This is a genomic window from Thermodesulfobacteriota bacterium, assembly GCA_026415035.1.
Classification (GTDB): Bacteria; Desulfobacterota; BSN033; order BSN033; family UBA1163; genus RBG-16-49-23.
Window position 1 is genome coordinate 1 of the sequence record JAOAHX010000013.1, and the last position, 57671, is coordinate 57671.

Here is a 57671-nt window from a genome sequence, read left to right on the forward strand (position 1 = left end):
CCATTACAGGGATGGGGGTTTTTTGTTCCATAGGAAAAAACGTGGAGGAGTTTTACCAATCCCTTAAACAGGGACGTTCGGGAATCGGGCCGATCACGCTCTTCGATCCCTCAAAATATCCTTCTCAGATTGGAGCCGAGATAAGAGATTATCGTCCCGAAGCCTATTTTGAAAAGAAGGAGTTGAAGAGGTTATCGAGAACCGATCAGCTGGGTCTCATGGCGGCAGAGGAGGCGGTGAGGGATTCCGGAGTCGATTGCTATCCTTCAGAAGAGATAGGCGTCTGCCTCGGCGCAGGCGCGGGCGGGATGTTCGAGGCCGAGGCCTATCACCGGGAGGTCCTCCTCAAGGGACGGTCGAAACCCTCTCTCGTCCTGCCCTTCATCCCGAGTTTCACGACGAGCCGGATTGCCGAGAGGTTCCAATTTTCAGGACCGAGGATGACCATCGCGACCGCCTGCAGCTCCTCGGCCACCGCCATTGGTTATGCGGCAGACCTCATCCGGAAGGGTGACTGCAAGGCCGTGGTCTGCGGAGGAAGTGAGGCCCTCTGTGAGCTCACCTTCGGGGGGTTTAACGCCCTCAAGGCGATGGACCCAACCCCCTGCAAACCCTTTGATCGGAACCGGGCGGGGATGTCTTTGGGCGAAGGCGCCGCCATCCTCGTCTTAGAGGATGGCGAAGAGGCCCTGAGACGAGGGGCGAGGGTCTTTGCGGAGTTTTTAGGCTATGGGATCGCCGGGGAGGCCCATCACATCACCGCGCCCGAGCCCGAGGGCACGGTGGAGGCACGGGTGATGCGGATGGCGATGGAGGAGGCAGGGGTCTCACCCGCGGAGGTCGATCATATCAATGCCCACGGAACCGGCACGCCCCTTAACGACAGGGTGGAGTCCGTCGCGATCAAAAAGGCCTTCGGAGAGAAGGCCTATGCCATCGCGGTCAGTTCGATCAAGTCGATGGTGGGGCACTGTTTGGGAGCGGCCGGGGCCATCGAGGCGGTGGCCTCCGTCCTTTCCATTACGAATCAATTCGTTCCTCCCACCCTCCATCACCGGGAAGGCGACGAGGATTGCGATCTCGATTACGTTCCGGAGCGTTTCCGGGAGATCGAGGTGAATGTGGTCCTCTCGAACTCCTTCGCCTTCGGGGGCAACTGCACCTCCCTGGCCTTCGGCCGTTTCGATCGCTGAGAGAAAGAGGAGAGAGGAGATGAATGGACAGAAGATCGACTACGATGCGGAGGGGAGGCTGATCGTCCCTGAGCAACCCATCATCCCCTATATCGAAGGGGATGGCGTGGGACCGGACATCTGGCGGGCATCGGTTCGCGTCTTCGATGCGGCCGTGGCGAAGTGTTATGAGGGGAAAAGAAAGATCCACTGGCTCGAGGTCTATGCGGGGGAGAAGGCCTTCCGGGTAAAAGGGGATTGGGCGCCGGAGGAGACGATCGAGGCGATTCGGGAATATAAGGTCGGCATCAAGGGGCCTCTGACCACGCCGGTGGGAGGGGAGTTCCGGAGCCTCAACGTGATGCTCAGGCAGAGGCTCGACCTCTACTGCTGCATCCGGCCGGTGAAATATATCCCTGGGACGCCCAGCCCGGTAAAACACCCCGAGAGGGTCGATATGGTGGTCTTCCGGGAGAACACCGAGGATGTCTATGCCGGGATCGAGTGGAGAGAGGGATCGAAAGAGGCCCTGCGATTGAGGGAATTTCTCCAAAGGGAGATGGGCAAGGTGATCCGCGAGGATTCCGGGATCGGCCTCAAACCCATCAGCCGCTTCGGGACGAAACGCCATGTCCGGAGGGCGATCCAGTATGCCCTCTCGCACGGCCGAAAGAGCGTCACCCTGGTCCACAAGGGAAATATCATGAAGTTCACCGAGGCCGCCTTCAGGGACTGGGGCTACGAGCTGGCCCGGGAGGAGTTCGGGGATAAGGTCGTCTTTGAAAACGAGATCGGAAACGGTCCTCTCCCAGAGGGAAAGATCTTGATGAAGGACAGGATCGCGGATGCGATGTTCCAGCAGATCCTGCTTCGACCCGAGGAATACGATGTGTTGGCCATGCCCAACCTGAATGGAGACTATATGTCCGATGCCCTGGCCGCCCAGGTGGGAGGGCTTGGCATGGCGCCCGGGGCCAACATCGGAGATCGGGCGGCTGTCTTCGAGGCCACCCATGGGAGCGCGCCCAAGTATGCAGACCAGGATGTGATCAATCCCTCCTCGGTGATCCTCTCGGGCGTGATGATGTTCGACTATTTAGGGTGGAAGGAGGCCGCAGAGGCCATCACCCGGGCCCTCGAGAAGACCATTGCCCAGAAGATCGTCACCTACGATCTGGCCCGCCAGATGAAGAAGGCCAGAAAGGTGAAGTGCTCGGAGTTCGCCATCGCCCTCATCGAAAACCTCTGAGAAAATAAAAAAGGTGACGCCCTCCTCCGAGGGCGCCACCCCTCAGGGTCTGCCCGAGGCCTCGGAAGATCAGGCCTTCTTCAGGGCCTCCATCACGACTTTCGGGGTCAGGGGGATCCGCCTGATCCGGACGCCTGTCGCATTGAAGAAGGCGTTGGCCACCGCAGGGGCCACTGCGGTGACCCCCAACTCCCCGATCCCGCCGATTCGATCGGTGCTCTTGACGATGTGGACCTCGATCTCGGGGACCTCGCTCATCCGGAGGATGGGGTAGTCATCCACATTGGCCGAGGCCACCCCTCCATTGGCAAATTGCACCTCCTCCTTCAGGGCGGTGCTGAGGGCCAGGATGATTCCGCCCTCGATCTGTTCCACGAGCGGGCCCGGGTTGACCACAGGTCCGCAATCGACCGCGGCAACGACTCGATGGACCTTGATCTTCCCCGTGTTTTTATCGACCGAGAGATCCACGACCTTGGCGATCCAGGTCCCGAAGCAGGCATGCTGGGCGATGCCCCGTCCCATTCCTTTTGGAATCGGTTTTCCCCATCCCGCCTTCTCGGCCACGGTCTGAAGCACCCGGCTGGCGCGCTTGTTGTTCTTCAAGAGCTGGAGCCTGAATTCGACAGGGTCCTTGCGGGCGGCATGGGCCAGTTCATCGAGGAAGGATTCGATGGCAAAGGCATTGGGCGCGTTCTGGACCGAACGCCAGGGCCAGCAGGGGATGGGGAGGTCGGTCATGACGAATTCGATGTAGAGGTTCGGGATCTCGTATTGAATCCGGTCGTTCCAGTGAGGAGAGTCGGCCACGTTCCAGAGGCCCCAGAGATTGTAGTAGTCGATACCTCCTTTAATCAGGCCGGGGTTGACCGGCCTCATGATCGAAATGGAGGCGGTCTTATGAGACCAGCCGGTCAACTGCCCCTGGGCATCGAGGGCCCCCTGGATCCGGTGGGTCATGGGCGCCCGGAAGCGATCATATTTGATGTCGTCCTCCCGGGTCCAAATCACCTTGACCGGTCTTTTGAGCTCCCTTGAGATCGTGACCGCCTCGGCCACGAAGTCTCCGAAGGCGCGCCTTCCCAGTCCGCAACCCAAGAAAGTGGTGTGGACATGGATCTTGTCGGGAGGAAGTTTCGTGATGCCCGCGGCCATCCCGCGGACGCCGGTCTGGTTCTGGGTGGGGGTCCAGATGTCGCAGCGGTCATCCTGAACATAGGCCGTGGTGTTCATCGGCTCCATGGTCACATGGGCCACGCACGGGATGTAGTAGGTGGCCTCCACCTTCTTGGCAGCTTCGCCGAGGGCTTTTCTCACATCTCCCACCTCGTGGACCTTCGCTCCGGGTTTATCGAGGTCTTCCATCATCAATTTCTCGATGGAGGCGTTGTCCATATCGGGGTGCGTCCCCTTATCCCACTGGATCTTGAGGGCCTCTCTGCCCTTCAAGGCCGCCTCGGTGGAGGTGGCACAGACGGCGATGCCCTGGGGGATCTGGATCACCCTGACCACACCCTTCACCTGCTCGGCGCCTTTCGGGTCGAAGGAGATGACCTTTGCGCCATAGGCGGGCGGACGGGCGATCACCGCATAATGGAGGTCCTTCATGTCCACGTCGAGGCCGTAGATCGCCTTGCCGCTCACCTTCTCCGGAACGTCGAACCGGGGCATGGGCTTGCCCATGTAACGGAACTCCTCCTCTTTTTTCAGAGGAGGGTCTTTGGGCACCTCCAACTTGGCCGCCTTCTCGCAGAGTTGGCCATAGGTGAGGGAGCGCTTGCTCTTCTCGTGTCTCACCGTTCCCAGAACCGCTTGACACTCCGTTTCAGGGACGTTCCAGGTCTCTGCGGCCGCCCGGATCAGCATGGCCCGGGCCGCTGCCCCCGCCTTTCGCAGCGGATCGTAAAACGCCCTCACGCTGGCACTGGCCACCGTGATCTGGGCTCCCAGGACGGGGTTCTTCAAGGCGTCGGCCGCCGGTCCCTGTTTGATGGTGACCCGTTTCCAGTCGGCCTCCAGTTCGTCGGCCAGGATCATGGCCTGGGCGGTCAAGGCGCCCTGCCCCATCTCGGAGTTTCCGATGACGATGGTCACCTTATTATCGGAGGTGAGGTGGAGCCACACATTGGGGTTAAACGTGATCAGGTCCCTCTTCTCCGAGGCATTGAGGATCTCATATCCGAAAGGGGTAACCGTCACGGCAAGGCTAAAGCCGGCCAGTTTCAGGAAAGAACGACGGGAGATGGCAGGGGTCATCATCTTTTGCCCTCCTTTCTCAGGCTTTTCACCGCGGTCTGAATGCCCTTCTTGATCCTCGGGTAAGTCCCGCAACGGCAGATCACGTCGTCCATCTGGGCGATGATCTGGTCGGCCGTGGGAGTGGGTTTCTTTGCGAGGAGGGCGGCCACCTGCATGATAATCCCTGGCTGGCAGAAGCCGCACTGGGGCACCTGCTCCTGGATCCAGGCCTTCTTGACCGGATGGGTCTCGGGAAGGCCTTCGATCGTGGTGATCTTCTTCCCCTTGACCTGTCCCACCGAGATCGTGCAGGAGCGCTCTGCCTTGCCATCGATATGGACGGTGCAGGCCCCGCATTCCCCGATGCCGCACCCGTACTTGGTGCCCGTGAGCTTCAGGTGATCCCTCAAGACCCAAAGAAGCGTCGCCTCTTCGGGCACGTCGACGTTTACCTTCTTGCCGTTGACATTCAACGTAACCATCTTCTCTCTCCTTTCTTCCGAGTCTTCGGAGATCCCCGTTCAGGGATTGACCCTTATCAAATTTTCCGATTTCTGTCAATGCGAAAATCGGGTTTGCGGAGGGAGTGGATAGGATCTCGGGGCTTTGACAGGCCTTTTGTTTTCGGTTTAAATATGTTAGGAGTGAATTTAAAAGGGTTCGAGGACGAGGGTCCAAATGGCCGAAGGGAAGAAACCGAAACAGCCGCCCCGGATCGATATTTATAAGGCCTGGTGCAAGGCCTGCGGCATCTGCGTGGCCTTCTGTCCCACAGGGGTCCTGGCCAAGGACGAGGCCGGATATCCCTATGTGAAGGAACTCGAAAAGTGCATCAACTGCGGATGGTGCGAGATCCGCTGTCCCGATTTTGCCATCACCGTGGAGACGAAAGACAGAGAGAAGACAAGGGTCGAGGAAAAAGGTGACGAGAGAGAGCCAGAGAGGGAAGAGGAGGTCTCCCCGGAGAGAATTGTTGCTCCAGGGCAATGAGGCCATCGCCGAGGGGGCCCTTCGAGCGGGGTGTCGCTTCTTTGCCGGCTATCCCATCACACCGGCCACGGAGATTTCCGAGGTATTATCGGTCCGGTTGCCCAAGGTCGATGGCGTCTTCATCCAGATGGAGGATGAGATCGCCAGCCTCGGCGCGGTCATCGGCGCCTCCCTCGCAGGGGTGAAGGCGATGACGGCCACCAGCGGTCCCGGATTCTCCTTGATGCAGGAGAATTTGGGGCTGGCCATCATCGCGGAGATCCCCTGTGTCATCGTCAACGTGATGCGGGGAGGCCCCAGTACCGGGCTACCCACCTTCCCCGCCCAGGGCGACGTCATGCAGGCCCGATGGGGAACGCACGGCGATCACCCCATCATCGTCCTCTCTGCTTCGACGGTCCGCGAATGTTACGACATGACCATCCGGGCCTTCAACCTCTCCGAAAGGTTTCGAATCCCCGTGATTCTCCTCATCGACGAGGTGGTGGGCCATATGCGGGAGAAGATGGTCCTGGACGACGAGGAGGAGATCGAGATCGTCAACCGGGTCAAGCCCACCATGCCGCCCGAATGGTACATCCCCTACGAGGACACCCCGAGCGGCGTTCCGCCCATGGCCAATTTCGGAGAGGGGTATCGTTACCATGTCACCGGCCTGACGCACGACGTCCGGGGCTTTCCCACCTCGAGGCCGGACGAGATCGGGCCCTTCATCGCGAGGCTCCATCGAAAGATCAGCTCCCATTTCTCCGAGATCCAGAAGGCTGAATTCTTTCTGACCGACGATGCCGACATCACGATCGTCGCCTACGGATGCGTGGCTCGGTCGGCCAAACGGGCCGTGATCGAGGCCAGGGAGAAGGGGTTGAAGGTCGGGCTCCTCAAACTGTCCACCCTCTGGCCCTTCATGCGGACGGCCGTGGAGAGGGTCCTCCAGACCTCGAAGATCCTCATCGTGCCCGAGATGAACATGGGCCAGATCTCCCGCGAGGTGAAGCGGGTCAACCGGGGCATCGCCCGGGTCTTCACCCTCAACAAGGTGGACGGGACGATCATCACGCCGATGGAGATCCTGAACCGGATCGAGGAGGTCAGCTGATGCCGGAGATCACGAAGCTGATCCACAAGTACCTTCGCCACGACAAGAAATTTCCCCACGTCTGGTGCCCGGGCTGCGGGATCGGCATCATGCTGGGCTCCCTCATCCGCTCCATCGACCGCATCGGTTACACGAAAGACGAGGTGGTCCTCGTCTCCGGCATCGGCTGTTCGAGCCGCCTTCCGGTCTACGTCGATTTCAATACCCTTCACACCACCCACGGCCGTGCCCTCACCTTCGCCACCGGGATCAAGCTGGCCAAACCCCAACTCAAGGTGATCGTCATCATGGGCGATGGGGATGCGGTGGCCATCGGCGGCAATCACTTCATCCATGCCGCCCGGCGAAACATCGATCTCACCGCCCTGATCCTGAACAACAGCATCTACGGCATGACGGGCGGTCAGAGTTCTCCGACCACTCCTTACGGCATGAGATCCACCACCACGGTCTACAGCAACATTGAACAGGCCTTCAACATCTCCGAGCTGGCCGCCACGGCAGGGGCGGCCTTCGTGGCCCGAGGGACGGTTTATCATGCCAGGCTTCTGGATAGCCTGATGGAGAAGGCCTTCCTCAAGAGGGGATTCTCCGTGGTGGAGGTCATCTCTCACTGCCATGTCCAGTACGGGAGGCAGAACCGTTTGGGCACGGCCGTGGAGATGATGGAACAGCAGCGCGACCGGGCCGTCCCCGTGGAGAAGGCCGCCAAGATGAAGGAGGAGGAGCTGCGGGATAAAATCGTGATCGGAGTGCTCATCGACAAGGACCTTCCGGTTTACCACGACGAATATAAAAAGATCCAGGAACGGGCCAAAGCCGCCGGGGGAAGTTAACCCCGCCCCGCCTCCCCTTCCCTGAAGGGGAGGAAGAGAAGGGGGATGAGATCCGAAGGAGTTGGAATGGGATATCGGTACGAGATTCGACTGGGAGGCTCAGGGGGGCAGGGGATCATCCTGATGGGGATCATCCTGGCCGAGGCGATCGGCATCTACGACCGAAAATATGTGGCCCAGACCCAGAGCTATGGACCCGAGGCCAGGGGAGGATCGAGCAAATCGGAGGTGATCGTCAGCGACGAGGAGATCGACTATCCCAAGGCGATGAAACCGGACCTCCTTCTGGCCATGAACCAGAAGTCCTGCGACGAATTCTTTCCAGACCTCAAACCGGAGGGCCTTCTCATCGTCGATTCGACCTTTGTGACCCAGGTCCCACAACCGAGGGCCTATCAGATCCCCTTCACCCGGATCGCCCGAGAAAAATTTAAGCGGGAGATGGTGGCCAATATCGTGGCCCTCGGCGCCCTCTCCCAGCTCACCAACATCGTCTCACCCAGAGCGATCGAGTCGGCCGTGCTGGCGCGGGTCCCCAAGGGAACGGAGAAGCTCAACCGGGACGCCCTGAGGGCCGGGATGGCGGCGGCCCGAAAGGCCAAAAAGGAATGGTTGAAGCGGGAGATTCCTCCAGAAATTCCCAAAGAAGACCTCTTGGATTCCTATTAACCCGTCCGCCCTCGCTTCGACATCGCTATGAGAAGAAGCCCGATCGTTTATGCGTTGACCAAATCTGTGGCCCGGCTGGTCCTCTCCCTCTTTTACAGGATCGAGACCGTCATCCAGGGGGTTCTTCCGGAGGAAGGGCCGGTGATCCTCCTTCCGAAGCACCAGTATTGGGTGGACATTCCCCTGGTGGGGCTCGTCTTTGAAACGCCCCTCTATTTCGTGGCCAAAAAGGAACTCTTCCGGCTTCCCCTCGTCCGCCAATATCTCTCCTCGGGCGGCGGGATCCCCGTGGACCGGGAGAGAACGATCCGAACGCTTCGTTCCTTCAAAAGGCTCCTGGCCCTGCTAAGGGCGAAGGAGTGGATCGTCATCTTTCCGGAAGGCACCTACTTCAGAGACAGGGTGGGCGCTGGCAAAAGCAGGCTCCTTCAAATGATCCTGAGACACCAGGCCCAATTGAATCGCCCCATCCCCTTTGTGCCGGTGGGGATCCGGTATGGAGAGAAAATCGGATGGAGGAAGCGGGTGGAGATCTCTGTCGGAGCCCCTCTGTTTGCAGAGAAGGAATCTGAGGCGATCTTCTTGACCGAACGAGTGATGGAGGAGATCAGCCGGTTGTGCCAATTACCCAAAGGGAGATAAGGAGGTTCTATGCCGAGGCGAGAAAGGGATCGGGAACTGGCCAGGAGGAGAAAACGCCGGGAGAAGCGCAGGAAGCTGAGGGCCAAAGGACTGTTGCCTCCTGCTGTCCCCAACGTGAGCGAACCGGCAAAGAAGGGGGCGGGCAAGAGGTCCGAAAAGGCCCCCGGGAAGGAGGCCCCTAAACCTACAGAGCCCTCTTCTCCAGAAGGCTAATCGACCCTGGGAAGAGATCGCCGGGGAGGGCCCTACGCAATTGCGCGGAAGACGGATCTCCTCGGACCCCCCCTTTTCCCCCTTCGGATCTCCTACGGCCTGGATTTCATCGGAATGAAGTACCAGGTCCCTCGCCGCATCTGCCGGATCTCTCGGAGGAGCTGATCGAGATCCTCTTTCCGATTGACAAAGTCGATCTCGCTCGTATCGACGACCAGGAGGGGGCTCCGGTCGTAGTGGAAGAAGTAATAATTGTAAGCCTCCGTCAGGGATCGAAGGTAGTCGAAGTCCACCTCCTTCTCGTAGGCGATGTTTCGGGATCGGATCCTCTGATGGAGGACCTCGGGCTTCGCCTGGAGGAAGATCACCAAGTCCGGATCGGGGATCTGCCCTTTGAGGAGGCAATAGACCTGTTCGTAGAGGGCCAGCTCCTGGTCGTCCAAGTTCAAGGAGGCGAAGATCCGGTCTTTGGCAAAGAGATAGTCGCTCAGGGTCACTTGATTGAAGAGGTCGAGCTGGGCGATCTCCCGTTGCTGCTGGAACCGGTTGAGGAGGAAGAAGAGCTGCGTTTGAAAGGCATACTTCCTCCGGTCCTGGTAAAAGAGAGGGAGGAAGGGATTCTCCTCGGGCCTTTCGAGGATGAGGCGGGCATTGAACTCTTTGGCGAGCAACCGGGCCAGGCTCGTCTTGCCGACGCCGATCGGTCCTTCGATGACGATATACTGAAACATGCTCGTCCGAGGCCCAGGGCTATGGCATTCGGAATCTCTTTCCGGGGAGACGGACGGTCATGACCGGACAGGGCGATTTCCGAACCACCTTCTCGGCCGTGCTTCCGAAAAAGACGTGATCCAATCCCGTGCGACCGTGGGTTCCCATCACGATGAGGTCGGCCGATTCCTTCTTGGCCACCCGGATGATCTCGATGAAGGCCTCCCCCTCCTGAATGAGGATCTTCACGTTCTTGAAGGTTCCCATCTTCTTCAGGTAGTGCTCCTTGAGGAGGTCGTCCATCTCCTGTTTGCGGGACCGTTTCAACTCCTCGAGTTTCTCCGGAGGAAGGTAGATCGACAGTTGCTCCGGATGCACGGGGGGCGGGGTGACGTGGAGGATCAGCAGGGAGGCCTTGTAGGTCTTGGCCAGGTCGAGGGCGTAACGGAAGGCATAGTGGGAATCCTCCGAAAAATCCGTGCAGAAAAGGATCTTCTTGAACATCGTCTTCCCTCCTTTGGGTTCGATCGTTCTGTTTCGGTGGCGGGGATTCGCCCTTCCTTCTTGACAAGGTTCTTTTTCAGATTTATGTTTCACCATATTTATCATAAAACGGCCTTTCTTTTCCACAAAAATCTTTTCCCATCGGAGGAAGGCCCTTCTTCGGGACTCTTCCCCCAGGGTTGAGAAGAGGATTTCGGCGGGAGGAAGGACATGCTCAGGAACAAACAGATCGGGTTTGTGGGAGCGGGCAATATGGGCGAGGCCCTCATCCACGGCCTGCTCCACGGCCATCTCTGCCGGCCCGAACAGATCCTCTGTTCGGACGCCAAGCCGGAAAGGCTCAAGTGGATTCGAGAGCGATATGCCGTAAAGGGGACCTCCCATAATGTGGAGGTGGTGAAGCACTCCGACATCCTCATCCTGGCCGTCAAGCCCCAGATCATGAAGCCGGTGGTGGAGGAGGTGGCCAAACATCTCGATCTCACCAAATTGATCATCTCGATCGCCGCGGGCGTTCCCCTCGATGCGATCGAATCGTGCGCCCGAAAGGAGTTGAAGCTGATCCGGGTGATGCCCAACATCTGCGTCTCGGTCCGGGAGGGCATCTCGGCCATCGCCGGAGGAAGGCATGCCTCCAAAGAGGATCTGATGGTGGCCAAGACGATCTTCGATTCCGTGGGGAAATCGATCTTCATCGAGGAGTCGCTTCTGGATGCCGTGACCGGTCTGAGCGGGAGCGGTCCGGCCTACATCTTCCTCATCATCGATGCCCTGGCCGATGCAGGGGTGAAGGTGGGGCTTTCAAGAAACGATGCCCTGGTCCTCGCCTCTCAGACCGTCTTGGGGGCGGCCAAGATGTTGATCGAGACCGGAGAACATCCCGGAAAGTTAAAAGACATGGTCACCTCGCCGGGCGGGACCGCCATTGCCGGCCTCCATACCCTGGAGCAGGGAGGGGTGAGGACCACCCTCATCAACGCGGTCGAGGTGGCCACCCAGCGGGCAAGGGTCCTCGGCGAGATGATGAAGAACAACCTGACCAACGAGAAAGGTTAACGGGGGGGCGTAAGATGGCGAAGCCGGAGATCGAATTTATCGACATCGACACAGAGTACGAATGGCGGCCCGTGGAGGGCGATACCCTCGGGATCAAGGAGAAGATCCTGAGCCTCGATCCGGAGACCGGATCCTATACCCGGCTGCTCAAGTTCCCCCCGGGAATCCGGACCCCGGAGACCCTCGTCCACGACTTCTGGGAAGAGGTCTATATCGTTGAGGGGGAGCTGATCGACCTTGGGAAGAAGAAGACCTTCGGTAAGGGGTTTTACGCCTGCCGGCCTCCCGGGATGAAACACGGACCCTACGAAATCCCCCGAGGATGCATCACCTTCGAGATCCGATACTACAAATGAGGCGATCCCAGGAGACCTAAAGATGAAGACCCTTCGATTCATCCTCGAGACCATGGGTAAGGAGGAAGAGATCCTTTTCACGGTCAGACGGATGATCAACGCCGGCTACACGGGCAGGGACCAGGAGAAGGTGAGGCACCATATCGAAGAGCTGAAGAAGGAGGGGGTGCCGGCGCCGGATTCGACGCCCACGGCCTACGAGATGATCACCCAATTGGTCACCTTCGACGAAGAGATCGAGGTGGTGAGCGAGCGGACCTCCGGCGAGGCCGAATATGTCCTCCTCTGCTCCGGAGAGGAGATTTATGTGGGCGTGGGAAGCGATCACACCGACCGGGAGCTGGAGGCGGTGAGCATCCTCAAATCGAAGCAGATCTGCCCCAACGTGATGTCGGACCGCCTCTGGAGGTTTTCGGAGGTGGAGGCGGACTGGGATGGAATGGTCCTGAGGTCCTGGACGGAAGACGAAACCGGGAAAAGGGTCCTCTATCAGGAGGCCACCCTTTCGGCGATCCTTTCGCCAGGGGACCTGATCGATTTCGTTAAGAAGAAGGCGAAGGAGGAGCGCCTCGACGGAACGATGATCTTCTCCGGAACCATCCCGCTCTTGACCGGGACCTTCCTCTACGGGCCATCCTTCGAGGCAGAGCTTTTCAACCCTCGAACGGGGAAGCGGTTGGGTTGCCATTACCGGGTCCGAGTGCTCGACTACCTGAGGAGATGATCGATGATCCAGGTGGTCTCGGTTCAACTCTCGATCGGGGACGAGGAGAAGGCGAAGAGGATCGAACGGGTCGAGGCCCTGCTCGACCAGGCCAGAGGGGCGGAGCTCGTCATCCTTCCCGAAATCTGGAACATCGGCTATTTCTCCTTCGACCTCTATGCGAAGGAGGCCGAGACGATCCAGGGCGAGACGGCCCGCAGGCTCTCCCGGAAGGCCAAGGAGCACGGGTTCTTTCTCCACGGCGGAAGTTTCGTGGAGGTCGAAGAGGGAAAACTCTTTAACACCAGCCTCCTCTTCGATCCCGACGGGCAGGTTATCGCCCGTTACCGGAAGATCCACCTCTTCGGATACGGGTCTCAGGAGAGCCAGCTCCTTACCCGGGGGAACGAGGTGGTCGTGGTCGAAACGCCCTTGGGCAAACTGGGAATGTGCACCTGTTACGATCTCCGGTTTCCGGAGCTCTTCCGGATCATGCTCGACCGGGGCGCCGAACTCTTTTTAGTGACCTCGGGATGGCCCTATCCGAGGCTGGAGCACTGGTTGATGTTCAACCGGGTCCGGGCGATCGAGAACAGCGCCTTTCTCGTCTCAAGCAACGGCACGGGAAAGAACCGGGGGGTCCAATTTTGCGGACACAGCATGATCGTCGACCCCTGGGGGACGATCCTGGCCAGCGCCGGGGATGAGGAGTGCCTCCTCCGGGCCGAGATCGATCTGAAGAAGGTCTCCTCGGTTCGAAAGGAATTTCCAGCCGTCCAGGATCGAATTTTACGATGCGTCTGAGGCCCTTTGAATTCTTCCATCCCCTTTCGCTTCAGGAAGGCCTCGACCTCCTCGACCGATACGGAGAGGAGGCCCAACCGATCGCAGGCGGGACAGATCTCATCGTCCAGATGAAGCAGAGGTTGATCCGGCCGCCCAGATTGGTCAACCTGCTTTCCCTTTCCGAGCTGAGGAAGATCGAAAAAACGGACCAGGGCCTGAGGATCGGCGCCCTGACGAGGCATGCCGAGATCGAAGGCTCCGCCCTCGTCCGGGAGGGGTGGTCCCTCCTCGCACGCTCCTGCCACAAGGTAGGCTCCCCCCAGATTCGCCATCTCGGAACGGTGGGCGGGAATCTCTGCAACGCCTCTCCTGCTGCCGATACCGCCCCGGCCCTTCTCGTCCTCGGAGCCGAGGTCAGCCTCTCGAGCAAGAAGGGGGAGAGACGAATTCCCCTCGAGGCCTTCTTCAAGGGCCCTGGCCAGACGGTCCTCCGGGAGGGAGAGCTTTTAAAAGAGGTGATCGTCCCGGGACCGCCCGAGGGGAGTCGTTTCTCGTATCTCAAATTGGGGCGGAGAAAGAGCATGGACCTCGCCCTGGTGAGCGTCGCCGTCCTCTTGACATTGGGAGGAGGCGATCAGAGGTTCGAAAAGGTAAGGATCGGTTTGGGTTCGGTCGGCCCGACCCCCATCCGGGCAAGGGAAGCAGAAAAGGTAATTGAAGGAGGACCTGTAAAGGAAGAGGCGATCCGTGAGGCGGCGGAGGTGGCCTCGAGGCATTGCGAGCCGATCACCGATATTCGGGCCTCTGCCGAATATCGAAGGGAGATGGTGAAGGTCCTGGTCGCAAGGGCGATTCAGGACTGCCTCGGGCTTCCCATCCCTCCCACGGGCATTTGAGGGAGACCCTCGGGAGCGACATCGGTGAAATATCCCCTGAGGTTGACGGTCAACGGAGAGCTCTTCGAGCTTGAGGTCGAAGCCCATCGGACCCTCCTCGAGGTGTTGCGAAAGGACCTAAGATTAAAGGGGGCCAAGGAGGGTTGCGGGGCTGGAGAGTGCGGGGCCTGCACCGTCTTGCTGGATGACGAGCCCGTCAACTCCTGTCTGGTCCTTGCCCTGCAGGCAGACGGAAGGCGGGTGACCACCATCGAAGGCCTGGCACAGGGGACAACCCTTCACCCCCTCCAGGAGGCCTTCATCCGGCATGGGGCGATTCAATGCGGATTCTGCACGCCGGGGATGATCCTCTCGGCCAAAGCCTTTCTCGATCGAAACCCGGAGCCCACGGAGAGGGAGATCCGTGAAGCCTTGGTGGGAAACTTCTGCCGCTGCACGGGATATCAAAAGGTCGTTGAAGCGATCCTCTCTTTGACACGAAGGGAAATGGGAAGAAAGGGCCCAGGAGGATGATCGCACCATGTCGACCTATTCGATCGTAGGCCGTTCCGTCCCCCAGATCGATGGGCGGGAAAAGGCCCAAGGGAAACTTGAATTCATCACCGACCTCGAGCTACCGGGAATGCTCTACGGCAAGGTCCTGAGAAGCCCCCTCCCCCATGCGCGCATCGTATCGATCGATCCCTCCAGGGCAAAACGGTTGAGGGGAGTCAGGGCCGTGGTCACGGCCGAAGACACCCCTAAAATCCCCTTCGGTCCGAGGACGGAGGACTGGCAGATCTTCGCCGTAGATAAGGTCCGGTTCATCGGCGACGAGGTGGCCGCCGTGGCCGCGGTGGACGAGGAGACGGCAGAGGAGGCCCTCGATCTGATCCGCGTGGAGTACGAGGAGCTTCCCGCGGTCTTCGATCCCATCGAGGCGATGAAGCCCGGCGCCCCTTTGATCCATGACCGGCCCAACAATATCGTCTCTGAATTCAGATTGGAGCGGGGCGACGTGGAGAGGGCCTTTCGGGAGTGCGACGTCGTCCACGCCGGCCGCTACTACACGAACCAGGTCTATCAGGCCTATCTCGAACCGATGGCCTGTATCGCCCATGTCGACCCTTCGGGAAGATTGACCCTCTACCTGGCTACCCAGATCCCCTCGATGACAAGGCTCACCTATGCCAAGGCCCTGGGCCTTCCCCTCGAAAAGGTCCGGGTCGTCGTCCCTCCCTATGGCGGCGCCTTCGGCGCCAAGATGGAGACCAATCTTCATCTGGCCGCAGCCGTCCTCAGTCAGAAGACGGGAAGACCGGTCCGGATGGTCAACAGCCGAGAAGAGGACTTCATGGCCGGCAACCCGAGGGTCCCGATGTATATCGACCTCAAGGTGGGTGCCAAGAAGGACGGAAGGTTGATCGCCAAAGAGGTGAGGGTCATCGGCGGCTCCGGTGCGAGGGCGATCTATTCGATGGCCATTGTGGCCACGGCCTGTTACCGGGTCGACTCCCTTTACCGATTCGAACATCTAAAGACCGAGGGCCTGACGGTTTACACCAACACCGTCCCCACCAGCTGTTTCCGGGGCTTCGGAAATGCCCAGATGACCTTTGCCCTCGAGAGCACGCTCGATATGATCGCGGAGGCGATCGGGATGGACCCGGCCGAATTGCGGATCAGAAACGGGCTCAAGACCGGAGAGGTCTCGATCCATGGCTGGCAGATCGGCTCTTCGGGGCTGGAGGAGTGCGTGCGAAGGGCCGTGGAGGTCTCGGGCTGGGAGGAGAAACGCCGGCAGAAGCGTTTTGCCCGAGGCATCGGTCTGGCCTGCTGCAACCACGTCTCGGGCAACCGGGCCTTCTCCAGGGAGTTCGACGGGGGCGCCGGGATCGTGCGGATCGGAAGGGAGGGAAAGGTCCTCGTCTATCACGGCGAGTCCGACATGGGCCAGGGGCAGAGGACCGTCTTTTCCCAGATCGTGGCCGAGGCGCTCGGGGTTGGCCTTGATCGGATCGAGGTGGCCCAGGTCGATACCGAGATCAGCCCTTTCGGCCTCGGTAGCTTTGCCACGCGCGGGACGGTCTTCGGCGGAAACGGCCTTAAAGCCGCAGCCGAGGCTGCGAAGCAGCAGCTCCTCGAAGGGGTGGCCGAGATCTTCGAGACCTCCCCATCCGCCCTGGAGATCCGAGAGGGGAAGGTCTTTGTCAGGGATGAACCGGAGCGTTGCCTCCCATTTGAGAAGGTCGCCGAAGCCTGTATGCTCAGGCGGGGCGGCGCTCCTGTCGTGGGCACAGGGTTCTGGGTTCCGGATACGGAGCTTCCAGATCCCGTGACCAAGTACGGAAATATCTCTCCGGCTTATCCGTTCGCCTGCCAGATCGCCGAGGTGGAGGTGGATACCGAGACCGGCCAGGTCAACGTGATCCGTTACACCGCAGCCCATGACGTGGGGCGGGCCATCAATCCCCAGGCCATCGAAGGCCAGATTCACGGCGGGGTGGCCCAGGGGATCGGCTGGGCCTTGACGGAGGACATGATCCTCCGGGACGGAAAGGTGCTCAACCCCGACTTCAGGGATTACGTGATGCCGGGGCCGCTCGATCTTCCGCCGATTCAGACGATTTTGGTGGAACCGGTCGATCCCAACGGGCCTTACGGAGCCAAAGGCATCGGGGAGCCCGCGCTCAATCCCTCCCCTGCCGCGGTGGCCAATGCCATTTACGATGCCATCGGCATCCGCTTCACGGAGCTCCCCATCACCCCGGAGAAAATCCTGAAGGCACTGAAAGCCAAGAAGAGAGGGTCTCATGGCTGACTTGAAAGTTCAGTTTTGCGGGATCGAGTTTAAAAACCCCATCCTGGCGGCCTCGGCCGAGCCCACGCTCTCGGCGGCCAACATGAAGCAGGTCATCCAAACCGGCGCGGGCGGACTCGTGGCCAAGACCGTGACGGACTCCGAGGCCCTGAGGCGCCTGACCAAGAGGTCCAAGTTTCGCTACCTCGACGAAGAGCACCGGGTCTGTCGGGGGAAGGTGCCCCGCCTCTTCACCTTTTTCGGTCGAACCGGCCTCGCCGAAGAGACGCCCGAAGAGTGGATGAAGGAGCTGAAGGAGGCCCAGGCCTCTGCCCTGAAATCGGATTGCGTGATCATCGGCAGCGTGGCCGGGACGACGGTCGAAAGCTGGGTGACCCTTGCGAAGATGATCGAAGACACGGGGATCCGCCTGGTCGAGCTTAACTTCGGGTGTCCCCACCCCTCGGAGATGAAGGGGACGCCCACGGGCATGCTGGTCGGGCAGGATAAAGCCTCGGCCTCCGAGATCACCCATCGGGTGACCGAGGCCGTGAAGATTCCCGTGATCATCAAACTGACGCCCCAGGTGGCCGATGTGGTGGAGATGGCCCGGGCGGTCCGATCGGCAGGGGCCTCGGCCGTGACGATCATCAACCGCTTCGTCGGATTCTGCGTCGATATCGAGACAGGAAAACCCCTCCTCCATGGGTGGGCAGGCGTGGGAGGTCCCTGGGTCAAACCCTTGACCCTCCGATGGGTCTCCAAGATTTACACGAGCCTCGGCCTTCCCATCACCGGGACCAACGGCGTCTACGACTGGAAGGACGCCGTGGAGTTTATGATGTCCGGGGCGAGCCTGGTCCAGTTCTGCTCGGTCGTGATGCTCAAGGGATATGCCTATCTCGGGCGAATCGTGAAGGACCTGGAAGGCTTCCTGGACCGCAAAGGATACGGGTCGGTTCGAGAGATCATCGGCCTGGCGGCCCGGGCGGCCATGACCTACGAGGAGATGGAATCGCTTCCCAAGGAATATGCCTCGATCGATCCCACCCTGTGCACCGCCTGCAGGCGCTGTTTTCGTTCCTGTTTCTACAACGCGATCGAGGTAAAGGGGAAGGCCGTGAGGATCACCGAGGCCTGCCGGGGCTGTGGCCTCTGCACCTGCGTCTGTCCCGTGCCGGGCGCCATCCACCTTCAGAGCGAACCGCTCCGTTTTTCTTCTTGACAAACTCCCGCCGATGATGTAATGGTTTAACCATTCGAAATGGATCGGATCTTCAGGAAGGCCAAACAGAGCCGGGCCTTCGAGGACGTCGTCTCCCAGATCCAGGAGGCGATCCTCGAAGGGAGATTGAAAACCGGGGAGCGGCTTCCGGGCGAACGGCAGTTGCGGGAGGCCTTTCAGGTCAGCCGGGGCACCCTGAGGGAGGCCCTCCGGACCCTGGAGCAGAAGAAGCTCATCCAGATCCGGACCGGAGCCCGAGGGGGCGCGATCGTCTGTCCGGTCAACACCGAGCCCGTCAGCGAAAGCCTCGACCTCCTGCTCCGGTATCAGAAGGTCGGCCTGAAGGAGCTCGCGGAGTTCCGGGAGGAGGTGGAGGGAGCCGTGGCCGAGAGGGCAGCCCGGAGGGCGAAGAAGGAGGACATCGAGGAGCTGAAGGCCTATCTCGGATCGATGCAACCCCTCCTCGAGGACGGCCGAAATACCTGGAGGGAGATGATCGAGATCGACAACCAATTTCATCGATGCCTGGCCCGGATGGCGGGCAACCGGGTCTTCGAATCGATCCTGACGATCGTCTATGACAACATCTTTCGGTATTTCGATCGGTTCCTTCCCAGAGACAAGAAGGTGGTCGAGAGGATCTACAAGGACCTGAGCGGGATCGTCGAGGCCATCCAAATGAAGGACCCCCAGAAGACCAAGGCCCTGATCCAGGACCACGTGAGGCGGTTCGACCGGATGATGGAGGCAAATCGGAAGAAGGTCTTCGGGTGAGAAGGAGGTGATGGCAGAGAAGGACGTAAGAATGCCAAAGGTTGGAACGAGCCTCTAAAAGCAGAGGGAATCCATTTTCAAGGAGGGAGAGATGAAAAAGGTAAGCCTGTGGACGTTGACAATACTTCTTTGCATAGGAATAGGTGTCTCATGGGTCACGCCCAAATCGACCGAGGCCCAGACCATCTCCTGGAAGATGCAGACGACCTGGCCCGCGGGCATGGCCCTTCACACGAGCGCGGTCGGTCTGGCCAAGAGGATCGAGGAGATGACAGGCGGCAGGCTCAAGATCGAGGTCTTGCCTGCAGGGGCCATCGTCCCTGCCTTTGAGGTCTTAGGAGCGGTCCACAAGGGGACCCTCGATGCGGCCCACGGATGGTCCGCCTACTGGATCGGAAGACACCCGGCGGCCAACCTCTTCTCCAGCGTGGCAGGCGGTCCCTTCGGCATGGACAACGTGGACTATGCGGGCTGGCTCTACCACGGAGGAGGACTGGAGCTTTACAGAGAACTTTACCTCGATGTGATGAAGATGAACGTCATGGTCTTTCCGACCGACATCATCGCCTCCGAACCCTTAGGTTGGTTTAAGAAGCCGATCAAGTCCTGGGCCGATTTAAAGGGGATCAAGATGCGAGAGGCGGGCTTGACGGCGGAGATCTATAAAGAGGCGGGCATCACGGTCGTGGCCATGCCCGGAGGCGAGATCCTGCCTGCGATGGAGCGGGGGGTGATCGACGGAGCGGCCTTCATGTGCCCCACCACGGACAAGGAACTGGGACTCATGGATGTGGCCAAATTCTACCATGCCCCGGGCATCCACCGGCACACCGGCACCTTGGAGCTCCTCATCAACAAAGAGAAATGGGATAGACTGCCAGCGGACATCAAGGCCATCGTCGATGTGGCCAGCCGCGAAAACCTCTTCCGCGCCTGGATCGACCTGGTCGATAAGAACGTAAAGGACCTCGAAGTCCTCAAGACCAAACATGGTGTGAAACTGGTCGAGACCCCCAAAGAGGTCATCCTCGAAATCCTGAAGGCGTGGGATAAGGTGGCGGCCCGATATGTGGCCAAGGACCCCTTCTTCGCCAAGGTCTATGCCTCCCAGAAGGAGTATGCGAGGAAGATCGTGGAGTATCGCCGGGAATTCTACGTGCCCTACGAGTTGGTCGCCGACTACTACTGGCCGAAGAAGAAGTAGAGGCCCCTCCCCCATCCCCGTCGAGACAAGGGATGGGGGAGCCCCTTTTTTCGGTCATAGAGAAAGAGTGAACCGAGATGAACCTATCGATCGAAAAACTGTTGAGCATCGCCCGCGGCATCGACCGGATCAGCCTCTGGTCGGGCACCAAGGCAGCCTGGCTCATCCTGCCCCTCATCTTCGGGCTGACCTATGAGGTGATCTCTCGCTATCTCTTCAAGGCCCCGACCATCTGGGCTTACGATTTGGCCTATATGCTCTACGGAAGCCATTTCATGTTGGGCGCGGCCTTCACCCTCTTCAAAAAGGGCCATATTCGGACCGATATCTTCTATGACAAGTGGTCTCCCAAAAAACAGGGGACGGTTGATGCCCTGCTCTACATCTTCTTCTTCTTCCCCGGCATCGCCCTCTTCTTCGTGGCCAGCTTGGAGGAGGCCATCCACTCCTGGAGCCTGTGGGAGAGGTCCGAGGTGGGCGCCTGGCGTCCGCCCATCTTCCCGTTTAAAACGGTGATCCCCCTGACCGCCCTCTTCCTTCTCGTCCAGGGGGTCTCCGAATTGATCAAAAGCCTCTATGCGGCCAAAAAGGGAGAATGGCCATGAAGCCGGAATATGTGGGACTCATCCTTTTAGGATCGCTCCTTACGGGAATCTTCGTTGGATTTCCCATCGCCTTCACGCTCATCATCCTCGCTGTGGTCTTCGGGTATATCGGCTTCGGCATGGGCGTCTTCGACCTGATGGTCTTTCAGACCCTCGGTCTGATGAAGGAGGAGACCTTGGCCGCCGTTCCCCTTTTCATCTTCATGGGCCATCTCTTAGAACATGCGGGATTGATGGAGCGGCTCTTCAAATCCTTCCAATCGATCTTGGGCGGCCTCAAGGGCTCTCTCTACCTCGGCGTCCTTCTGACGGCAACGATCTTTGCCACCGCCACGGGGATCATCGGCGCTTCGGTCACGGTGATCGGGTTGATGGCCGCCCCGCTCATGATCAAAAGCGGCTACGACACGAGGCTCTCCGCAGGGGTGATCACCGCAGGAGGAGCCCTGGGCATCCTCATCCCACCGAGCGTCATGCTCGTCGTCATCGGACCGGTGGTGGGCGTCTCGGTCGTCAAACTCTTCGTTGCGGCCATCCTGCCCGGCCTTCTCCTGTCGGCCCTCTACTGCACCTACTCCCTGATCAAGTGTCACATCTGGCCCGAGCTGGGTCCCACGGTGCCTCCGGAGGAGAGGATCACCTCGACCCGCGAGATCTTAAAAGAGCTCTTTTCGGGGATCGTGCCGATGGCCTTCATCATCTTTGCTGCCCTCGGAAGCATCATCGCAGGCCTGGCCACACCGACCGAGGCCGCGGCCATGGCGGCCAGTGGCGCCCTCCTCCTGACCATCGCCTATCGAAAGCTGACCCGAGAGGTCTTGAAAGAGGCGGCCTACAAGACGATCCAGACCTCGAGCATGATCCTCTTTCTCGCGATGGCCTCAAACATCTTCGGCGCGGTCTTCACCCGCCTGGGGACGAGTTCGATGATCGCCAAGGCGATGCTCTCCATCCCCATCCCTCCGATGGGCATGCTGGCCCTGCTCATGGTCGTCATCTTCCTCTTGGGATGGCCCCTCGAGTGGCCGGCCATCGTCTTCATCTTCCTTCCCATCTTCCTTCCTGTGGTTCAGGAATTGAAATTAGACAAGGTCTGGTTCAGCACCCTGGTGGCGGTCAACCTTCAGACGGCCTACCTCTCTCCGCCCGTGGCCATGGCCGCTTACTATCTGAAGGCCGTGGCCCCGAAGTGGGAGCTGCTCGACATCTATAAAGGGATGGCCGAGTTCATGGTCCTCCAGGTGATCGGCCTCATCCTCGTCTTCATCTTTCCCCAGATCGCCCTCTGGTTGCCGAACCTTTTGCTAAAATAGTTTAGGGGCGTTCAAACCGGTTGAGGCTTTGGCCCGATGGACCCGAAGAGGCATTTCGATCTTCTCATCGTGGGAGGCGGGGTGATGGGATCGAGCCTCGCCTACCATCTCGCCCACGATGGGTTTCAGGGACGGGTGGCCGTCTTCGAGAAAGACCCCTCCTATGAGAAGGCCTCCACGGTCCTAAGCGTGGGCGGCATCCGGAGGCAGTTCAGCACCGAGGTCAATGTCCGGCTCTCCCAGTATAGCCTCGCCTTCTATCGGGAGTTCGGTGAGCGGATGGAGGTCGAGGGCGTCCGGCCCGAGATCGACTTTAAACCGAGGGGCTATCTCTTCCTCGGGAACGAGAGGAACTGGCCCCTTTTGGTCAAACACCAGGCCTTCCAGAGATCGCTCGGCGTGGAGACGAAGCTCTTAACCCCCGAAGAGACCCTCCGGCTCATCCCAGACCTCAATGCAGAGGACCTGGTCGGCTCCTCCTTCTCTCCGGGCGACGGCTACATGGATCCCCACAGCGTGCTTCAGGGGTTTGTCAGAAAGGCAAAACACCTCGGCGTCACCTATATCCACCAGGAGGTGGTCGAAATCTTCCGCAAAGGGGATCGGCTGGAGGGGTTGAGGACGAAGGAGGGCACGACCTACGCAGCTCCGATCATCGTGAATGCGGCCGGCCCCTATGCCGGAGCCGTGGGAAGGATGGCCGGAATCGAGATCCCGGTGGTTCCGGTGAGGCGGATGGTCTATCTCGTCAAACCCCCTCGACTCTTCGAATACGACCTTCCCTTGGTGATCGATCCCTCGGGCGTCTACTTCCTTCACGAGACAGGGAGGCAGATCCTGACAGGAAAGTCGAGAAAGGAGGAGCCCCCGGGATTCAACTTCCAGTGGGATCGGGACTACTTCCAGGAGACGATTTGGCCTGCCCTGGCCCACCGGATTCCTCTCTTCGACGCGCTGAAACTGGTCAGCGGCTGGGCAGGGCTTTATGAGATCAACCAGTGGGACTTCAACGGGATCATTGGAAATCATCCGGAGGTCTCCAATTTCTTCATGGCCGTTGGATTCAGCGGCCATGGATTTCAACAGGCGCCCGCCGTAGGCAAAGCCCTCTCCGAAAAGATCCGCCTCGGCCGATACGAGACCGTGGATGCAAGCCCTTTGGGATACGAACGGATCGTCGAGGGGAGAAAGGTCCTGGAGGAGGAGGTGATATAGAGCAAGTTTCAATTTTGGGGGATGAAGGGGGTTATGGGATAGCAGAGGGTGAACAATAGACAACAAAACGAGGAGCGAGAGGACCGATGCTTATTCTGGACAAAAAGGATCTGGAAGAGCTTCTGCCGATGGAAGAGGTGATAGAGGTTCTAAGGGCGGGATTCCGCGAGGTCAAAGAGGGCCGATGCGTCGTTCCGGTCCGGTTCCACCTTGCCGTCGGAGAGTATCAAGGGCAGTTTCTCTTCATGCCCGCCTACCTCTCCGGCCTGAAGCAGGCTGGGACGAAGATCGTCTCGGTCTTTCCCCAGAATGTCTCCAGGGGAAAACCTACGATCTATGCGACCTATCTGCTCTGCGATCCGACCACCGGGGAGTTGCTGGCGGTGATGGAAGGGGCCACGCTCACGGGGATTCGCACGGGCGCCGCCTCCGGATTGGCGACTGGGTACCTCGCAAGAAAGGAGGCGAAGGCCCTCGGCGTGATCGGAACGGGCTTCCAATCTTATTTTCAGGTCAGGGCGATCCAGGCCGTTCGCTCCATCGAGGAGATCTGGGCCTACGATACCGACCCAAACAGGCTTCGGGAATTCTGCGAGAGGTTTTCGCCCTTCGTTAAGGTCCATCCCGTTTCGAGTGCCTCGGAGGTCGTGAGGCCAAGCGACATCCTGATCACCTCAACCACTTCCACCACGCCGGTCTTTTCCGGAAGGGACCTGAAGCCCGGAACCCACATCAACGCCATCGGCGCCTTCCGTCCCGATATGCGCGAGACCGACGACGAGACCGTCCTCCGGGCCAAGATCGTTGTCGACACCTACGAGGGCTGTCTCAGCGAGGCAGGCGACCTGCTCATCCCCATGGCCGAGGGAAAGTTGAAAAAGGAGGCTATCCATGGAGATCTGGGAGACCTGGTCACCGGAAGGAAGAAGGGGAGAGAGACGGAGGAGGAGATCACCTTATTTAAATCGGTGGGCTTTGCCATGGAGGATGTGGTGACCGCCTCCCATGCCTATGAAAAGGCAGGCCGAAGCGGGATGGGAAAGAGGATCGAGCTCTTGTAAAGGGAGGGTCGAACGTGAACGGCATCTTCAGGATCGAAAAACCGGTGAACGAACCCGTCTGTTCCTATGCCCCAGGAACGGTGGAGAGGGAGAAGTTGAAGGCCCAGCTGGCCAAGATGTTGAAGGAGGAGGTCGAGATTCCCCTCCTCATCGGAGGAAAGGAGGTCCGCACGGGCGACCTCGGCGAATGCCGATGTCCCCACGACCATGGGCATCTCCTGGGCCGTTACCATAAAGCAGGCCCGAGGGAGGTGGAGAAAGCGATCGAGGAGGCCCGGAAGGCCTGGCAGGAGTGGTCGGAGATGGACTGGGTGGCGCGGGCCACGATCTTTCTGAGGGCGGCGGAATTGATCACCTCCAAATACCGCTTCATCCTCAATGCGGCGACGATGCTGGGCCAGTCGAAGACCGCGCACCAAGCCGAGATCGATTCTGCGTGTGAGGTCGCCGACCTCTATCGCTTCAATCCCTACTACATGAGCCAGATCTACCACTGGCAACCCGAATCGACGGCCGAGGCCTGGAATCGTCTCGACTATCGGCCTCTCGAAGGGTTCGTCTTTGCTGTCTCGCCTTTCAACTTCACGGCCATCGCGGGCAATCTTCCGACCGCCCCGGCCATGATGGGCAATACCGTGGTCTGGAAGCCCGCTTCCACGGCCGTCTATTCAGCTTACTTCCTGACACGCTTGTGGAAGGAGGCAGGCCTTCCTGACGGCGTGATCAACTTCATCCCCGGTTCGGCAAGCACCATCGGAAATCTCGTGCTCACCCATCCCGATCTGGCAGGGCTTCACTTCACCGGCAGCACCTCCACCTTCCTCGAGATGTGGAGGACGATCGGTACCCACATCGAGCGATATAAGACCTATCCGAGGATCGTGGGGGAGACCGGAGGGAAGGACTTCGTCTTCGTCCACCGCTCTGCCGACGTGGAGGTGGCGACCACGGCCCTCATCCGCGGGGCCTTCGAATACCAAGGCCAGAAGTGTTCGGCCGCAAGTCGGGCCTACATCCCGTCCAACCTGTGGCCCTCGCTCAAGGAGCGGCTGATCGACGAGATCAAGACGATCCGGATGGGCGACGTGACCGATTTTTCAAACTTCATGGGAGCGGTCATCGACCAGGCCTCCTTTGAGAAGATCTCGAGCTACATCGACTACGCGAGGCATTCGGGAGAGACCGAGGTCCTCTGCGGGGGCGGCTGCGACAGGTCGAAGGGATACTTCATCGAGCCGACCCTCATCCTCACCCAGAACCCCCATCACCGGCTGATGGTCGAGGAGATCTTTGGCCCTGTCTTGACCCTCTTCGTCTACCCGGAGGAGGCCTTCGAGGAGACCCTCGAGCTCTGTAACCGAACGTCTCCTTATGGCCTCACGGGCAGCATCCTGGCAAGCGACCGGAAGGCGATCGAAAAGGGGTTGAAGGCCCTCCGCCATGCCGCGGGCAATTTCTATATCAACGACAAGCCGACCGGCGCGGTGGTGGCCCAACAGCCCTTCGGAGGGGGGAGGCAGTCCGGGACGAACGACAAGGCGGGCTCGATCTTCAACCTCATCCGTTGGACCAGCCCGAGGGCGATCAAAGAGAACCTTCTCCCTCCGACCGATTATCGCTATCCCTTCCTGGCCGAACCTTGATGAGGAAAGGCCGGCTCCGAAGGAGGGAATCGTACGACGAGAGGAGAATGCGATGAAGGCACTGCTTGAGAAGCTCGGCATCCGTGAGGTCAACCGGGGCGCCTGTTCAGGAGCCGACCTCTGGTTCGACGATCCGGAAGGCAAGGAGTTGACCTCCTACAACCCGACCACCGGGGAGCCCATTGCCAAGGTGATCCAGGCGACGGAGAAGAGTTACGATCAGGTGGTCTCCCATGCGGTCAAGGCCTTCAAGACCTGGCGTATGGTCCCCGCGCCGAAGCGGGGGCTCCTCGCCCGGGACTTTGCCCAGCTCTTGAGGGAGTTCAAAGAACCCCTAGGCGAGCTGGTGACCCTCGAGATGGGAAAGATCAAGGTGGAAGGGATGGGGGAGGTCCAGGAGATGATCGACATCTGCGACTTCGCCGTAGGTCTCTCGAGGCAACTCTATGGGCTGACCATGCATTCGGAAAGGCCCGGCCACCGGATGTACGAGCAGTGGCATCCTCTCGGAGCCATCGGCGTGATCACGGCCTTCAACTTCCCTGTGGCGGTCTGGTCCTGGAACGCGGCCATCGCGGGCGTGTGCGGAGATACGGTCGTCTGGAAACCCTCCTCCGAAACGCCCCTCTGTGCCGTAGCCGTCCAGCACCTCGCCAACCGGATCATGGCCGATCACGGCCTATCGGGCATTTTCAACCTCGTCATCGGTCCGGGGTCGGTCATCGGTAGGAGGATGATCGACGATCCGAGGCTTCCCCTCCTCTCCTTCACAGGCTCGACCAAGATGGGTCGCCAGGTGGCCGAAGGGGTGGCCAGGAGGCTCGGACGGACGATCCTCGAATTGGGCGGAAACAACGCCATTATCGTGGCCGAGGATGCCGATCTGGAGATGGCCGTCCGATCCATCCTCTTCGGCGCGGTGGGGACAGCGGGTCAGCGATGCACCTCGACCCGCAGGATCATCGTCCATCGCTCGGTCAGTCAGGAGTTGACCGAGAGGCTCTGCAAAGCCTATAGCCAGGTCCGGATCGGAGATCCTCTAAAGGAAGGGGTCCTGATGGGCCCCCTGGTGACGAAGGAGGCCGTCGAGGAGATGATGGCCGCCCTGGAGAAGGCGAGGCAGCAGGGCGGGGTCATCCTCTACGGGGGGAGGCGGCTTTCGGACCTTGGGGAGCGATTCGTCGAACCGACGATCGTGAAGATGCCGGCTCAGACCGAGATCGTCCACCATGAGACCTTTGCCCCAATCCTCTACCTTATCGAATACGAGGACTTCGAGGAGGCGATCCGGATCCACAATGAAGTGCCCCAGGGGCTTTCGAGCGCCATCTTCACCCGGAGCCTGAGGACGGCCGAGCGGTTCCTCTCCCATGAGGGGTCGGACTGCGGGATCGCCAATGTCAATATCGGGACCTCGGGTGCGGAGATCGGAGGGGCCTTCGGAGGCGAAAAGGAGACCGGCGGCGGCAGGGAGTCGGGATCCGACGCCTGGAAGGGCTACATGCGGCGCCAGACCAACACGATCAACTGGTCCACGGAACTTCCCCTCGCCCAGGGCATCAAGTTCGGGGACTGATCCCTTCCATCGGATGCCCGCCCCAAAGCCGGAATAGCTTCTGTCAGGATCTTTCGCACCTCATCAATCCCGGAATACCCACAGTGGGAGTTTCTCTTTTTTGTCTTCGAACCGGCCTTCAACGATCTTCCCAGACCTCTTCGTTTGGTGTAAAATAGGCCCGAATGAGATGGGGAGGATCCTATGGGAGAATATCCGAGTCGGGAGGACCTCGTAAAGATCGCCGAGATGGCTGACGAGGGGATCGTTGTCTTTGACGAGGATTATACGATCGAGTTTGCCAATACCGTGGCCTCGCAATTGACCGGCTACCCGAAAGAGAGGTTGCTCGGGATGGATTTTCGTCGCCTCCTCACCGAGAGGGATCGAGACCATCTCCACCGGATGCAGTCCGATGCGGGAGGGGACGAAACCAGGCGGGTTTGTACCGAGATGGAGATCCTCACCGCAAAAGGCCTAAGGAGGGATATGGAGGTTTGCATCGCCCTCTCGAGGGAGGAGGAGAAAGGGACGAAAACCTATGCCTACCTGAGAGATATTACGGATGCCAAGAGGATGGCCAGGGAGGTTCGTGAGGCGACCAAGCGGTTCGAGAAGATCGCAGAGATGGGTGAGGATGGCATCCTCGTCTTCGATGAGGAGTCCAAGATCGAATTTGCGAACCAGAAGGCGGCCGAGATCTTAGGGATGCCGAAGGAGGAGATCCTCGGCAGGGAATTCTTTTCCCTCATCGGGAAGAGGGATGAGGAGTTTCTCGAGGAGATGGTGATGCGGGGGGAGGGGATGGGTCAGAAGGTCTGTATCGAGATGACGTTGATCACCCCCCAGGGCCACTCCAAAGAGGCGGAGGTTTGCATCGCACCGGTCCAATCGGAGGACGGGCCGATCAAGACCTACGCCTATATCCGGGATATCACGGAGAGGAAGAGGTATGAAAAGGAGATCCTGGAGTCTGAGGAGAAGTATCGAAACCTCTTCGAACGGGTCCAGCACGGCCTCTTCATCAGCACGAAAGAGGGGAGGTTTCTCGACTGCAATCAGGCCCTGGTGGAGATGGCGGGCTACTCGACCAAGGAGGAGTTCCTGAAGATCGACATCCCCCGGGATCTCTATGTCAACAAAGAGGACCGAGAGAAATTTCAGAGGTTGATCGAAGCGAAGGGCTTCGTGAAAGATCTGGAGGTGGAATTCAAGAAGAAGAACGGCGAGAAGATCACCATCCTCCTCACGGCCCATGCCAAAAGGGACGAGAAGGGCGAGATCGTCGGCTACGAGGGTCTCAACATCGACATCTCCGAGAGGAAACGGATGGAGCGGGAGCTGAGGGAGGCCAACCAGTTCTTGAGGAACCTGATCGAAAGCTCTGTGGACGGGATCATCGCCGCCGACATGAAGGGCAACATCATCATCTTCAACAAAGGGGCAGAGGCCCTGACGGGTTACACGGCCGAGGAGGTGATCGGAAAGATCCACATCACCCAGATCTATCCCGAAGGGGTAGCCAAGGAGGTGATGAGGAAGCTCCGGAGCCCTGACTACGGTGGGGTGGGAAAGTTCGCGCCCACGCAGCTCGAGGTGGTCAACAAACAGGGCGAAAAGATTCCCATCCAGCTCTCCGCCGCCCTCATCTATGACGAGGCGGGCAGAGAGATCGCAAGCGTCGGGATCTTCACGGACCTGAGGCCGAGGCTGAAGATGGAGAAGGAGATCCAGGAGATCCAGCAGGCCCTGCTCCAATCCGAAAAGCTGGCCGCCATGGGAAGGCTCACCTCGCAGATCGCCCATGAATTGAACAACCCCATCTACGGGATCATGAACACCCTGGAGCTCTTGAAGACCGAGATCCCTCCTGAGAGCAAGAGGCGGAGAATCTTAGAGCTCTCCCTCTCCGAAACCCATCGGCTGGCGGAGATGCTCCGAAACATGCTGAGCTTCTCGAAGCCCGAAGAGGAGGAGCGGAGGCCCGTCAACCTGAACGAACTGTTGGAGGGGATCCTCCTCATCGTGGACAAGCAGATGCAGGAGGCCAATATCAAGGTCAAGACGTACTTTGACGAACGGATCCCCACGGTGATGGCCTCCACGAACCAGCTGAGGCAGGTGATCCTCAACATGGTGAAGAATGCGAAGGAGGCCATGCCCAAAGGGGGCAGCCTCACCATCGCCACCGGGAGGGAGAGGGATCGGGTCTTGATCCACATCCGGGACACGGGCGTGGGCATCCCGGAGGAACACAGGAATAAGATCTTCGAGGCCTTCTTCACGACCAAACAAAAGGTCAAAGGGGTGGGCTTAGGCCTTTCGGTCTGTTACGGGATCATCAAAAGTCACGGAGGGGAGATCAAGGTCGAAAGCGAAGAGGGCAAAGGCACCCACTTCACCATCAGCCTTCCTGCCTGAGTAATGATTTGGGGGAAACGAATATCTTGCTCTAAGCGGCCTGTTTCTTTCGATTTCTGATAGGCTGCTTCCCCGATGATCTCGACCTCTTTAATCAGCGTTAAGGTAAGCTTACGGTCATGATCAAAGGCTTCGCGTTGTTTCTCAAGGGTAAAGTCCATGATCTCACGGGCGGCATCCAGCATGTGCTGTAGTCGGATTCGATCATCCTTCCACATATTGCACCTCTGCTTTTTCCTGGATCTCCTTTCGGAAATAACGGCTGAGGTCCTCGGGAGTGCGGAGGTCCACCTTACGGCCTCCAAACAAAGCAGAGAGTTCCCGTTCCATTCGAGCGATCTTTAAGAGACTTGGAACGTGATCGGGCTCAAATTCAACCAATAAATCGATGTCACTGTCCGGGGAAAAGTCTTCCCGAAGGGCCGATCCAAACAGGGCCAGGCGTCGGATATGGTAGCGCCGGCAAAACTCTGATAGTTCTTGCTGAGGAATGTTTAAATTTTTTTTCATCCTTATCCCCCACTCCTTTTGAATGGGTCTTTTCTTCACTTAAACTCCACGAACTGGTCTTTGGGGGCGGAGCAAACCGGACAGGTCTCAGGACAGTGGCCATCTGCCACGAAGCCGCACACCTGACAGACATAATAAGTGGTTTCCCGCTCCCCGATCAGGTGATTGATGGCCATTTTGTAGAGTTTGGCATGGCCCTCCTCGACGTCTCTCGCCTGGGAGAAGATCGTGGCAGAGGCGGTATCCCCTGCGTTCTCGGCAAGGGCGATGAAATTTTCGTAGGCCACCCCTGCGATCCCTGTCTCGGACTGGAAACTCTCTTTAAGATTTGACTCAGTATCCTTTATCTCCCTTAACATCCGGAGGGCCCGCTCGCCATGGATCTCCTCGCTGAAGGCGATGACCCGAAAGAGTTTGGCCATCTGGGGAAGCCCCTCCTGGTCCGCCTTTTTGGCAAAGACCTTCAATCGGAGGGCCGCTTTTGCCTCCGCCTCATAGACGGTTTGAAAGGCCTCTCGGATCTTCTCCTCCATCCTCCCCTCCCGATTTGGGAATGATCTTTTACCCCTCTCAATAGAAAATCAGGGATGGCTCCAGTATATCACAAAAATATCTGACGTTGAAACCTTGCACAGTAAGGTGCGATGAAAACGGGATTGTGAATCTTTTCTTCTTGAATTTTTCCAATTTTTCCTCATAATAAAGTCACCCTCCCATTCGGAAGGGTTCGTTGCAGGCTGGCCTCGAACCTTCTCCGACTGAGCAAATGGCTTAATTAACTTAATTAAAATGACAAGGGGGATAGACGGAGCGTAAGAAGTCAACCTCGTGAGAAGGAGGAAAACCGATGAAATTCGAGAGGTTTGAGGGGTGCTGGACGGCGATGGTGACGCCCTTCGATCGAAAGGGGGAGGTCGATTACGAGGGGCTTGAGAAGAACGTGAGGTTTCTCATCGAGAACGGCTCGAATCTCGTCCCGACCGGAACGACCGGAGAGTCTCCGACACTGGACTGGAAGGAGCACGACCGGGTCATCACCAAAACGGTGAAGTTAGCCAAAGGGAAGGCCTTTGTCATCGCAGGGACCGGTTCCAACTCCACCAGAGAGGCCTTCCGCGGGACGAAACACGCGGTGGAAGTGGGGGCGCAGGGCGCCCTCTTGGTCGACTGCTATTACAATGGCCCTTCTTCGCTCGAGCTCCGGACCCAGTATTACGAGGTGATCGCCAAGGCCTTCCGGAAAACGTATATCGTCCCCTACGTCATTCCGGGAAGGACGGGGACGAAGCTGGAAGTGGAGGACTTAGCCATTCTTCACCGAAAATTTAAGAACGTCCGGGCCGTGAAAGAAGCCACGGGTGATCTCGACCGGATGGCCAAGACGAGGAGGCTCTGTGGCGAGGACTTCGACATCCTCTCCGGAGACGACGACAAGACCTTCGAGATGATGACCCGGGAGGACATCCGGGCCACCGGCGTCATCTCCGTCATGTCCAACATCGTCCCAGGCCCCATCAACGTGATGGTCATGTCGATCCTGAAAGGGGACATGGAGAGGGCCAACTATCTGAAAGGGGTCTTAGATCCCCTCTTTAAAGTCGTGACCGTCAATACGGTCGAATCTTACGAAGGGTTTGAAGTGCCTTGCAGGTTCCGAAATCCGGTGGCGATCAAGACGATGATGAGGGGGCTCGGAATGCCCTCCGGCCCCTGCCGCCAACCCCTCGGAAAGATGACCCCCAAAGGGGTGGAGATCGTGCGAAACGCCCTGAAGGCCGTCTATGAGAAAGACCGATCGATCCTCCAGCCCATCGAGGAATTCTACAAGGTGAAGATCGAAGACCGGCTGGCCAACGACCGCCATTGGAAATAGCAAGAATATGAAAGAGATTTTGGGGCCTGCGCCTGAGGGAGCAGGCCCTTTTTGTCACCAGGTGGGAAGGCTCGGAAGGACGAGGAGAAAGGCAAGCGAGGTGATCACGAAGTAGACGAAGAAGACCATGAGCAACCAGCCCATGATGTCCCGGAAGTTGAGTTTGGCCACGGCCAGCATGGCGATGGCCCAGAAGGGCTGGATCATGTCGGTCATCATGTCGGCCCAGGCAAAGGTGACGACCGTCGCCCCCATCCCGACCCCTAACTGTTTGGCCGCTGGGATGATGTAGGGGGCCACGACCGCCCATTCCCCTCCTCCCGATGGGATGAGATAGTTGAGCAACCCGCCATACCAGTAGACGATCAGTGGAAAGGTCTGAGCCGAGGAGATGGCCACGAAGGCCTTGGTGAAGACGTCGGAAAGTAGGGTATATTTAAAGAGGCCGAGGATCCCCGCATAGAAAGGAAACTGGATGACGATCCCCCAGACCGCCCTTCCCGCATCCTCGGTCGCCTTGAGGAAGGACCAGGGTCGCCAGTGGAAGAGGATGCCGAGCATGAGCATCGAAAAGTTGACCACATCGAGCGTCAGCCCCCGCATGAAGCCCTTCTCTGAGAAATGCCAAATCAGCCAGACGAGTCCTCCGGCAAAGACGACGAGGTTGAACCCTGGCCACCAGTTCATCCACTCCGAGGGAGAGTCGAATCTTGCGGGCTTCGGAGGAGCCTCGTAGAGTTTCAGCTGGTTCATCAGGTCCGATTTCACGACGAAGGTCTTCTCGGGCTTCGGATGCATCAGGGCCATCAGGAGGGTGACCACGACGACGATCACCAGGGTCAGGATGAGGTTGAAGGGATGAAAGATCGTGCTGGAGACTGGGATGGTTGCCTCGAGAAACTTCCCTTTGATGAGAAAGTTGTCCGGCGTAGCCACCAGCAGCGGCGCAGACCCCGAAAGGCCCGAGTGCCAGGTGCATCCGAGGCCGAGGTAGGCGGCCGCCACCAGGAGGCGGTAGTCCACCTTCGGATTTCGCCTAACGATGAAGAGGGCGAGCATGGCGCTTCCGATCAGGCTGAGGCCCCAGTTGAACCAGGCCATGAGCATGGAGAAGAGGGACATCACGATAATGGCCTGGTAAGGTTTTTCTGGATTGGCCCAGCCCGAGATCCCCTCCATCAATTTTCGGACCGGTGGGGAACAGGCCAGGATGTAGCCCGTCATCATGATGAGGCACATCTGCATGCCGAAGGCGAGGAGCTCCCAGAACCCCTTGCCCCAGGCCTGAACCGACTGGTAGGCGCGGCTGCTAAGGCCGACCTCCGGTTTAAATCCCCAGATGAGGGCAAAGAGATAGGCCACGAGGCTCAAGACGATGACGATGACCAGGGCATCGGGGATCCAACGCTCCGTCCAGCGTGTGAGCGCATCGCCCCAGTCCTTCAAAAACTCGAAGGTCCTTCTACTTTCTTCCTTTCTCTGTGCGTTCATAATCATCCCCTCCTCGCTTTCGTTTGATGTGTGGGTAATGGTGGCGATATGCCGGTGGGTTCTGACGGCCGCCTAAACCTGTTTCACCTCCTTTCGACAGGGATGACCGAGCGCTGAAACACCGATGCGATGGTGGATTGAGTACTTAAACCGGATCCCTTCCACTCATATAAAAAACCCCCTGTTTTGTCAAGGGAAAAGTCAGGGGATAGAAGGCTTCCAACTCCTTTTCAACATTGACTTTTTCTCTATTTGTGTTAACATCGAATCAGCTTGGCGGAATTCTGAAAGGCCAAAGGCGATTCAGAATTCTCTCTGGGATGAGCCCTCAGGGGCAGCCATTCTATCCAAAGAGGAGTTTCTTTGATCCGTTCCTTTCTGGCCATCGAACTTCCAGAGGCCCTTCGAGAGAGGATCGAAGAAGTTCAGAAGGAATTAAGGTCCACCCCGGCCGATGTGCGATGGGTTAGGCCTGAGCAGATCCATCTCACCCTGAAATTTTTTGGCAACATCGAGGCCTCTCGGATCGAATCGATCCTTCAGGCGATCGAAGAACCCCTGAAGACCACCCCTCCCGCTTCGATCGAGGTCCAGGGCATGGGCGCCTTCCCGAACCTGAATCATCCAAGGGTGGTCTGGGTGGGGATAAAGGAGGAGGGGAAGATCCTCATCTCGTTGCAGAAACGACTGGAAGAGCGGTTGCGAAAGGTCGGGTTCAAACCTGAAGACCGAGACTTCCATCCCCATCTCACCCTGGGGAGGGTGAGGTCGAACCGGGGGAGGGAGGAGCTGATCAGAGGGATGGAGCGACATCGGGATGAGATCTTCGGGGCTTTCCGAATGGAAAAGGCTGTCCTTTTCAAGAGCGATCTCACCCCTCAAGGACCCATTTATACGGCCTTGAAGGAAATGAGGATCGGGAGCTGAGAAGGGGAACATCGAAACCCCCGAAGAGAGGCGGGCAACGCCGGCCGCATGGCCGACCGGAGAGGGGCTATGGGGATCAAGGAAGTGGCGAGGAAGGGATACCGGTCCCGGGGCCCATAGAAGGGAGGGGAGGATGAGAGAGGATCCGAGCAGAAGGAAGGCGGTCGAATTGGCGGTTTCCCAGATCGAAAAACAGTTCGGAAAAGGCGCCATCATGAAGTTAGGCGCCGAGACCCTGCCCGGCGAGATCCCCACCATCTCCACAGGTTCCCTCTCCCTCGACATCGCCCTCGGAGTGGGAGGGCTGCCCAGGGGTCGGATCATCGAGATCTTCGGCCCCGAGGCCTCCGGAAAGACGACCCTGGCCCTCCACGTGGTCGCCGAAGCCCAGAAACGAGGCGGGATCGCCGTCTTCATCGATGCCGAACACGCCCTCGATATCCAGTATGCCAAGAAATTAGGGGTGAAGATTGACGAGCTCCTCCTCTCCCAACCCGATACCGGAGAGCAGGCCCTCGAGATCGCGGAACATCTGGTCCGAAGCGGGGGGGTCGATGTGATCGTCATCGACTCGGTGGCCGCCCTGGTTCCCAAGGCAGAGATCGAAGGCGAGATGGGCGATGCCCACATGGGGCTGCAGGCGAGGCTGATGTCCCAGGCCCTGAGGAAATTGACGGCCACGATCAGCAAATCGAATACGATCGTCATCTTCGTCAATCAGATCCGGATGAAGATCGGGGTCATGTTTGGAAACCCCGAGACGACCACGGGTGGCAACGCCCTCAAGTTCTATGCCTCGGTCCGCCTCGATGTGCGGCGGATCGCCTCCATCAAGCAGGGACAGGACGTGATCGGCAGCCGGACGAAGGTCCGGGTGGTGAAGAATAAAGTGGCCCCGCCCTTCCGGGAGGTGGAGTTCGATATCATCCATGGAGAGGGGATTTCGAGGGAAGGCGACGTCCTCGATTTGGCCGTCGAGAAGAATATCGTGGAGAAGAGCGGCACCTGGTATACCTTCGGCGGACAGCGGATCGGTCAGGGAAGGGAGAACGCCAAACAGTTCTTGAAGGAGAATCCGAAGATCCTCGAACAGGTGGAGAAGGAGATCCTCGAGAAGGTGACTTTGGCGAGGACTCCGATGGCGAGGTGAGAAGGAGGTTCCGATGGATATCAACCAGATCTTAGTCGAAGCCCTGGAACGGGAAGCATCCGATGTCCATATCAAAGAGGGAGCGCCCCCGATCTTCAGGATCAACGGCGTCCTCCGGCCCTTCACCAAGGTGAAGCCCTTCGATCACAACGACCTTTCGAGGATGGCCTTTGGTTTGATGAACGACTGGCAAAAGGAGCGTTTCATCAAAAATCGGGAAGTGGACATGGGCTACGAGGTCTATGGGCTGGGTCGATTCCGGGTCAATGTCTATCAGCAGAGGGGAAAATTGTCGATCGCCCTCCGGATCGTTCCCTATCAGATCAAGACCCTCGAAGAGCTCCACCTCCCGCCCGTCATCGCCGATATCGCCCTGGAACAGAGAGGCCTCATCCTGGTCACGGGCACGACCGGAAGCGGGAAATCGACGACCCTGGCCTCGATGATCGACATCATCAACCGGAACCGGAACTGCCACATCATCACCATCGAGGACCCCATCGAATTCATCCACGAAGACAAGAAATCGATCGTCGACCAGAGGGAGGTCGGTTCGGATACGAGCACCTTCTCCAGCGCCCTCCGGGTCGCCCTCCGTCAGGATCCGGATGTGATCCTCGTCGGGGAGATGCGGGACTTCGAAACGATCGAGACGGCCTTGACCGCTGCCGAGACCGGACACCTCGTCATGTCCACCCTTCATACCCTGAACGCGACCGAGACGATCACCCGGATCATCTCCGTCTTTCCTCCCTACCATCAGAAACAGGTGAGGCTCCAGCTGGCCGCTGTGCTCAAAGGGGTCATCTCCCAAAGGCTGGTGCCCAGGGCCGACGGGATGGGACGGGTGCCCGCCGTCGAAATCCTGGTCTCCACGGCTAGGGTGAGGGAGTGCATCATCGAAAGGGACAAGACGAACGAACTGAACGATGCCATCGCCAAAGGTCAGACCACCTACGGGATGCAGACCTTCGACCAGTCCCTGATGTATCTGTTGAAGCAGAACCTCATCACCTATGAGGAGGCCCTCAAACACTGCACCAACCCCGACGACTTCGCCCTGAGGGTGAAGGGCATCCTCGCCACCAGCGACACCTCCTGGGACGATTTCGAGGCCTTGGAGAGGGAGAAGGAGGCGGAGAGAAAAGCCAAAGCCGCCCAACCCCCTGTCGAACCCAATGTAGAACCGCGGATGGGGGCCAAAATGGGACCGAAGATGGGAGGGATGGGGTTAAAGCGATGACCTCGGATCAGATTCGAAAGGCCTTTCTCGCCTATTTCGAACAAAAGGGACACCGGGTCCTCCCGAGCTCCTCCCTCGTTCCGAAGAACGATCCCTCCTTGCTGTTCACCAACGCCGGGATGGTTCAATTCAAAGGGGTCTTCTTGGGCGAGGAGACCCGCGACTACCTTCGGGCGGCCACCTCTCAGAAGTGTGTCCGCGCCGGGGGCAAGCATAACGACCTCGAAAACGTGGGGAAGACCGCCCGCCACCACACCTTCTTCGAGATGCTCGGGAATTTCTCCTTCGGTGATTATTTTAAAGAGGGCGCCATCGAAATGGCCTGGGACCTCCTCATCCATCAATGGGGGCTGCCCGCGGAGAAGATGTGGATCACCATCTACCTCGATGACGACGAGGCCTTCGAATTGTGGCGGAAGATCGGGATCCCCGCGGACCGAATCGTACGGCTCGGAGAGAAGGATAACTTCTGGGCCATGGGAGAGACCGGCCCCTGCGGCCCCTGTTCGGAGATCGTGATCGACCAGGGAGAGGCCATGGGCTGTGGTCGCCCGGGCTGCGCGGTGGGTTGCGACTGCGACCGTTTCCTCGAGCTCTGGAATCTCGTCTTCATGCAGTTCAACCGAGACGGACAGGGCCGGCTGACGCCTCTGGCCAAACCGTGCATCGATACGGGCATGGGCCTGGAACGGATCTCGGCCATCCTCCAGGGGGTGAGGAGCAACTTCGAGACCGACCTTTTCGTCCCGATCATCCGGGAGATCGAGTCGATCGCCCAACGCTCTTACGGAGGCGAACCCAAGGCCGACATCTCCATCCGGGTGATCGCGGATCACAGCCGGGCCGCCACCTTCCTGATCAACGACGGCGTCTTGCCCTCCAATGAAGGCAGGGGCTATGTCCTCCGCCGGATCATGAGGCGGGCGATGAGGCATGGAAAGATGCTCGGGATCGACCGTCCCTTCCTCTTTCAGACCTCCCTCAAGGTGATCGATCGGATGAAAGAGGCTTATCCCGAATTGAGGGAGACGGAGACCATCATCTCCGAGGTCATCCGCAACGAAGAGGAGCGCTTTTCAGAGACCCTCGAGGCCGGTCTGAAAATCTTGAGAGAGGAACTGGAGCGGATGAAAGAGGAGGACCTCCACCTCCTTCCGGGGGAGGTGGCCTTCCGACTCTATGATACCTTCGGTTTCCCTCTCGATCTGACCCATGAGATCCTTCAGGAGGAGGGGTTGGGCCTGGACGAAGAGGGGTTCAGGCGGCAGATGGAGGAGCAGCGGAGAAGGAGCAAAACGACCTGGCAGGGGATCGGAGAGGGGAAAACCAAGGAGATCTACCGTCGCCTCGTCCAGGAGGGTCTAAAAACCCTCTTCACCGGATATGAGGAGACCCAGTCCACCTCGAGGATTCTCCACCTGGTGCGAGGAGAGGAGGCGGTCCGGGAAGCCCGGGAGGGAGAGGAGATCGAGATCATCGCCGAGAGGACGCCCTTTTACGGAGAGACCGGAGGACAGGTGGGAGACCGGGGCGTCATCTTTCAGGAGTCCTTCTCGCTCGAGGTCGTCGATACGGTCAGGCCCCTGGAAGACCTGATCGTCCATCGAGGTCGGGTCAAGAGGGGGGTCGTCAGACCCGCAGAAGAGGCTATCTTCAAAATCGACGTGGATCGCCGGAGGGCCATCGCCCTCAATCACACCGCTACCCACCTGCTTCAGGCGGTGTTGCGCGAGGTCCTCGGAGGCCACGTCCACCAGGCCGGCTCCCTCGTGGCGCCCGACCGATTGAGGTTCGACTTTACCCATTTCGCCCCCATCGGTCCAAGGGATCTGGAGCGGATTGAGAGGATGGTCAACGAGAAGATCCGGCAAAATATCGAGGTGGTGACGAAGATCATGGACCTCGAGGAAGCGCTTCAGATCGGCGCCATGGCCCTCTTCGGGGAGAAATACGGGGAGAAGGTGAGGGTGGTCAGGGTCTCCGATTTCAGCATCGAGCTCTGCGGAGGAACCCACACCTCCCGGACCGGGGATATCGGGATCTTCAAAATCGTCCACGAAAGCGGCGTGGCCGCAGGCGTCCGAAGGATCGAGGCCCTGACGGGCGAGGGCGCCTATCAATATCTTCTCGAGAAAGAACGCCAATTGGAGGAGATCGCCGAGGTCCTCAAATCCCCCCTGGGCGAGGTGGGATCGAAACTGGAGAGGCTGATTCAGAGACAGCGAGAGCTGGAGAGGGAGCTGGAGTCCCTTCAGGCGAAGTGGGCCAACCAGGAGATCTCGAACCTGATCGCCCTCGCCCGAGAGGTCAAGGGGATCAAGGTGCTTTCCGTCCGCCTCGACGGGAAAGACCCGAAACGTCTGAGGGAGTATGTGGATCAGCTGAAAGGGAAGATCGGCTCCGGCCTCATCCTCCTCGGAAGCGCCAACGAGGGCAAGGCCTCCCTCTTGATGGGCATCACCGATGACCTCACCTCTCGGTTCAAGGCCAACGATTTGATCAAGAAGGTCGCCCACCATGTGGGAGGGACGGGCGGAGGACGCCCCGATTTCGCTCAGGCCGGGGGCAGCGAACCTCAAAAACTGGATCAAGCCCTGCGATCGATCGACGATCTCCTCTGATCCTCAAACCCGATCAGGCTAAGATTTCCTCTTTCCGGTGACGAAGGAGAGGGGATTTTTTATGCCGAGGGGGAAGGCGGAAGAGAGGGAGCCATCAAATCGGTGAAGAGATGGAGATGACCACGATCCGAACGCGTTTTGCCCCCAGCCCCACAGGGGACCTCCACATCGGGGGGGCCCGAACGGCCCTCTTCAACTGGCTCTTCGCACGCCACCATCGAGGGAGCTTCATCCTTCGGATCGAGGACACCGACATAGCACGCTCAACCCAGTCCTCGGTCCAGGTCATCCTCGATGCCCTGACCTGGCTGGGCCTCGATTGGGACGAGGGCCCTTACTTTCAGACCGAGAGGATTTCCCTGTACCGGCAGATGGCCGAGCAGTTGGTGGCGAAGGGAGGGGCCTACCGGTGCTACTGCCTCCCCGAGGAGTTAGAGGCGAAACGGGAGGCGGCGCTGAAGACGGGGCTTAAGCCTAAATATGACCGGACCTGTCTCCACCGAAAGGGCCCCGGTCCGGATCGTCCTTTTGCCATTCGGTTCCTCTCCCCGGACGAGGGCAAGACCGTGGTGGAGGACCTCATCCAGGGCCGGGTCGAGTTCGACAACAGCGAACTGGACGACCTCATCATCCTCCGGAGTGACGGCTCCCCCACCTACAACTTCTCGGTGGTCGTAGACGATGCCACGATGGGGATCACCCACGTGATCCGTGGGACCGACCATCTCAACAATACGCCCAGGCAGATCCAGATCTACAAGGCCTTGGGATACCCCCTCCCCAAATTCGGTCACGTCCCGATGATCCTCGGTCCGGACAAGAAGAAACTCTCAAAACGACATGGGGCCCAGTCGGTTCTGGAGTACCGGAAGATGGGCTATCTCCCCCAGGCGGTGGTGAACTACCTTGTCCGTTTGGGGTGGTCCCATGGCGACCAGGAGGAATTCACCCTAAAGGAGTTGATCGAGAAGTTCTCCCTGGAAGCGGTCGGCCGGTCGGCCGCGGCCATCAATCCGGGGAAGCTCGACTGGCTCAACTCTCAATATCTCAAGAGGATAGACCCCGACGACCTGGTTGAAAAGGCCCTTCCCTTTATCGAAGAGAGGGGATACCGGATCCCCGATCGAGATTATCTCAAAAAGGCCCTCCTCTCGCTCCGGGAGAGATCGAAAACCCTCAGGGAGATGGCCGAACAATCGGAATTTTACCTTTGCGATGCGGTCCGTTATGACGAAGCCGCCTCCCAAAAATTCTTGACCAGAGATTCCTTGACCCTCTTTCAAGAGGCCATCGACGCCCTTTCTCGGGAGACGCGGCTTACCAAAGAGAGCGCCCACTTCCTGATCCAAGGCCTCTCCGAAAAGCGAGCCGAACCCCTGGTCAAGATCGCCCAGCCCCTTCGGGTGGCCCTGACCGGAAAGACCGCCAGCCCTCCCCTCGACGAGGTGATGGAGATCTTAGGGAAGGAGAAGGTGATTCACCGGCTCCGAAGGGCAAGGGAGTGGATCGAAGGATGATCCGATGAAGCTGAAGTCGCTGGAGATCATTGGATTTAAATCATTTGTGGACCGCCTTCACCTCACCTTTCCGGAGGGGATCACCACGATCGTCGGTCCAAACGGGTGCGGGAAGTCGAACATCGTCGATGCGATCCTCTGGGCCATAGGCGAGCGAAGCGCCAAACACTTGAGAGGAAAGTTGATGGAGGATGTCATCTTCAACGGGGCCGACGGCCGAAAACCCATGGGCATGGCCGAGGTGACCCTGACCTTCTCCAATGAGGACGGCTCCGCGCCGCCGGAATACCAGGAGTTCAGCGAGATCACCATCACCCGCAGGCTCTACCGTTCTGGGGAGAGTGAATTCTTGATCAACCGGACGCCCTGCCGCCTCAGGGACATCATCGACCTCTTCCTCGACACCGGCATCGGGGTGAATGGCTACTCGATCGTGGAGCAGGGCCGGGTCGAATATCTCATCCATGCCAATCCCCAGGAGCGCCGCTTCCTGATCGAGGAGGCCGGCGGGATCGCCAAGTATAAAGAGCGAAAACGGCTGGCCCTTTTGAAGATGGAGGCGACCCAGCAGAACCTTCTCCGGATCCAGGACATCGTCTCCGAAGTGAAACGCCAGATCGCCACGCTGGAGCGCCAGGTGAAGCGGGCCGAGGAGTACAAGGCGATGCGCAAGGAGATCCGGGAGATCGAGCTCCGTCTCGCCCTCCAGGATTTCACCGAACTCTCCGAAAAGGCAGAGGCCTCCAGGGGGTATCTGAAAGCCCTGAGGGAGAGGGAGGCCATCGTGGGGGGTCAGTTGGCCGAGAGGGAAGCCGGGATCGAGGAGATGAAACTGAGGCATCTCGAAGAAGAGGAAAGGCTTCGAAGGCTCCAGCAAGAACTCTACGAACTGACCCAGACGATCCAGAAGCTTGAAAGTGAGGTCGCCCTCTTCCGGAGGGAAAAGGAGGCCCTCCAGAGGCAGGAAGTCATCCTGGGAGAGGAGATCCGAAAGGGGCTTCAAGCCTGGAGGGAGACTCGCCGGGAACGGAGAAGGGCGGAGCAAGCCCGGCAGGAGATGGAAAAGGAGTGCCTGGAGATTGGCGAGGTCGTAACAGAGTGGGAGGCCCTCTACAACGACTTCCGCTCCACCTATCAGGAGGTCTCCGATCAGCTGGAGGCCGAAAAAGGGCAACTGATCGACCGGCTCACCCGAATCACCTCCCTCCGAAACCGCAGCGCCCATCTCGAGGAGCGAAAGAAGGAGCTGGGACGACGGATGCAATCCCACCAGAAAGAGAGGGAGGAGGTGAGGGCAGGGTTGTCCGGCCTTGAAGCAGGCCTCTCGGCCGCAGAGAGGGAGCGGGAGGTCCTTCTCGGCCTTCGGGCCGTGCTTCAGGAAGAGAAAGAGAAGTGGACCGAAGAGCTGGAGCTTTTAAGGCAGCGCCATCAGGTCAAGCAGTCGGAGCGATTTGAGTTGGAAGGCCGATTGAGGCAGGACCGGTCCCGTTACCTCTCTTTAAAAGAGCTTCAGGAGAATTACGAGGGGTTCGAAAAGGGCGTCAGGGCCCTTCTCCTCGCCAAGAGGGAAGAGCCGGCCCGTTGGCAGGGAATCCTCGGGGTTCTGGCCGATCTCTTCGAGCCCGATCCTCCTTATGAAATTCCTCTCGAAGCCGTCCTGAGAGAACGCCTGCAATATTTGATGGTCGAGGGAGAAACAGAGGCCCTCGAGGCGATCGCCTTTCTCAAACAGAAAGGCCTGGGTCGAGGGAGTTTCATCCTCACGGGAGGGACTCCCAAGGCCCCCGAGAGAGGCCAGGATAGGACGGGGAAAGGAGATGGGCCGATCCCGTTGAGACAAGTCGTCAAGGTGAAGGAGGGGTTTTCCGATCTCTCAGAGTTCCTGATCGGCGATGTGGGAGTGGTCGACCGTCTGGAGGAAGCCCTCGATTGGATGAAGAAGGGCAGCGACTTCGAGATCCTCGTCACCCGGGAAGGGGAGGTGGTCGAACAGTGGGGGGTGATCTCGGGAGGAAGCCGGGACCAAGGGCTCGGCCTGCTCGAGAGGAAGAGGGAGCTTCGGGAGTTGGAGGGACGGATCTCGAAAGCGGAGGAGGAATGCCAAGCCCTCCTCACGGAGGAGGCGAGACTCCTCCAGGAGATTCAGGAACGAGAGCGTCGTCTGGAAGAGAGGAAGAAGGAGCTTCAAGAGAAGGAGATCGAACTCCTCCATCAGGAGAGGGACCTGGAGGGCCTTCGAAAAGAGATCTCTCGGTTTCATCAAAGGGCAGAGCTCCTCCGGTTCGAAGAAGAGCAGCTCCAGGCCGAGGCGAAAGAGATCGAAGAAGAGATGACCACGGTCCTCGATCACCTTAAGCGGGAGGAGGCGGAAAGGAGGGTGAAAGAGGAAGAACTCCAGGGATTGAAGAAGACGGTGGACGAGGTGAACGAAGGGACCGAGGAACTGGGGAGAAGGATCACGGAGAAGAAGGTGGCCTTGGCCTCCCTGGAGGAGAAACGGAGGGGGATGGAGGCTCGGATCCTCAACCTGAAGGAACAGATCCGCACCCATCGGGACCAGCTCATCGATCGAGTCCGAAAGATCAAGACCTCGCGCCAAGACATGGCCCATCTCTCCGAGACCATTGAGAAGAAAGAGGGAGAGCTGAGGGGGCTGATCGAAAGCCATCGGGTCAAGGAGGAGGGGCTTTTTCGGCTCCGAGAGACTGTGGAGGCCCTCACGGCCCAATGGAAGGAGGCCGAGGGCTCCACGCGATACCTCCGTCAGGAATTGGAGGAGGTGAGACAGAAGGCTCACGAGGAAGAGATCCGGGTTTCAGAGATTCAGATGAGGCTACAGCATCTCCAGGATTCGATGCGGGAACGCTACGGAGCAACCCTCTCGGCCTCCCCCTTGGGCATGGAACCCGGAGGGTTTTCAAGGGAGGAGATGACCAAGCGGCTGGAGACCTTGAAGGCAGGCCTGGAGGGGTTTGGAGAGGTGAATCTGCTCGCCCTTGAAGAGTATCAGGAGTTGAAACAGCGCCACGACTTTCTCACCGAACAGCAGAACGACCTCCAGCAGGCCCTCGATACGTTGAAACGGGCCATCGCCCGGATCAACCGGACGACGACGAAACGGTTTCTCGAAACCTTCCACCTCGTCAACGAAAAGTTCAAAGAGGTCTTCGTCCGTCTCTTCAAGGGCGGCCAAGCCAGCCTCATCCTGCTGGACGAGCAGGACCCCTCCACCTCGGGGGTGGACATCATCGCCCAGCCCCCCGGCAAAAAGCTCCAGAACATCGACCTCCTCTCCGGAGGCGAGAAGGCCCTGGTCGCCACGGCCCTGCTCTTCGGCCTCTTCATGATCAAACCCACCCCCTTCTGTCTCCTCGACGAGATCGATGCGCCCTTGGACGATACGAATATCAATCGTTTCATCGAGCTGGTCAAGGAGTTTTCCAAGACCTCCCAGTTTATCCTCATCACCCACAACAAGAAGACGATGGAGGTGGCCAACACCCTTTACGGCATCACGATGGAGACCCCTGGGGTTTCCAAAGTGGTCTCTGTTCGGTTCAATTGAATCCTTCCCGTTTCGATTTCCGAAACACCTTGACATTTTACCTTTTTTTGGATAAGCTCTACCCGGGTTGAGCAAGATGCTGCATATCCCTTGGAAACTTCTACCGGTTTATAACTACTGGCCTTTAGGGTGAAAAGGGGGGGCCGTTATCTGAGGGATCAGATAACGGCCTTTTTTTCACTCGTGATCACCCCAAAAGGTATAAATTTCTTCGGGGATTTGAGAAAAAGCCGTGATGTGAATTTTTTTACTTGCTTTTTATTTTTAGATGTGTAAAATGGGTTCGCCCTATAGAACATCGCCGGCCATTCAGAAGAGAAAAAAATTCGAGGAAAGGAGGTGATTCGGGGTTTCAAGCCCATCCGTTCGATCCATAAGTATTGAAGAAGGGTTCGATCTTGGATCGAGATGTCAGACGCCTTTTAACTCATTCAAAGGGAGGGGAATGTCATGAAGAAGTCGTTGATCTTTGCCGTCATCTTCGGAATCATCCTTGTCGGTCTTCCGTGGACGGGAGGGGCTCAACCCATCCGGGTCGGAGCGGTCATCAACCTGACCGGGCCTGCCTCCACTTGGGGACAATTCCACGCCAAGGGCCATACGGACTATACGAAGTACGTGAATGAAGTGAAGGGAGGGGTGGCCGGAAGAAAGATCGATCTGACGATTGTCGATCATGCTTACAAACCTCCGGAAGGCGTCAAACTGGTGAAGAAGTTCTGCGAGGAGAAAGTGGACATGATCGCCACCTGGGATGCCGGGACGGGCATCATGATCAAGCCCATCGTTCAGGAACACAAGATTCCCACCCTCAATTACTCCACCTTCCAGGGGCTTCTCAAACCCCCGATCGATTATATTTACCTACCTTTCGGAAGCTACGTCTTGGACTCCTATGCGGTTTTGGAATATATCAAAGCCATCCATAAGGGGAAAGATGCCCCCAAGGTTGGACTGCTGACCTACAACAATGCCTACGGCAAGGCGATCCATGACCCGAGCAAAGAGTATGCGGCCAAACACGGCATCAACATCGTGGGCATCGAGGAGTTTCCCCCGCCCACCGTCGACATCACCACGGAGGTCATGCGCCTGAAGGAGAAGGGGGCGGAATATCTCTTCGTCCAGATTCTCCCGGAGGCCATCATCCGGGCCCTGAAATCGATGGATCGGATCGGGTTTAACGTGCCGGTCTTCGGGACCTGGACCGCCACCGATCCCGACTTCTTCAAGCTTGGAAAAGGGGTGATTCGAGACCGCTTGGCCATGCAATTCTGCGGGGTGCTTCCCGGGGATAAGGTTTGGGGAATGAAGTTGATGGACGATCTCAAGACCCGGTACAAGACCGTGGACAAATTTGACACCTCTTACTGGGAAGGGGTGGTCATCGCCATGATCATGGAGAGGGCCATGCACCGGGCCTCGGGCCTCTACGGAAAGATCAATGCCGAGACGATCAACAACGCCTTGGAGACCTTCCGAAATGAGGATTTCGGAGGCCTCGTCCCCCCGATCACCTATACGAAGGAGAATCATGAGGGGTCCTTTATCGGAAGGATCGTCCAGATCCATGAGGATGCGACCTATACGCCGATGACCAACTTCTTCGTCCCGGGCAAGGGAGAGATCAAGGTCCTGAAGACGCTCAAAACGAAATAGGTTTCAAAAAAAGCCCAAACCGAGGGAAAGGACATCTCGATGAAAGCATTTCGGGGGACACCATCCATCTATGCCTTCGCTCAGCCCGGAGAACGCCGGGCTGAGCTGGAGGTCAAGAACATCACCTTGAACTTCGGGGGCGTCATGGCCCTCCACAATGTCAGTCTGACCGTCCATACTGGGGAGTTCGTCAGCGTCATCGGCCCCAATGGAGCAGGGAAGACCAGCTTGATGAACTCCATCACGGGCTACTATCACCCCCAAAGCGGAGAGATCCTCTTCAACGGGGAGAAGATCATGGGCCACCATCCCCACGAGATCACGCGCAAGGGGATCGGGAGGACCTATCAGAACATCGAGCTCTTTCCGGGGATGACCGTCCTCTCCAACTTGCTTCTGGCCCGGCATCTTTACTGCCGTTATGGGTTTGGCAAGGCGGCCCTCTTTTCCCGCTCGGTCCGGCAAGAGGAGGTCCGCCATCGCCAGGTCCTGGAGGAACTGATCGACTTCTTGGAGATGCAGCCCATCCGGAAGAAGTTGGTCGGTTCCCTTCCCTATGGACTCCGAAAGAGGGTGGAATTGGGCCGGGCCCTTGCCTTGGAACCCAAGCTGCTCGTTTTGGACGAACCCTTCGCCGGCATGACCCTCGAAGAGAAGGAGGACATGGTTCGATTCCTCCTGGAGCTCAACTCCGCATGGGGACAGACGATGATCCTTGTGGAACACGACATGTCCGTCGTCATGAGCGTCTCCCAGCGGATCATGGTCTTAAATTTTGGCGAAAAGATCGCCGAGGGGACGCCCGAAGAGATCCAGAACCACCCCGAGGTGATCAAGGCCTATTTAGGGGACACCACAAAGTTTTGACCTCCCCCGTTACGGAGTTTTTCCCTATGGAACTTCACAAAAACAGACGGTTTGACGAAGCGACGGTTCTCTCCCTGGCCCAGTTGACCCTGCCCCAGATCTTGGCCAAGCAGGCCGAACGCCTGGGTTCCCGTCAGATCGCCATCCGGGAGAAGATGTTTGGCATCTGGCTGGCCTATACCTGGGAGGATTACCTCCGTTTCACGAAACAGGTGGCTTTGGGGCTCCATGCGCTGGGGCTCAAAAGGGGCGAGAATATCGGGCTCATCGTGAACAACCATCCGGAGTGGCTCTTCAGCGAGATGGGGGCCCAGGCCCTGGGAGCGATCACCGTCAACATGTTCACCTCGGCGATCGCCAAAGAGCTGACCGTGATGCTCAATCGAATTCAGGCGGCTTTCGCGATTGTCCAGGACCAGGAACAGGTCGATAAGCTCCTCGAGATGAGACAGGAACTCCCCCATCTCCGGAAGGTGATCTATATCGATCCGACCGGCATGAGAACCTATGCCAGCAACCCCTGGCTGATGAGTTTCAAGGACCTCCTGAAACTGGGGGAAGAGGTCGACCGGAAGGAGCCCTACCTGTTTCAAGAGGAGCTCTCCAAGGGCAAGCCCGACGAGGTCGCCTTGATGATCATGACCTCCGGGACCACTGGCATCCCAAAGCTTGCGATGATCTCCCATCGAAGCTTCACCGAGATTGCAAGGAAATGGATCGAGACGGCTCCCATTGGCGTCGGGGACAACTGGATCTCGATCACCCCGACGGCCTGGATCGTGGACCAGATGTGGGGCATGGGGGTTTCACCCCTCACCGGCATGACCATGAACTTCCCAGAGACCCTGGAGACCCAGGCGGAGGACTTTCGCGAGATCGGCCCGGTGATCATCATCACCTCTTCTCGGTTCTGGGAGGACCTGGCCTCGAAGATCCGGGTGAAGATGGCCGATGCGGGTTGGGTGAAACGGAAACTCTTCGATTTGGGCGAGAAGATCGGTGGGGCCGTGGTGGACAAGGAGTCGAAGAAAGAGGCCGTGCCCTTGTCTCTGAGGCTTCTCCATCAACTCTTCGCCAGGATCGTCTACCGCCCCCTCTTGGATCGGGTCGGCTGTGCCCAGATCCGCGCCGCGGTCACCGGCGGACACCCGATCAGCCCCGACGTGATCCGCTTCTTCAGGGCAAAGGGGCTCAACTTGAAACATGCCTATGGGCTCACCGAAGGGGGAGGGGTCTTCCAGGTGCAACCCGACCATGAAGTGAAACCGGAGTCCGTTGGCAAGCCCCTCCCGAGGACCGAGATCAAGATCGCCGAGGATCAGGAAGTGCTGGTGAAAACCCCCTCCTGCTTCGTCGGCTATTATCAAGACCCGGAAGCCACGAAGAAGGCCCTCCGCGACGGATGGCTCCACACGGGCGATGCGGGTTACATCGACGACGATGGTCACCTGCTCATCATCGGCCGCAAAGAGGAGATCATGCGGACCAAGGCGGGCGAGGCCATCTCCTCGGATTTTATCGAAACGAGATTGAAATTCAGCCCTTACATCAAAGAGGCCGTGGTCTGGGGCGAGGGACGGGATTACATCACCGGGTTCATCAACATCGACTTCGGAAACGTGGGCAGCTGGGCCGAGGACCGGATGATCCCCTATACGACTTACACCGACCTTTCTCAGCGGCCGGAGGTGGAGGAGCTGATCCTCGGTGAAGTTCGACATGTGAACACGCAGTTGCCGAGGCCGATGCGCTTGAGGAAGATCATCCTCCTCTATAAGCTTCTCGATGCGGACGACGAGGAGCTGACCCGGACTGGAAAGGTGAGGAGGAAGTTTGTCTATGAACAGTATCTCAATCTGATCGAAGCTATGTATAGCGACCTGAAAGAGCTGGAGGTGACCGGAAAGGTCCGCTATCGGGATGGACACGTGGGAACGATCACCACCAAGGTGAGGATCTTGACGGTGGAGTAAACAAGGGAGGATCGGGATTATGGAATTCTTCGTTCAGCTTTTCATCCAGGGACTCTCCGTGGGCTTTCTCTACGGCATCGCCGCCCTGGGTTTCGTCATGATTTTCAAGTCCTCCAGCGTGCTCAACTTCGCCCATGGAGACCTTCTGGCCATGGGGGCCTTCTTCTTCTTGGTCCTCTCCGTCTGGTTGAAGTTACCCATCTACCTCTCCTTCCTCTTCACCCTGATGGGGAGCTTCGCCATGGGTTTTATCATCGAACGTCTCTTCTTGCGGCCCCTGATCGGGGAATCCCTCATCCTGGTCATCATGTTGACCGTGGGGCTCGCCTCGATGTTTAAAGGGCTGATGCTCTTCATCTTTGGGGGCAATCTGTTCGCCTATCCAGAGTTTCTGCCGGCCTACCTCGGGATCCAGGTGGGCAAGGTCGATATCCCTCCGGTCTACGTGGCCTCCTTCATCATCAGCATCCTCTTCCTCTCGCTCTTCGGCCTCTTTTTTAAGTACTCCTCCCAGGGGATCTACATGAGGTCGGTCGCGGACAACCAGACCGCGGCCCTCTCCCTCGGGGTGCATGTGAGACGGGTCTTCGCCCTCTCCTGGGCGATCGCGGCCCTGGTCTGCGCCATGAGCGGGATCATCCTCGGGATCATCAGCGGCGTCAATGTCCACAGCATCAGCATCATCGGCCTGAAGGTCTTCCCGGTGGTCATCCTCGGCGGTCTGGAGAGCATCGGCGGAGCCATCATCGGAGGCCTCATCATCGGGGTGTTAGAAACCTTCACAGGAGGATATATCTCCACCTCCCTCCGAGAGGTGGTCCCTTACATCATCCTGGTCTTTATCCTGCTGGTCAAGCCCTACGGCCTGTTCGGCCTGGTGGAGATCGAACGGGTCTGATCGAGACAGCCAAGAGGGAGGCGGCATGCGGAAGCTACGATTACATCCCTGCGGAAACTACAAAGAAAGATACGAGGAGGAGCTCACCATCTTCGAGACCGACTTCGGAAGGATCTGGATGCTGGTGGGGCTGTTCGTCCTCTTTGTGTTGATCCCGCTGGTCAGCAGTTCCTACCTCCTCTACGTGATCAATCACATCGGGATCTTCGCCATCGCCGCCGTCGGCCTCAACCTCCTCATCGGCTTCACCGGCCAGATCTCCCTCGGCCACGGAGCCTTCGTCGGGGTGGGGGGGTATGCCGCTGCCATCCTGACGACCCGTCTGGGCTTCCCCTTCTACCTATCGGTCATCTCCTCCGGGATCATCACCGCCCTCGTGGGGTTGATCTTCGGGCTCCCCTCCGCCCGCCTGAAACACCTCTACCTGACCATCGCCACCCTGGCCGGCCAGTTCATCCTCCAGTTCCTCTTCGTGAATTGGGAGAGCCTCACGGGCGGCTCCATGGGGATCATCCTGCCCAGGGCGACCCTCTTCGGCCTGAGCCTCAAAAGCGACCTCGCCTTCTTCTATGTCGTGTTCGTCTGCTTTGTGGCGATGCTCTGGATCGCTAAGAACCTCTTGCGGACGAGGTACGGTCGGGCCTTCATCGCCATCCGGGACAACGATCGGGCGGCCGAGGGGATGGGCATCCCCATCTTCAAATACAAGCTCCTCTCCTTTGCCATCAGCTCCTTCTACGCCGGCTTTGCCGGTGCCCTCTGGACCCACTATCTGGCCAGCATCACGCCCGATCCTTATACCCTACTGCTGTCGGTCGAATTCATCGCCATGATCATCATCGGCGGGCTCGGGAGCCTGACGGGCAGCGTCTTCGGGGCGATCTTCATCACCTCCCTCAACGAGAGCTTGAGCCATGCTTCGGAATTCTTCATGAACCTTCCGGCCCTGGCGGGCGTCGCCTTGACGATCGCTCCTCTTCGTGAATTCGTCTTCGGACTGGCCATCGTGCTCTTCATCATCTTTGAACCGAGGGGACTGGCAGAGGTGTGGCGGATCATCCGGTCCAGTTTCAGGCTCTGGCCATTTTCTTATTGAGGGGGGATTATGGAAGATCAAATCCTGCTCCAAATTAACAACATCAGCGTCGTCTACTCCGATGTGATCCAGGTGCTCAAAGGGGTCTCCTTGGTCGTCAAAAGGAGGCAGATCGTCTCCCTTCTGGGCAGCAATGGCGCGGGGAAGACGACCACCTTGAAGGCCATCTCGGGTCTGTTAAAGCCTGAAAATGGTTATGTCACCGAAGGGTCGATCATCTACGAAGGCCATCCCATTCACAATTTCTCGCCCGAGAAGATCACCCGGTTGGGGATCATCCAGGTGATGGAGGGACGGCAACCCTTCAAATTGTTGACCGTTGAAGAGAACCTCCGCGTGGGGACCGCTACGAGGTGGGGCAAACCCTACAAGAAAGACCTCGAGATGGTCTATCACTACTTTCAACCCCTTCTGGCCCGGAGGAACCGGCTGGCCGGTTACTGCAGCGGCGGCGAGTTGCAGATGCTCGTCATGGGCCGGGCCCTCATGGCCCATCCCAAGCTCCTGCTCTTGGACGAGCCCTCCTTGGGTTTGGCTCCCTTCTTGGTGCGGGAGATCTTCGAGATCATCAAGAGGATCAACGAAGAGCAGGGGACGACGATCATGTTGGTGGAGCAGAATGCCAACATGGCCCTGCAGATTGCCACCTATGGCTATGTGATGGAGAACGGCAAGATCATGATGGAGGACGAGGCTGCCCGGTTGCGGGAAAACCCCGATGTCAAGGAATTTTACCTGGGAACCGCAACTTCAGGCGCCTTAAAATCCTACAAGGACGTTAAGGCCTACAAACGGCGCAAACGTTGGCTGTAAAAAAAGATCGAGGAGAGACCCCTCCTCGAAAACGCTAAGGGCGACGGCTGTCGCCAATTAATTGTTCTGAATTTGTGAAATATTGCACCACAACCCTTCGATCCATTCCATTATGAAGCGTTAAGAAAGGGGGCTTTATGGGAATGATGGACATCCATATCGGAGAGATGCTCGCACGAAATGCAAGGCTCTACCCCAACGACGTCGCCCTGGTGGAGCGGGTTCCCGAAAAGGGGATCAGAAGGGAGATCACCTGGAGGCAGTTCGATGAACAGGCCAACCGTTTTGCCAATGTCCTGTTGAATAAGGGAATCAAGAAGGGGGATAAGGTCATCCACCTCATGATGAACTCCTTGGAATGGCTCGTGGCCTACTTTGGAATCATCCGGACCGGTGCCTGGGCCGTACCCCTCAATTTTCGTTTCACCAGTGGCGATATCAAATATTGCTGCGAGGTGGCCGAACCCAAAGGTCTGGTCTTCGGTGAGGAATTTATCGATCGGGTGACCGCCATCAAGGACGAACTTCCCACGGTGAAGGACTACATCTTCGTCGGCAAAGACGTCCCCTCTTTTGCGGACTCCTTCGAACAGGCCCTCGAGAAGGTTCCTTCCACCGCGCCCGAGGTCCCTATTGGCTACGATGATCCCTGCGGCCTCTACTTTACCTCTGGAACGACGGGACAGCCGAAACCGATCCTCCTCACCCACAAGAACATGGTCTGTGCCTGCATCACGGAGAATCATCACCACTACCAGACTCGAAAGGACACCTTCGTCCTCATCCCACCCCTCTATCACACCGGCGCCAAGATGCACTGGTTCGGGAGTTTCATCGTGGGCGGAAAAGGGGTGATCCTCAAAGGGGTTCAACCCGAATGGATCCTTCAAACCATGAGCGAAGAGAAGGCCTCCATCATCTTCCTGCTCGTCCCCTGGGCCCAGGATATCCTCGTAAAGCTCGATAGCGGTGAGGTCAAACTCGACCGCTATGACCTGAGGCACTGGAGGCTGATGCACATCGGCGCCCAGCCCGTCCCGCCCTCGCTGGTGAAACACTGGAAGGAGTACTTCCCCAAGATGCAGTATGACACCAATTACGGCCTCAGCGAGTCGACCGGGCCGGGATGTGTCCACCTCGGCATCGAGAACGAACACAAGGTGGGCGCCATCGGCCTGCCGGGATTTAACTGGGAGGCCCGTATCGTGGACGAGGAAGGCAACGATGTCCGGAAGGGAGAGGTGGGAGAGCTGGTCGTCAGGGGAGACGGGGTGATGAGGGAGTATTATAAAAATCCGGAGGCCACGGCCAAGGCCATCCGGAAGGGTTGGCTCTATACGGGAGACATGGGAAGGGTCGATGAGGACGATTTCATCTACCTCGTCGATCGAAAGAAAGACCTGATCATCTGTGGCGGTGAGAATGTCTTTCCCGTGGAGGTGGAGGATTTCCTTCACACCCTGCCCGGGGTCAAGGACGTGGCGGCCATTGGGTTTCCGGATGAACGCCTCGGGGAGATCGTGGGGGTTATCGTGGAGGTCGTCCCCGGGAAGACCCTGACCGAAGAAGAGGTGCTGAAGTTCTGCGAGGCCTTGCCCAAGTATAAACGGCCCCGGAAGGTCTTCTTCGGAGAGGTCCCCCGGAATCCAACGGGAAAGATCGAAAAACCGAAATTGAGAAAGAAGTACATCGGCACGGAGGAAGCCTTCCGGATCAAATAAGAGACCGTCTCTCCTGAATCAACATGGGGATTGCCCTCGGGATCGATATCGGATCGGCGGTTTCGAAAGGGGTGGCCCTCCATCCGGAAGGCCTCCTCAGCTCGTTCGATTGCCCCTCCGGTGGACATCTCCGATCGACCGCGGAAAAGGTGAGGACGGCCTTGTTGGAGCGTGCAGGAATCGCCGCCACCCAAAACCTTAGGACGGTGGCCACCGGGTACGGGGCCAAACAGGTCTATTATGCCGATGAGGTCAGACCCGAGGTCGCCTGCCTGGCCAAGGGCATCTCCTCACTCCTCCCTTCCGTGAGGACGGTGATCGATATCGGAGACCTCTATACCAAAGTCCTCCACACCGATGGGAAGGGGGGGGTAACGAACTTTGTTTTAAGCGGAAAATGCGCGGGAGGCAGCGGAAGGATCCTTCAGGTGATGGCCAAGGTCCTCCAAGTCAAGGTGGAGGAGATCGGTGAACTCTCTTTGAAATCGACCCGGAGGGTCGAATTTAACACCGGATGTGCGGTCTTTGCGGAGTCGGAGGCCATCTCCCGGCTCTCTCAAGAGACGAAAAAGGAGGACCTCCTCGCGGGTCTCCACCGCGCCCTGGCAGCGCAGATCCAGAGCCTCGCCGAACGGATCGGCATCGAGAAGGATGTGGCCCTCACCGGAGGGGGCGCCCTGGACATCGGTCTCGTAGCGGCCTTCCGAGAGCTTTGGGGAGAGGCGATCCTGGTCCCGGCCAACCCCAATCTGGTGGCGGCCTTAGGCGCTGCCCTTTTTGCAAGGGAAGGGCTCGGCCCATCGATTGAAAGCCTCTAAGGGATGGGATATAGTTAAATCATAGGGATCGAATTCGGGCGATCGGGAAAAAGGGTTCCCCGGAGGCCGGTTGAGAGAGGAGCGACTCGATGAGCGACACACCCTCGGCGATCTTTTCTATCGTGAAGTCGAATTATGAGGATTACGGACGGAGAGCCAGAGAACTGAAAGAGGCCGGAAGGACGATCATCGGTTATATCTGCTCCTTCGTCCCCCTGGAGATTATCACCGCCTCCGGTGCCATCCCTTTTCGCGTCCGGGGAAACCCGCACGAGCCCATCACGAAAGGCGACACCCTCCTTGAGACGATCGTCTGCCCCTATTACCGGAGCTGTTTCGACCTCTCCGTGAAGGAGAAGTATTCTTTCCTCTCCGGCATGGTGATCCCACACGGGTGCGACAGCATGGTGAGGAGTTACAGCGTCTGGAGCTACAGTCTGCCCTATCCCTATTTCCACTTTGTCAATACCCCAACGGTCTGCGAGGAGTCTTCCTTCGAATTCTTCGAGGCCGAGCTCCTCACCTATAAAAGGAGCCTCGAACAGTTCCTGGGAAAGGAGATCACCCGGCAGGACCTCGAGCAGGCCATCCGGCTCCATAACGAGCTTCGCGACCGGGTGAGAGCCCTCTATGACCTGAGAAGATCGGACCCTCCCCTCCTGTCGGGGACCGAACTGACCATGACCCTCACGGTGGGATCGAGCCTTCCGGTCGAAGAAGCGACCCAACTCTTTGACCAGGTTCTGGCCGAGGCCAAGACCAGGGGGAGATCCCCCTTAAAAAAGGGACCGAGAATTCTGGTCGACGGGGCGTGTCTGGACAACATCGAACTGATCAAGCTGGTGGAAGAGCTGGGGGGCAATGTCGTGGCCGACACGATCTGCAACGGGGCCAGGGACCAGCTTCCCAAGACCGATGTCGATCAGGAACCTCTCAAGGCGCTGGCCCGTCGCTATTTGGACAAGATCAACTGCCCCAAGACGTACCGGGCCAACAAGGCCGGGACTTTCGAAGGGGACATTGCGAATCGGTTCGGCGATATCGGCGCCTATGCAAAGGCCTTCGGTGTGCAGGGAGCGATCCTCTATGTCTATAAGTACTGCGACCCCTTCGGTTTCGAGGTTCCGGCCCGGAAGGCCTACTATCAATCGATCCAGGTCCCCCTTCTCCACCTCGAAGATATCTATTCCGCCGGGACCCTGGGACAATTGAAGACGAGGATTCAGGCCTTCTTGGAGATGATCGGGGGGTAGGGCGATTTAAGAGGAAGCCCCCATCCGCAAGGGAAATAGAGGAGAGCGACGGAATGGCTGAGGAGCAGAAAGAGACAAAACCGAAGAAGAGGATGACCGCGACCCGGGCGGCCGCCTCGGTCGGCGCCATGGTGAAAGAGTTCATCACGGGGGCGCTCCAGGCCCGGGCCGAAGGGAAGCAGAAGCTCGCCTATACCTTCATCGTCTGCCACCACGAGGAGATCTTCCGGGCCCTCGACGTGGTGCCGATCTGGACCGAAAACTTCGCGGGCATCTGCGGCGCCAAAAGGGATGCCGAACGGTTCCTCCAGCGGGCCGAATCGTTGGGTCTATCCCGATCCTTATGCACCTATGCCCTTTGCGGGATCGGTTTCGACCAGTGGAGGGAGGAGTTGGGTCAGATGCCTCCGGATGCCCCCTGGGGCGGAATGCCGAGGCCCGACTTCATGATCTCCAGCGGTCAGATCCTCTGCGATCCGCGCTCCAAATGGTACCAAGCCTCTCAGCAATTCATGCCCGATGTGCCCATCTACAACATCGATCTTCCCTACCCTCTCTTTCATCCCCATCGCGACCACCGGGAGGTCCTGGGGTATTACCATCGCTACATCGTCCAACAGTTACGAGGCCTGGTGGCCTTCCTCGAGGAACAGACAAAGAAGAAGATGGATTATGACCGTCTGAGAGAGCTGGTGGACTTGAGCGACCGCACCTGGGACCTGATCGAGGAGACCTACTCGCTCCGAAAGGCGGTCCCCTGTCCCATGGGAACGGGCGATGCGATGAACACGATGGTGCCCATCAACTTCATGATGGCGACCCAGAGGGCCTACGACTTCTTCGTCGAACTGAAGAAGGAGTTAGAAGAGAAGATTGCCAAAGGAGAGGGCGAGGTTGAAAACGAGAAGTACCGGCTCATGTGGGGTGGGGGGTTGCCCGCCTGGTATGCCCTGAGCGACTTCAACTATTTCAACAGCAAAGGGGCCTCCTTTCCCGTGGAGACGACCTACCGGATGGTGGCCCCTCTCAAGGAGATGGACCTGCCGGAGACGAAAGACCCGATCGAACACCTGGCCTGGCGATGGCTCGGATACTGGACGTTCTGGTACGATCGGGCCAGGAGGCGGCCGGGTTCGGAGCCGGACGTCGAACGGCTGATCCACCGGATCGAGGAGTACAAGATCGACGGGGTCGTCATGCACGAGGCCTTCTCTTGTCGGACCTGGCACGTGGGCCTCATCTGGCAGTTACACCAGTTGGCCAAAATTTACAAACCCATTCCGGTCTATGTGGTGGGTAAGGATGGACAAAGAGAAAAAATCTACCGGGAGCTTCCCTCCCTGATCCTCGAAAGCGACATCATCGATATCACCTCCTATTCCGAGGTGGATACGAGACAGAAGATCGACGCCTTCATCGAAACCCTCGAGTCGATCCGCCTCAACAGAGCGGCCTGATCCTCTGCGAGCTTGACCCTTGACCTTCTACTTCGCGGGCATCGATATCGGTTCCACCATGACGAAGGCGGTGATCCTCGAAAAGGGGATCCTGGCCTCCGTCATCGGTCCCACAGGTCCGGAACAGCGCCGTCTGGCGCACCGGGTGATGGAAGAGGCCTTGAAGCGGGCCTCCCTTCCCTTCTCCCGCCTCACCTTCATCGTTGCCACAGGTTACGGAAGGCTCAACGTCCCTTTTGCTGACAAGCAGTTCACCGAGATCACCTGCCACGCCAGGGGCATCGTCCATCTCCTTCCCCGGGCC

The 57671-nt window shown here is 58.6% G+C and carries 51 protein-coding genes (1 of these 51 running past the window's edge); 43 read left to right on the forward strand and 8 right to left on the reverse strand.

All coding sequences use genetic code 11. From position 1 onward, the window contains the following. The first annotated feature begins 2 nt into the window (after positions 1 to 2). Complete coding sequence (locus N3G78_08820) at positions 3 to 1193, forward strand: beta-ketoacyl-[acyl-carrier-protein] synthase family protein (GenBank protein ID MCX8118018.1); 1191 nt, start codon at positions 3 to 5, stop codon at positions 1191 to 1193. Beyond that, positions 1120 to 2421, forward strand: a complete 1302-nt coding sequence (gene icd, locus N3G78_08825) for an isocitrate dehydrogenase (NADP(+)) (GenBank protein MCX8118019.1) — start codon at positions 1120 to 1122, stop codon at positions 2419 to 2421. Before N3G78_08820 ends, icd begins: the two co-directional genes overlap by 74 nt. Before the next feature lie 69 nt (positions 2422 to 2490). On the opposite strand, the gene N3G78_08830 is transcribed toward icd, so the two are convergent. Next, positions 2491 to 4677: a xanthine dehydrogenase family protein molybdopterin-binding subunit gene (locus N3G78_08830; protein MCX8118020.1), complete on the reverse strand. Its 2187-nt coding sequence runs from the start codon at positions 4675 to 4677 to the stop codon at positions 2491 to 2493. Beyond that, positions 4677 to 5141 (reverse strand): (2Fe-2S)-binding protein, encoded by a 465-nt coding sequence (locus N3G78_08835; GenBank protein ID MCX8118021.1) that lies wholly within the window; start codon positions 5139 to 5141, stop codon positions 4677 to 4679. Before N3G78_08835 ends, N3G78_08830 begins: the two co-directional genes overlap by 1 nt. Positions 5142 to 5337: 196 nt before the next feature. Here N3G78_08835 and N3G78_08840 point away from each other — a divergent pair, with 196 nt between their 5' ends. From N3G78_08840 to N3G78_08865, 6 genes are read left to right on the forward strand one after another with little or no spacing between them, the layout of a single operon-like run. Next, positions 5338 to 5649, forward strand: a complete 312-nt coding sequence (locus N3G78_08840) for a 4Fe-4S binding protein (protein MCX8118022.1) — start codon at positions 5338 to 5340, stop codon at positions 5647 to 5649. Further along, positions 5633 to 6748: a 2-oxoacid:acceptor oxidoreductase subunit alpha gene (locus N3G78_08845; protein ID MCX8118023.1), complete on the forward strand. Its 1116-nt coding sequence runs from the start codon at positions 5633 to 5635 to the stop codon at positions 6746 to 6748. Before N3G78_08840 ends, N3G78_08845 begins: the two co-directional genes overlap by 17 nt. Then, entirely contained in the window at positions 6748 to 7584 is an 837-nt protein-coding gene (locus tag N3G78_08850; protein MCX8118024.1) for a 2-oxoacid:ferredoxin oxidoreductase subunit beta, read from the forward strand. The genes N3G78_08845 and N3G78_08850 overlap by 1 nt, the downstream gene beginning before the upstream one ends. Before the next feature lie 45 nt (positions 7585 to 7629). After that, positions 7630 to 8253 (forward strand): 2-oxoacid:acceptor oxidoreductase family protein, encoded by a 624-nt coding sequence (locus N3G78_08855; protein ID MCX8118025.1) that lies wholly within the window; start codon positions 7630 to 7632, stop codon positions 8251 to 8253. A gap of 54 nt (positions 8254 to 8307) precedes the next feature. Beyond that, a complete protein-coding gene (locus N3G78_08860) occupies positions 8308 to 8895 on the forward strand; it encodes a 1-acyl-sn-glycerol-3-phosphate acyltransferase (GenBank protein MCX8118026.1) in 588 nt (195 codons plus the stop codon). Between the two features lie 9 nt (positions 8896 to 8904). After that, positions 8905 to 9108, forward strand: coding sequence for a hypothetical protein (locus N3G78_08865; GenBank protein ID MCX8118027.1), 204 nt, complete (start codon positions 8905 to 8907; stop codon positions 9106 to 9108). A gap of 92 nt (positions 9109 to 9200) precedes the next feature. On the opposite strand, the gene N3G78_08870 is transcribed toward N3G78_08865, so the two are convergent. Both N3G78_08870 and N3G78_08875 read right to left on the reverse strand, forming a co-directional pair. Beyond that, on the reverse strand, positions 9201 to 9839 hold the full coding sequence (locus tag N3G78_08870) for a deoxynucleoside kinase (protein MCX8118028.1): 639 nt from the start codon (positions 9837 to 9839) through the stop codon (positions 9201 to 9203). Positions 9840 to 9858: 19 nt separating this feature from the next. After that, complete coding sequence (locus N3G78_08875; protein ID MCX8118029.1) at positions 9859 to 10323, reverse strand: universal stress protein; 465 nt, start codon at positions 10321 to 10323, stop codon at positions 9859 to 9861. A 210-nt stretch (positions 10324 to 10533) separates the two neighbouring features. Here N3G78_08875 and proC point away from each other — a divergent pair, with 210 nt between their 5' ends. The 17 genes from proC (at position 10534) to N3G78_08960 (ending at position 29915) form a co-directional block, all read left to right on the forward strand. Next, entirely contained in the window at positions 10534 to 11379 is an 846-nt protein-coding gene (proC, locus tag N3G78_08880) for a pyrroline-5-carboxylate reductase (GenBank protein MCX8118030.1), read from the forward strand. Positions 11380 to 11393: 14 nt separating this feature from the next. Further along, positions 11394 to 11735 (forward strand): cupin domain-containing protein, encoded by a 342-nt coding sequence (locus N3G78_08885; protein ID MCX8118031.1) that lies wholly within the window; start codon positions 11394 to 11396, stop codon positions 11733 to 11735. A gap of 22 nt (positions 11736 to 11757) precedes the next feature. Next, entirely contained in the window at positions 11758 to 12459 is a 702-nt protein-coding gene (locus N3G78_08890; GenBank protein ID MCX8118032.1) for a DUF2848 domain-containing protein, read from the forward strand. Between the two features lie 6 nt (positions 12460 to 12465). Continuing rightward, a complete protein-coding gene (locus N3G78_08895) occupies positions 12466 to 13242 on the forward strand; it encodes a carbon-nitrogen family hydrolase (GenBank protein ID MCX8118033.1) in 777 nt (258 codons plus the stop codon). Beyond that, positions 13233 to 14120 carry a xanthine dehydrogenase family protein subunit M gene (locus tag N3G78_08900; GenBank protein ID MCX8118034.1) on the forward strand — a complete coding sequence of 296 codons (888 nt, stop codon included), beginning with the start codon at positions 13233 to 13235 and terminating at the stop codon, positions 14118 to 14120. The genes N3G78_08895 and N3G78_08900 overlap by 10 nt, the downstream gene beginning before the upstream one ends. 24 nt (positions 14121 to 14144) lie before the next feature. Beyond that, the gene (locus N3G78_08905; GenBank protein MCX8118035.1) at positions 14145 to 14633 is read left to right on the forward strand and encodes a (2Fe-2S)-binding protein; all 489 of its coding nucleotides are present in this window, start codon (positions 14145 to 14147) and stop codon (positions 14631 to 14633) included. 7 nt (positions 14634 to 14640) lie between these two features. After that, positions 14641 to 16920 (forward strand): xanthine dehydrogenase family protein molybdopterin-binding subunit, encoded by a 2280-nt coding sequence (locus N3G78_08910; GenBank protein ID MCX8118036.1) that lies wholly within the window; start codon positions 14641 to 14643, stop codon positions 16918 to 16920. Next, complete coding sequence (locus tag N3G78_08915; GenBank protein MCX8118037.1) at positions 16913 to 18124, forward strand: tRNA-dihydrouridine synthase; 1212 nt, start codon at positions 16913 to 16915, stop codon at positions 18122 to 18124. The genes N3G78_08910 and N3G78_08915 overlap by 8 nt, the downstream gene beginning before the upstream one ends. A gap of 39 nt (positions 18125 to 18163) precedes the next feature. Then, positions 18164 to 18898 carry an FCD domain-containing protein gene (locus N3G78_08920; GenBank protein ID MCX8118038.1) on the forward strand — a complete coding sequence of 245 codons (735 nt, stop codon included), beginning with the start codon at positions 18164 to 18166 and terminating at the stop codon, positions 18896 to 18898. Between the two features lie 91 nt (positions 18899 to 18989). Then, positions 18990 to 20102 carry a TRAP transporter substrate-binding protein gene (locus N3G78_08925; protein MCX8118039.1) on the forward strand — a complete coding sequence of 371 codons (1113 nt, stop codon included), beginning with the start codon at positions 18990 to 18992 and terminating at the stop codon, positions 20100 to 20102. 77 nt (positions 20103 to 20179) lie between these two features. Then, on the forward strand, positions 20180 to 20707 hold the full coding sequence (locus tag N3G78_08930; GenBank protein MCX8118040.1) for a TRAP transporter small permease subunit: 528 nt from the start codon (positions 20180 to 20182) through the stop codon (positions 20705 to 20707). Then, on the forward strand, positions 20704 to 22020 hold the full coding sequence (locus N3G78_08935; GenBank protein ID MCX8118041.1) for a TRAP transporter large permease subunit: 1317 nt from the start codon (positions 20704 to 20706) through the stop codon (positions 22018 to 22020). Before N3G78_08930 ends, N3G78_08935 begins: the two co-directional genes overlap by 4 nt. Positions 22021 to 22056: 36 nt before the next feature. Then, a complete protein-coding gene (locus tag N3G78_08940; protein ID MCX8118042.1) occupies positions 22057 to 23235 on the forward strand; it encodes an FAD-binding oxidoreductase in 1179 nt (392 codons plus the stop codon). 86 nt (positions 23236 to 23321) lie between these two features. Next, entirely contained in the window at positions 23322 to 24296 is a 975-nt protein-coding gene (locus tag N3G78_08945; GenBank protein ID MCX8118043.1) for an ornithine cyclodeaminase family protein, read from the forward strand. 14 nt (positions 24297 to 24310) lie between these two features. Beyond that, positions 24311 to 25939: an L-glutamate gamma-semialdehyde dehydrogenase gene (pruA, locus tag N3G78_08950; protein ID MCX8118044.1), complete on the forward strand. Its 1629-nt coding sequence runs from the start codon at positions 24311 to 24313 to the stop codon at positions 25937 to 25939. A 52-nt stretch (positions 25940 to 25991) separates the two neighbouring features. Further along, positions 25992 to 27515 carry an aldehyde dehydrogenase family protein gene (locus tag N3G78_08955; protein MCX8118045.1) on the forward strand — a complete coding sequence of 508 codons (1524 nt, stop codon included), beginning with the start codon at positions 25992 to 25994 and terminating at the stop codon, positions 27513 to 27515. A gap of 183 nt (positions 27516 to 27698) precedes the next feature. Further along, positions 27699 to 29915: a PAS domain S-box protein gene (locus N3G78_08960; protein ID MCX8118046.1), complete on the forward strand. Its 2217-nt coding sequence runs from the start codon at positions 27699 to 27701 to the stop codon at positions 29913 to 29915. Here N3G78_08960 and N3G78_08965 read toward each other — a convergent pair. From N3G78_08965 to N3G78_08975, 3 genes are read right to left on the reverse strand one after another with little or no spacing between them, the layout of a single operon-like run. Further along, complete coding sequence (locus N3G78_08965; protein MCX8118047.1) at positions 29843 to 30100, reverse strand: DUF86 domain-containing protein; 258 nt, start codon at positions 30098 to 30100, stop codon at positions 29843 to 29845. The genes N3G78_08960 and N3G78_08965 overlap by 73 nt on opposite strands. A gap of 19 nt (positions 30101 to 30119) precedes the next feature. Further along, positions 30120 to 30425 carry a nucleotidyltransferase family protein gene (locus N3G78_08970; protein ID MCX8118048.1) on the reverse strand — a complete coding sequence of 102 codons (306 nt, stop codon included), beginning with the start codon at positions 30423 to 30425 and terminating at the stop codon, positions 30120 to 30122. 35 nt (positions 30426 to 30460) lie between these two features. Continuing rightward, on the reverse strand, positions 30461 to 30958 hold the full coding sequence (locus tag N3G78_08975) for a rubrerythrin family protein (protein MCX8118049.1): 498 nt from the start codon (positions 30956 to 30958) through the stop codon (positions 30461 to 30463). A gap of 314 nt (positions 30959 to 31272) precedes the next feature. On the opposite strand from N3G78_08975, the gene dapA reads away from it, so the two are divergent. Further along, the gene (gene dapA, locus N3G78_08980; GenBank protein ID MCX8118050.1) at positions 31273 to 32298 is read left to right on the forward strand and encodes a 4-hydroxy-tetrahydrodipicolinate synthase; all 1026 of its coding nucleotides are present in this window, start codon (positions 31273 to 31275) and stop codon (positions 32296 to 32298) included. Positions 32299 to 32352: 54 nt separating this feature from the next. Here dapA and N3G78_08985 read toward each other — a convergent pair whose 3' ends face one another. Then, the gene (locus N3G78_08985) at positions 32353 to 33789 is read right to left on the reverse strand and encodes a TIGR00366 family protein (GenBank protein MCX8118051.1); all 1437 of its coding nucleotides are present in this window, start codon (positions 33787 to 33789) and stop codon (positions 32353 to 32355) included. 363 nt (positions 33790 to 34152) lie between these two features. Between N3G78_08985 and thpR the strand changes: the two genes are divergently transcribed. The 17 genes from thpR to N3G78_09070 form a co-directional block, all read left to right on the forward strand. Then, on the forward strand, positions 34153 to 34716 hold the full coding sequence (gene thpR, locus N3G78_08990) for an RNA 2',3'-cyclic phosphodiesterase (protein MCX8118052.1): 564 nt from the start codon (positions 34153 to 34155) through the stop codon (positions 34714 to 34716). A 133-nt stretch (positions 34717 to 34849) separates the two neighbouring features. Next, positions 34850 to 35866, forward strand: a complete 1017-nt coding sequence (gene recA / locus N3G78_08995; protein ID MCX8118053.1) for a recombinase RecA — start codon at positions 34850 to 34852, stop codon at positions 35864 to 35866. 13 nt (positions 35867 to 35879) lie between these two features. Further along, on the forward strand, positions 35880 to 37109 hold the full coding sequence (locus tag N3G78_09000) for a type IV pilus twitching motility protein PilT (protein MCX8118054.1): 1230 nt from the start codon (positions 35880 to 35882) through the stop codon (positions 37107 to 37109). Continuing rightward, positions 37106 to 39730: an alanine--tRNA ligase gene (gene alaS, locus N3G78_09005; protein ID MCX8118055.1), complete on the forward strand. Its 2625-nt coding sequence runs from the start codon at positions 37106 to 37108 to the stop codon at positions 39728 to 39730. The genes N3G78_09000 and alaS overlap by 4 nt, the downstream gene beginning before the upstream one ends. A 116-nt stretch (positions 39731 to 39846) precedes the next feature. After that, the gene (gltX, locus tag N3G78_09010; GenBank protein ID MCX8118056.1) at positions 39847 to 41247 is read left to right on the forward strand and encodes a glutamate--tRNA ligase; all 1401 of its coding nucleotides are present in this window, start codon (positions 39847 to 39849) and stop codon (positions 41245 to 41247) included. Positions 41248 to 41251: 4 nt separating this feature from the next. Further along, complete coding sequence (smc, locus tag N3G78_09015; protein MCX8118057.1) at positions 41252 to 44812, forward strand: chromosome segregation protein SMC; 3561 nt, start codon at positions 41252 to 41254, stop codon at positions 44810 to 44812. A 450-nt stretch (positions 44813 to 45262) separates the two neighbouring features. Further along, on the forward strand, positions 45263 to 46471 hold the full coding sequence (locus tag N3G78_09020) for an ABC transporter substrate-binding protein (GenBank protein MCX8118058.1): 1209 nt from the start codon (positions 45263 to 45265) through the stop codon (positions 46469 to 46471). A gap of 39 nt (positions 46472 to 46510) precedes the next feature. Next, on the forward strand, positions 46511 to 47338 hold the full coding sequence (locus tag N3G78_09025) for an ABC transporter ATP-binding protein (GenBank protein MCX8118059.1): 828 nt from the start codon (positions 46511 to 46513) through the stop codon (positions 47336 to 47338). 26 nt (positions 47339 to 47364) lie between these two features. Continuing rightward, on the forward strand, positions 47365 to 49311 hold the full coding sequence (locus tag N3G78_09030) for an AMP-binding protein (GenBank protein ID MCX8118060.1): 1947 nt from the start codon (positions 47365 to 47367) through the stop codon (positions 49309 to 49311). A 19-nt stretch (positions 49312 to 49330) separates the two neighbouring features. After that, positions 49331 to 50209 carry a branched-chain amino acid ABC transporter permease gene (locus N3G78_09035; protein ID MCX8118061.1) on the forward strand — a complete coding sequence of 293 codons (879 nt, stop codon included), beginning with the start codon at positions 49331 to 49333 and terminating at the stop codon, positions 50207 to 50209. A gap of 25 nt (positions 50210 to 50234) precedes the next feature. Further along, on the forward strand, positions 50235 to 51305 hold the full coding sequence (locus N3G78_09040) for a branched-chain amino acid ABC transporter permease (GenBank protein MCX8118062.1): 1071 nt from the start codon (positions 50235 to 50237) through the stop codon (positions 51303 to 51305). Positions 51306 to 51314: 9 nt separating this feature from the next. Continuing rightward, complete coding sequence (locus N3G78_09045) at positions 51315 to 52118, forward strand: ABC transporter ATP-binding protein (protein MCX8118063.1); 804 nt, start codon at positions 51315 to 51317, stop codon at positions 52116 to 52118. Between the two features lie 152 nt (positions 52119 to 52270). Then, a complete protein-coding gene (locus N3G78_09050) occupies positions 52271 to 53839 on the forward strand; it encodes an AMP-binding protein (protein ID MCX8118064.1) in 1569 nt (522 codons plus the stop codon). Between the two features lie 23 nt (positions 53840 to 53862). Next, the gene (locus N3G78_09055) at positions 53863 to 54657 is read left to right on the forward strand and encodes an acyl-CoA dehydratase activase (GenBank protein ID MCX8118065.1); all 795 of its coding nucleotides are present in this window, start codon (positions 53863 to 53865) and stop codon (positions 54655 to 54657) included. A gap of 89 nt (positions 54658 to 54746) precedes the next feature. After that, positions 54747 to 55910: a 2-hydroxyacyl-CoA dehydratase family protein gene (locus N3G78_09060; protein ID MCX8118066.1), complete on the forward strand. Its 1164-nt coding sequence runs from the start codon at positions 54747 to 54749 to the stop codon at positions 55908 to 55910. Between the two features lie 53 nt (positions 55911 to 55963). Next, positions 55964 to 57367, forward strand: coding sequence for a 2-hydroxyacyl-CoA dehydratase family protein (locus N3G78_09065; GenBank protein MCX8118067.1), 1404 nt, complete (start codon positions 55964 to 55966; stop codon positions 57365 to 57367). 19 nt (positions 57368 to 57386) lie between these two features. Continuing rightward, positions 57387 to 57671, forward strand: the beginning of a protein-coding gene (locus N3G78_09070) for an acyl-CoA dehydratase activase (GenBank protein MCX8118068.1). The gene runs 558 nt beyond the window's last position; only the first 285 of its 843 coding nucleotides appear in the window; it begins with the start codon at positions 57387 to 57389; the stop codon falls past the right edge of the window.

Excerpts from the sequence above, each read along its gene's own strand:
- N3G78_08960 (MCX8118046.1), top strand. The coding sequence starts at position 27,699 with ATGGGAGAATATCCGAGTCGGGAGGACCTCGTAAAGATCGCCGAGATG.
- N3G78_08890 (MCX8118032.1), top strand. The coding sequence starts at position 11,758 with ATGAAGACCCTTCGATTCATCCTCGAGACCATGGGTAAGGAGGAAGAG.
- proC (MCX8118030.1), top strand. The coding sequence starts at position 10,534 with ATGCTCAGGAACAAACAGATCGGGTTTGTGGGAGCGGGCAATATGGGC.
- N3G78_08920 (MCX8118038.1), top strand. The coding sequence starts at position 18,164 with ATGGATCGGATCTTCAGGAAGGCCAAACAGAGCCGGGCCTTCGAGGAC.
- N3G78_09000 (MCX8118054.1), top strand. The coding sequence starts at position 35,880 with ATGGATATCAACCAGATCTTAGTCGAAGCCCTGGAACGGGAAGCATCC.
- N3G78_08970 (MCX8118048.1), bottom strand. The coding sequence starts at position 30,425 with ATGAAAAAAAATTTAAACATTCCTCAGCAAGAACTATCAGAGTTTTGC.
- N3G78_08935 (MCX8118041.1), top strand. The coding sequence starts at position 20,704 with ATGAAGCCGGAATATGTGGGACTCATCCTTTTAGGATCGCTCCTTACG.
- N3G78_09040 (MCX8118062.1), top strand. The coding sequence starts at position 50,235 with ATGCGGAAGCTACGATTACATCCCTGCGGAAACTACAAAGAAAGATAC.
- N3G78_09060 (MCX8118066.1), top strand. The coding sequence starts at position 54,747 with ATGAGCGACACACCCTCGGCGATCTTTTCTATCGTGAAGTCGAATTAT.
- N3G78_08865 (MCX8118027.1), top strand. The coding sequence starts at position 8,905 with ATGCCGAGGCGAGAAAGGGATCGGGAACTGGCCAGGAGGAGAAAACGC.
- N3G78_08835 (MCX8118021.1), bottom strand. The coding sequence starts at position 5,141 with ATGGTTACGTTGAATGTCAACGGCAAGAAGGTAAACGTCGACGTGCCC.
- N3G78_08900 (MCX8118034.1), top strand. The coding sequence starts at position 13,233 with ATGCGTCTGAGGCCCTTTGAATTCTTCCATCCCCTTTCGCTTCAGGAA.
- N3G78_08930 (MCX8118040.1), top strand. The coding sequence starts at position 20,180 with ATGAACCTATCGATCGAAAAACTGTTGAGCATCGCCCGCGGCATCGAC.
- N3G78_08975 (MCX8118049.1), bottom strand. The coding sequence starts at position 30,958 with ATGGAGGAGAAGATCCGAGAGGCCTTTCAAACCGTCTATGAGGCGGAG.
- recA (MCX8118053.1), top strand. The coding sequence starts at position 34,850 with ATGAGAGAGGATCCGAGCAGAAGGAAGGCGGTCGAATTGGCGGTTTCC.
- N3G78_08875 (MCX8118029.1), bottom strand. The coding sequence starts at position 10,323 with ATGTTCAAGAAGATCCTTTTCTGCACGGATTTTTCGGAGGATTCCCAC.
- dapA (MCX8118050.1), top strand. The coding sequence starts at position 31,273 with ATGAAATTCGAGAGGTTTGAGGGGTGCTGGACGGCGATGGTGACGCCC.
- N3G78_09065 (MCX8118067.1), top strand. The coding sequence starts at position 55,964 with ATGGCTGAGGAGCAGAAAGAGACAAAACCGAAGAAGAGGATGACCGCG.
- N3G78_09045 (MCX8118063.1), top strand. The coding sequence starts at position 51,315 with ATGGAAGATCAAATCCTGCTCCAAATTAACAACATCAGCGTCGTCTAC.
- gltX (MCX8118056.1), top strand. The coding sequence starts at position 39,847 with ATGACCACGATCCGAACGCGTTTTGCCCCCAGCCCCACAGGGGACCTC.
- N3G78_08965 (MCX8118047.1), bottom strand. The coding sequence starts at position 30,100 with ATGCTGGATGCCGCCCGTGAGATCATGGACTTTACCCTTGAGAAACAA.
- N3G78_09020 (MCX8118058.1), top strand. The coding sequence starts at position 45,263 with ATGAAGAAGTCGTTGATCTTTGCCGTCATCTTCGGAATCATCCTTGTC.
- N3G78_08940 (MCX8118042.1), top strand. The coding sequence starts at position 22,057 with ATGGACCCGAAGAGGCATTTCGATCTTCTCATCGTGGGAGGCGGGGTG.
- N3G78_08830 (MCX8118020.1), bottom strand. The coding sequence starts at position 4,677 with ATGACCCCTGCCATCTCCCGTCGTTCTTTCCTGAAACTGGCCGGCTTT.
- N3G78_08925 (MCX8118039.1), top strand. The coding sequence starts at position 18,990 with ATGAAAAAGGTAAGCCTGTGGACGTTGACAATACTTCTTTGCATAGGA.
- N3G78_08985 (MCX8118051.1), bottom strand. The coding sequence starts at position 33,789 with ATGAACGCACAGAGAAAGGAAGAAAGTAGAAGGACCTTCGAGTTTTTG.
- N3G78_08945 (MCX8118043.1), top strand. The coding sequence starts at position 23,322 with ATGCTTATTCTGGACAAAAAGGATCTGGAAGAGCTTCTGCCGATGGAA.
- icd (MCX8118019.1), top strand. The coding sequence starts at position 1,120 with ATGTGGTCCTCTCGAACTCCTTCGCCTTCGGGGGCAACTGCACCTCCC.
- N3G78_09030 (MCX8118060.1), top strand. The coding sequence starts at position 47,365 with ATGGAACTTCACAAAAACAGACGGTTTGACGAAGCGACGGTTCTCTCC.
- N3G78_08855 (MCX8118025.1), top strand. The coding sequence starts at position 7,630 with ATGAGATCCGAAGGAGTTGGAATGGGATATCGGTACGAGATTCGACTG.
- N3G78_08885 (MCX8118031.1), top strand. The coding sequence starts at position 11,394 with ATGGCGAAGCCGGAGATCGAATTTATCGACATCGACACAGAGTACGAA.
- N3G78_08840 (MCX8118022.1), top strand. The coding sequence starts at position 5,338 with ATGGCCGAAGGGAAGAAACCGAAACAGCCGCCCCGGATCGATATTTAT.
- N3G78_09025 (MCX8118059.1), top strand. The coding sequence starts at position 46,511 with ATGAAAGCATTTCGGGGGACACCATCCATCTATGCCTTCGCTCAGCCC.
- N3G78_09035 (MCX8118061.1), top strand. The coding sequence starts at position 49,331 with ATGGAATTCTTCGTTCAGCTTTTCATCCAGGGACTCTCCGTGGGCTTT.
- N3G78_08910 (MCX8118036.1), top strand. The coding sequence starts at position 14,641 with ATGTCGACCTATTCGATCGTAGGCCGTTCCGTCCCCCAGATCGATGGG.
- smc (MCX8118057.1), top strand. The coding sequence starts at position 41,252 with ATGAAGCTGAAGTCGCTGGAGATCATTGGATTTAAATCATTTGTGGAC.
- N3G78_09055 (MCX8118065.1), top strand. The coding sequence starts at position 53,863 with ATGGGGATTGCCCTCGGGATCGATATCGGATCGGCGGTTTCGAAAGGG.
- N3G78_08915 (MCX8118037.1), top strand. The coding sequence starts at position 16,913 with ATGGCTGACTTGAAAGTTCAGTTTTGCGGGATCGAGTTTAAAAACCCC.
- N3G78_08955 (MCX8118045.1), top strand. The coding sequence starts at position 25,992 with ATGAAGGCACTGCTTGAGAAGCTCGGCATCCGTGAGGTCAACCGGGGC.
- N3G78_08850 (MCX8118024.1), top strand. The coding sequence starts at position 6,748 with ATGCCGGAGATCACGAAGCTGATCCACAAGTACCTTCGCCACGACAAG.
- alaS (MCX8118055.1), top strand. The coding sequence starts at position 37,106 with ATGACCTCGGATCAGATTCGAAAGGCCTTTCTCGCCTATTTCGAACAA.
- N3G78_08870 (MCX8118028.1), bottom strand. The coding sequence starts at position 9,839 with ATGTTTCAGTATATCGTCATCGAAGGACCGATCGGCGTCGGCAAGACG.